The sequence below is a fragment of the Pseudomonas sp. OV226 genome (genome assembly GCF_003148705.1).
Classification (GTDB): domain Bacteria; phylum Pseudomonadota; class Gammaproteobacteria; order Pseudomonadales; family Pseudomonadaceae; genus Aquipseudomonas.
The window spans coordinates 346,030-403,700 of record NZ_QGGS01000002.1 but is presented as its reverse complement, the minus strand read 5'-3'; the positions used below and the strand labels follow the sequence as shown (position 1 = coordinate 403,700).

The window sequence follows — 57,671 nt, the reverse complement described above, 5'->3', positions numbered from 1 at the left end:
TTCGCGTCGGCCTGTTCGTTGAGCCAGCTCTCGATGACCATGTACTGGCACATCATGCCCAGGCCGACGATTACTCGCAGAAACAGCCAGGCCGGCAGCCAGTCGATCAAGCCGTGGCCGAGCACCGCCGCCCCGACGATCCCGGCACACGCGGCATACGCACGAATGTGCCCGACCCGGGCAATCAGTCGGTGACCGATCTTGCCACCCAGCACCAGGCCGAAATAGTTGGCCGCCATCAACGCACCCACCCACAGGCTGTCGACATGGTCGGCGGCCAGGCGCAAGGCCAGGTAAGTGCTTAACAGGCCCGAGCCGATCAACATCATCAGCGAGGCGAAATACAGCGCTCGAAAGGATTTCCAGATTTGGCGCATCGGCGTTCCGAGCGGCTCCTTGCAGTGAAGATCAGGCTAACCAAACGATAGCCCGAAGACGACGAAGCGTCAGGCCTGGGCGGCTAAAACACGCCGTTCCCAAGGGGTAATTTCATCAAAGAAGCTGGTCAGCTCCATGGACTTCGAAGCGACGTAGCCTTCGATGAACTCGGCGCCAAACAGTTCCTTCGCCAATTGGCTACGTTTCAGACGCTCAAGAGCCGCATGCAAGGTACACGGCAGCGAAAGATTATCCGGCACTTCGAATTCACCCTGGATCGCCTCACTCGGCTCCAGTTCTTTTTCAATACCATACAAGCCCGCGGCCAAGCTGGCGGCGATGGCCAGGTACGGATTCGCGTCAGCCCCCGGCAAACGGTTCTCGACCCGACGAGCGACCGGCGCACTGGCCGGAATGCGCAACCCGGCAGCCCGATTGTCGTGGGACCAGCAGGCATTATTTGGTGACGCATACGGATGGCACAAGCGCTGATAAGAGTTCACGTTGGGTGCGAACAGTGCCGTGAAATCAGCCATGCCGGCCTGTTGACCGCCGATGAAGTGACGGAAAGCGGCGGTCGGCTGACCGGCTTCGTCACTGAACACATTCTTTCCGGTGGCAATGTCGACGATGCTTTGGTGAATATGCATCGAACTGCCCGGCGTGTGCGCCAGCGGCTTGGCCATGCAGACCACGGTCAGGCCATGCTTTAGCGCGACTTCCTTGAGCAGGTGCTTGAACAGCAATGTCTGGTCGGCCAGCAGCAGCGCATCACCATGCAGCAGGTTGATCTCGAACTGACTGACACCCATTTCATGCATGAAGGTATCGCGCGGCAAACCCAGCGCCGCCATGCATTCGTAGACTTCACTGAAGAACGGCCGCAAGCCGCTATTGGAACTGACACTGAACGCCGACTGACCGTCCTCGCGACGACCGTCCAGGCCCACGGGAGGCTGGAACGGTTGTGTCGGATCGGGGTTGGGCGCGAACACGAAGAATTCCAGCTCGGTCGCTACCACCGGCGCCAGGCCACGAGCCGCATAGCGCGCGATCACAGCCTTGAGCTGACCACGGGTCGACAGTCGCGAACCCTCGCCGCTCAATTCGTCCGCATCGCAAATGGCCAGCGCCCGAGGCTGCTGGCTCCAGGGCAACCGATAGATGTGCGCAACGTCCGGCACCAAGGCCAGGTCGCCATCATCGCTGCCGTAAAAACGTGCCGGCGGATAGCCGCCCATGATGCATTGCAGCAGCACACCCCGCGCCAACTGCAAGCGTCGTCCTTCGAGAAAACCCTCGGCCGTCATGACTTTGCCCCGGGGTACGCCATTCAAGTCCGGGGTGACACATTCAATCTCATCAATGCCCGCCAATCGCTGTGCGAGTGAACGATGGCCATCGGTTGTCATGACGCAATCCTTTGTTGTGCGAGCCGCGAACGGCGACCCGTACAAAATAGGCTCCGCCTGTTCAGAATTTCAAGCAGTGCCACACAATAAAGAACGGTCAGGGCAGATAAAGGGTGAACATACCGCCGCCCAATGGGCCGCCATTGCTGAGCAGAGTGCGTCCGCCGACGCCATTGCGCTGGTGCAGCGCGGCGATCCGCCCGGCAAAATACAGGCCCAGCCCGGTGCTACTGCTGCTGTAGTTGATGCCCTGCACATAATCCGCCTGACACTCGATCATCTCGGCCGGATAGCCGTTGCCATCGTCGTTGATGCTCAGCACCAGTTGACCGCCCTCGTCACTGACGCTGATCAGCAGCGACTCGCGCGCGTAACGAATGGCGTTGTTGATGATGTTGCCCAGCACCGAGGCGACCAGTTCCCGATCGAAGAAACCCAGCGGGCTCAACGGGTCGACTTCGTAGGTCGCGATGATGCCGCGACTGGCAAACACTTCTTGATGACTGGCCAGTTGCGCCTCAAGGAAATCATCCAGATCGTGGTAGGCCGGCTGCAGCGGTAGCTGATTGACGCCCAGTTTGTACAGGCCCAACAACTGCACCAACATCCCGTTGAGGTGCGCGAACTCATACTCGATGACGCCCTGCTCCGGGCAGTGCTGCTGCGGATCAGGCAAGCGCGCCAGCCAATGGCTGTGTGCCTGCATCACCATGGCCAGCGAGTTCTTCATGTCATGCACGGTGGAGGCAATCACCGTCGAGAAATCCAATGCCGGGCTGTCTTGGCTCATCCGTTGAACGCCTTGATTTTGAGTTTCTGATAGCGCGGATAACGCGCGTCGGTATCGGGCATCAAGCCGACCATTTTCAGGCAAACCCGACATTCTTCTATTTCCGCCGACGGCACACTGGTGTCAGTGCCGTGCAACAGCGACTGCGCCATGTTCAGGGCGATACTGATGTTTTTCGGCTGCATTGCCAGCGCTTTGCGGAACACCGCGCGGGCTTCCACCAGGTTGCCAGTCTTGTACACCCGCACGCCTTGGCGGTTCAGTTCGGCGGCGGCGTTGCTGGAACTGAGGATCGTCGGGTCGTCAGTCAGTTTGGCGATGCCCTTCATCACGACCGGATCGTCACCGTAGATTTCCGCGCAGTTTTTCAACATCGATGCGCCAGCACTCGCCTGACCGAGCATTTGCAATTGTTTGGCCACCAGCAGCGCGGCTTCGGCGCTCATGAACTGCTCCATGCCATCAAGGCGCATCATCGCTTGCTCGGTGAGCTTCTCGGCAGTTTCGGCATCGTTGAGCAACAGACTGGTGGCTTTCATCAGGCGCGCACGAATCTGCAGGCCAGGGTCGCTCGGATTTTCCTTGGCCACCAGGCTCAGGGTCGTGTTGATTTCCAGGCGGGTGCGAGTATCCAGGCCTTTCTCGCTGCCTTTGCTGATCAAGGCATGAGCCAGGCCCAGGTTGCTTTCCGCATCCTTGAAACGCGACTGGGCCCCTTGGTTCACCGCCTGGCGATAAGCTCGGGAGGCGGTGTCGAAATCTTCGTTGGCCATCGCCAGTTTGCCCAGCAGCGCTTGTCGGCGAACCGCCAGCGGCGACAGACGAATGGCTTCTTCCAGTACTTTTTGGGCGCCCTTGTTGTCGCCTTCGACCACCAGCACGTCGGCCATGCCGTCATACAACGCAGGCATCAACGGAAACACTTTCAGCGCTTTTTCGTAGATGCCCTTGGCCTGGCTGACCTGGCCGCGCTTGAACAGCAACTGGCCCAACCCGGCAAACGCCCACGGCAACGGTCGATCAGCAATGATGCTGTCGTAGAGGCGCTCCAGCGCTTCGTTCTGATTCAAGTCGCGCAACGCATCCGCACGGTAGCGCAAGCACAGTGGTGAATAACGGATGTCTTTCTTGCACAGCTCGATGCAGGCGTTGAGCACTTCAAGTGGCTTGCCACGGTCGAGTGCTTGCAGGATCGGCTTGAGCAGGTTCTTGCGTTGCTCCAGGCGCTCCAGGCGCTGAGCCAGGCCCGAGCGGTTGAACGGCTTGGTCAGGTAGGCATCCGGTTCGTGCTCCAGCGCACTGAGGACCATGGCCTGGCTGGTTTCAGCAGTGACCATGACAAACACACTTTCATGGCTGATCAGCTTCTCGATCATCAAGTCTTCAAGCACTTGCTGACCGTTCTTCTTGCCGTCGCCGAGGTGGAAATCCTGCAGGATGAAATCGTAGGACTTCTGCGAACACATGCGCAGCGCCTGCTCGCCAGAATCTGCGGTATCCACGTCCTTGACGCCCAGCTCACGCAGCATGGACCTGACGGAACTGCGGAAATCCGAGAAATCATCGACGATCAGAAAACTCTTTTGGTGATACGACAGCATCGAAGATTTCCAGGCAATTTTAAGAAGAAGAGCGTGACCGTTCGGGTTATCGGCCAGCACTGGCGTTACCTTGAGAATTAGTAGGCCTCAAGTGTCGGCTAAATGTTTGCGCGAGTGGTCAGAACCCCACCGCCCCCCGGCCCGACGCGTATAAACGAAGACCTCCTCCCGGCGAAGTCCGCCGACTCGAGCATTACTCCAGAGATACGCCTGCCAGGGCAGTTCGCGACCGTCGTGACGCTGTTGGGTGGCCTGGTTGCGCCGGCATGGCCGGTTGATTGTCCGTCACCGGCGGTGGCCAATAACACGAACTGCACAGTACCGGTCGGTACCACCGTGACAGTCAACGCCGTCAATCCCGGGGTTATACAGCCTCACTGGAAGGCGGCTACCCGTTCTTGATCGATAAGGGCGAAGGTGAGGACAAATACGAAAACCTCTACCTCGAACCGCAGGCTCAATTGATCTATTCGCACATCGACCTCGATGACAGCAATGACATTGCTGCCGATGTACGTTTCAGGGATGTCGACTCGCTGATTGGCCGCCTGGGCGTGCGCCTTGCCAAAGACTGGTTCCGCGAAAATGACAAAGGAGAAACATTGCGCACCAATGGCTGGCTGCGTCCCAGTGTCTGGCATGAGTTCAAGGGGCAACCCAAAACCGAATTCTCCTCGGCCGACGGCTTCGTACCCTTCGAGGCGGATATTGGCGGGAGTTGGTGGGAGGCCAACCTGGGTGTCGATTATCAGGCCGACAAGAAAGTCACGTTCTATATTTCAGCCGGCTATCAGAAGGCCTTTGATGGCGACAGCCATAGCTATGAGGGCATGCCGGGGGTGAAATACGATTTCTGACCTTGGCCGGAGCGGCAAAAGGAACGTCATCGGTGTGGAAAGGAAGGTGGTGTCCCAGGGCAGGTTCGAACTGCCAGCCTTCCCCTTAGGAGGGTCAAAAATTGCTCTTACCAAACAACAACTTACCTATAAAATCAGCCACTTACAGTGTGGTTGTGTCCGGTCAATCTGGCTGATATTGTGTTTTCTGCTGGTACACTGCTGGTACGGACATGAAAGCCAAGATCACACAGAAACTAATCAACAGCCTCACGCCCCAGGAAAAACATTACCGGGTCTTTGATACCGACCAGCCCGGCCTGTACATCAGGGTACAGCCAACCGGCCATATGGCCTATATGGTTTCGTGGGCACGTAACAGGGAACGGTCACTAGGTCGCGTAGGAACGCTCACGCTCGCACAAGCACGAACGGACGCCGCTCGATACCTCGCCGACGCCCATGAGCATGGCGAGCCGCTGGCGGTTACGCAGTCCGGACGGGGGGCAGCAACCTCCAGCCTGCGCCAGTTCATCGACGACACGTACATGCCATGGTTCAAGGCCCACAACAAGGGGTCTACAAAAACATTGCACACCCTGGACAACAATTTCTCATCGATCATAGATCAGCGCCTGGACGCGATCACGAGTCGAGATCTTGAGCAACTACGCACATCGTGGCTCAGCGCCGGCAACAAGCCCTCAACCGCCAACCGCAAAATGGGCACCATCAGCGGCGTGTTCTCCAGGGCGGTCGATTGGGAGTATCTGCCCTCCTCGCCCCTGGACAAGATCAAACCTTTGAAAGTGGATACTAAGGGCCAGGTGCGGTACTTGTTGAAGGACGAAGCCAAGAACATCAGAAACGCACTGGAAGTTAGAGAGCATCGCGCATGCCTAGAGCGAGAAAGTGCAAATAAGTGGCGTACCGAACGCAATAAAGCCCTTTTTCCTGACCTGAAAAAACTTGCATTCACCGACCACTTAAAGCCGATGGTGCTGATATCGCTCAATACTGGCATGAGGCGCGGCGAACTATTCGGCCTCACTTGGCCAATGGTGAACTTTCAAAGTAAGACAATCACAGTCGGCGGTGACACCGCAAAGACTTCTGAGACCCGGCATATCCCAATGAACGCCGAAGTATTCAGCACGCTCAAGGCGTGGAAGGATCAGAGCGGAGAATCGGCCTTTGTATTCCCAGGGCTGGAAGGTGGCCGAATGGAAGACGTTAAAAGTGCTTGGCTCAAGCTGCTGCAGGAAGCGTGCATTAGCGGGTTTCGCTGGCACGATATGCGCCATGACTTCGCGTCACGCCTGGTGATGGCTGGGGTCCCGCTCAACACCGTCCGGGATCTGCTGGGGCACACCGACATCAAGATGACGCTGAGGTATGCCCACTTAGCGCCTGACGTTAAAGCTGCGGCGGTAGATCTTCTTTTTTGAATTTCGCCGTTTTAGGGTCAATCTTCATCAACACCGTTTTCAAGCTATCGGTGAGAGACCTTAGTGCTTTATTTTCATTTCGCAAGGCTTCATTCTCTCTTTCAACATCTTGATAATAACCACCATCCTCAATCGCTTGCGCCTTCCGTTCCTCAAGTTCGTATGGAGTTGGAAGCCCGACATCCTCCCACGTAACTTGAACTATTTTCCCTGACTCAGAAACTCGCCTAGTGAGCTCCGGCCAGTATTTTGTAATAACGTCAAGGCGAGCGTTTTTCCATGGGCTTGCCTCTACAACCACTAAAGGCGTAAATCGCCAGAAAGGCGGCGACAAGCGAAGGGATTCCCATAATAAACTCTCCTCAAAAGTGAGGAGACTGGGGAACTCAAACGCCAGGCGCACCAAACGTATTGCATCGTCGGGCGACCACAGCCGGTCTTTTACCGCCTCAATGACGCTCTCAGATTCTGGTAGTTCTGGGGATTTTTTGCCCGCCACCATGAAGTCAATCGGCATCTGTACTGTTGCCAATGACTTTTCAACCGACCACTCAACCACGCCGGTAACGGTACGCTTTTGTATGCGCGCCGCAATATCGATCGCATATTTTATGGCAGGGTCTACCCGCAGCGAGACACTTACCGTCGAGCTTTGATCGGTTGTTTTTCTTGGCCTGGCCACTGACGCAATCCTCCTAAATTTAGGCAAATACTCTACGCAAACGCAAACACTGTCAATCGTGTGGTTACGTGCAGTATTTGCTTGCAACCTATTATTTTGCGTTCTAGGATACTTCCACCTGGCCAACTCAACCCACCAGCCAGGCGGAGAATCAAATGTCTCAACCCCAGCCCCTCGCACCCCTAGCCCTCGGCATTGACGATGCAGCCATTGCTATCGGTGTCGCACGTTCTGCCCTGTACGCCATCGTTGCCCGCGGTGAAATCGAGAGTTTCAAGCTCGGTCGCCGCCGCCTGATCCTGGTCAAGAACCTGGACGCTTATATCAACCGCGTAGCCAAAGAGAACACACGGTGAGCGTCCGCATCATCGGGGGTGACCAGAAAATTTTGGGCACCCTGCAGCTCCCGGCCAGCACCCGCCTGGTCGATTTGGAGCTACTGCGCCGACTGGGCGCTTATCGAGTAGAGGTAATTGCAAATGCCTAAGAAACAGAACGCATTGGACGCCCGCGCCAAGCGGATCGCAGAGAAACACGGCTACCGGGCTGAGCGCTCAGAGATGCGCTACTCCGGTGACAACATGGGTGAGTTCATGCTGATCGAAGAAGCGACCAACCGCATTGAAGCTGGCCACCGCTACGACATGGGGGCCGAGCAGGTCATTGAATTTTTCGAAGGGGATGCAGCATGAATTTGCACGTAGCGAAAGGCGATGCCGAACTGATGATGGACGCCGGTATTTTCATGAGAACGATTGCCAGCTTGGTCAGTGACGATCTGTGCGAACAGGGCTGTGACGGGAAGCCGTTCCTAAGTGCGTACAAGCTTGAAGGTCTGATGAAGGGTTTGCAGTTTGCGGCTCACAGCCTGGAAGAGCGCAGCGAGTGGCTAAGTGGTGCGATGGAGAAGCACGAAGCAGCAGAAGAGGAGATGACCAAGGCAGCGCTGGAACGCCGCCAGGGTCGTGACGATCACCGGGAAAGCAATGTCAGGACAGAGTGTGGCACGCAGCGCGCAGCCTGACAATCCTCTGACCCCAAGCAAAAGATCGGCCGAAAATTTAGCCGATCTTTTGCGCCTGACTGCGAGCCGCTGAATGGAATGCCTAGCCACAAAACTACTTAGCCGTGGAGACACGGTGAGCATTGAGCTTGGGCAGCTCGCCATTCAACCGGCGAGCGGCAAGCCCGTACCGCCTGAGTGGATTAGTACCAACCGGGCCAGACTTTGCCGTGAGGCGCTTATGTCATTGGGCCTGGATGCTTTCGAGTACACAGACTATTCAACTGGCCACTATGGCAAAACCCGGAGCGCGGGCATCACGCTGCGCTTCGTCTCTCTAATGAATGGACAGTCTGTATACGCAGTGTTCAACGCCGATCTGACACGTCAACGGAACACCGCTAAGGCCAAGGCTGGCGCGCCACTCCCCAAGGGGCAATTCCGTATAGGAAAGCGCAGCCACTTCTACAAGTTCTGGATGGGCACTGGTTTGCCGTTCCCTCGGCGCCTATCAGCTATTCACGATTACATGGGGAAGCTGCGCAACGTCCTGCTGACCGGATCACTGGCTGGCGATCGTGTCGACGCCGGCAGTCTGGTGCCTGTCAGCCTGAGTGCCGAGCAATTCAGAAAGGCAGTTTTGCCGGACAACTCCCGGACAAGATCCGGACAACTCCCGGACAACATCCGGACAAATGTTCCGGACAAGGAAATGGCTATAGACCACGAACCACAAGGTCTACAGACGATTCCAACTACGTGTGCTTCAAACCACGAAAACAAGTTAATAAGAAAGGACGAATACAAGACCTTTCCTTACACCCCTATACCTACCCCTAAGACACCTCAAGACCAGAGTGTGGATGAGTGGCTGGACGCCTACGGTTCGGCCTGATCGTCCAGCCACTCACACGGCCAAACCGCTACCGGCTCAACTTTCCGCCCTACGCTGACTGACTTGCCGGAAATATTTCCGATATCTCCTACACCACCGAAATTCCGGGTATGTACCGTCAGGTCAAATCAGCGAAATTCGAGGTTTTGAAATACCCGGAAAACCGGTGATTTGCCGGTTTTGAAATATCGGAAAAACCGGCATTACCGACTCGCCAGATTTGGCTGGTCGGTGGTAACCCAACAAGAACCGGGTTGGTTACATATGGGATTTTCACAAATCTGGATTTGAGATCCGAAAACCGTCTCCTCAGTTTTGAGGAGTCCCCCGACTTGGCCAGGAGGGGAACACCTTAAGGGTTCGGTTTGAAATCGCCCCCTTAAGGATTTCAAATCCACTACCCGAAAAGTGCAGTGACTGCCTCTGCTTGAAACGGAAGCAAGTCCAAACTTTGAAACAGGGGGTTTCACCTTGAACACAATGAAACAGGGGGTTTCAGAGGATCAGCGAACCCGCATCCTCGATCTGCGCCGCCGTCACTCGTTCCGGGAAGTCTCCCAAATCACTGGGATACCCCTCGGCACGGTCAAGACCATCGTCAGCCGGTCGGGTGCCTTTCGCGACAATGAGTCCCACCGAGCCCTGTTCAGCCTGCCGCCGATTCAACTGAGCGCAGAAACGTGGCCAGCCGTGCAAGAGCTACCGCCGCAACAAAGAGTCACCGGGGATAGTGAGGTTGACGCCCTGCTGTGGCTGCGCGAAGTGATCGGCACCGGCCACCCTGGACACATCGAGGCGGCGATGGAAGCGGCCAAGCGCATCAAGACGCCGTTCAAGCAGCTTGAGGAACGCTACCGACACTGGCTCCAGGTCAAGCACCCAAACAACATGTTCGCGGCCCTGTCATCGTTCGACCTGGGCAACCTTGAGAGCTTCGCCAAGTCGTCAGTGGAGAAACTCCGAAGACAGACAGAGGCCAGGTCGCGTTTCGGTGACAGGATTTTCAGCCTGACCGATGCCGAGGTGTTCTGCGCCTCGGTGCTCGATGGGTTGAAGCCTGTTGACCACTTTGACCTAGACAAATCCGAGGTTGCTGCCAGGTTCAAGGCCAGGCCGGATCTGATGCCTAACACCCTGAGCGATTGCATCTACGAGCTGGAGTACTGGAGCGCCCTCTACTGGCTGCGCAATGCATGTGAACGCTACGCCGGTGATCCTGCCCCGGAAGCGTCGGCCCGCGACTGGTTTGTGTTTGAGTTGCTTGCGCAGATCCGGCCACGGCACAAGGACGAGGCCAAGTCCGTGATTCGATACCTTCACGTCAGCGGTCGTGCCGACCACCGCAAGGACTTCGAACACATCCTGGACAACCTGATCGGATGACCGTTCGTCAGAAAGCAGATAGGCCTATTCGTACCCTCAGACACTACCGTACACAAGTAGACAAAGCCTATGTCTGACCCATGACAAGCCCCTGTTTTCACAAATAAAACGGCCTATGGTGCCTGGATTTTTAGAAAACTGATCTTTCTCAGATCGGTTAGAAAACCCAACACATAAGGCCGCTCCCATGACTACCAAGAACATGACCATCCACCTGGACGAGGGCTGCATCCGCGACCTCAAGCAACTCAAGCGCCGCCTTGATGCCGAAGCCGGCGAGCATGCCCCGCTTTTCTCCCTCCCTGCCTTGGCCCGACACGCCATCCGCAAGTGGTGTGACCATGTCGCCGCCCCCATGCCTCGTCCCTTTGAGCAGCAGCACGCCAGCGACGATGACGTCATCAGCTCACATAAAAGTGACCCCGAATCACTTTTAGAAGAGTTGAGACCGGTCCAGCTTTGGACCATCGCTGAGGTTTGAACATGAGCACCTTGTACATCGCATTCACTGACGCCGAGATTCGCAAGCAAGCCACCGGCTCAGTTCGCCAGTTACGCGACCAGCGCTATCCCGAGCTACGTTTCCGTTATTCCACCACAGACCGCACCAAGGGCGCTTGGCACGTCGTGGTGCGCGGCAAGTGGGGCAAGGCCGGTAATTATCCGGGCATCAATGCCAAGCTGATGCAGACCACCTTGCCCGCCATTCTGGCCCGGCGCTCGGCTGACCCGGACGCCCCATCGACCACCACTCACTGGACCACCGTGGGCGATGTACTGGCCTGGTACAACGAGCGCATGAGTCGCGACCGCGGCTTGTCCGTCAAGCGCAAGGCCAGTGCGCAGTCGGCCTTACGTTGCCACCTAGTGCCACGTCTGCAAGCGCTGGAGCTGACCGGCCTCAACCGTGCCAGCCTCGACCGCCTGCTGATGTGGCCGATGCAGGAGCAGTACGAGCTGTCGTTCGTGCGTTCGGTGTATGGCGTGCTGGCCGTGGCGTTCCGCCAAGCCACGCGCCTGGCACTGCTGGGCGTCAATCCCATGGCCGACCTCAAGTACACCGACTTCGTACAAACCCGCATCAAGCCCAAGCCCGCCCGTTTGCGCGGTGACGATCTGCCGACGCTGCTGCTCGAACTGGGCGAACGGCTTGAGCAGGCGCCGCTGGAAGCCATGCTCGCACTGATGATGCTCTGTCACGGCACGCGCCTGGGTGAAACCCGGCAGGCCCGCTGGAAGAACCTCAACCTCACCACCGGGCAATGGTTCATTCCAGCGCCGGACACCAAGACCAAGACTGAGCACACGCTGCCCCTGACCGCGCAAGCCTGTGCCCTGATTGAGCGCTACCGCACACATCAACAGGCCAGTGGGTATCAAGGGCCGTTCCTGTTCCCCGGGCGAGCCGGTGCGGCGATCAGTGCCACGTTGGCCAGCACCCTGTTCAAGGCGATGGCCAAGGGTGAATGGTCGAGCCATGACCTGCGCAAGGTGGCCCGCACCCAGTGGATGGATCTGGGCATCGATTACCTGGTGGGCGAGATGTTGTTGAACCACGCCATGAAAGACCTCGATGCGACCTACATCCACACCACCGCCGAGGGCATGAAGCGCAAGGCGTTGGAGACGTGGCATGACCACCTCGACCAGCACGGGTTTAAGCCGTTGCACAGTGGGACATCTGCTAGACACCCGGTGGCGGCATCGCCCGTGCAGCCCGCTAACGGCACGGCCTCTGGCGCGTCCTTGTATCCATCCTACGGGAGGAGGCGGAACTCGCCAGCAACATGAAAGCGCAGCCCAAGCCGCTTAACGCGCCACCCAGCCATGAGGAAACATCGGCAGTTTTCGGCCTCGCCAGCCACCTATCACACACCACAACCCAATCGAATGACACAGGACAAAACACATGAACGACATCCAACCGCTGAAAGACAAACGGGCGCAACTGGTCATTGAAATGGAAGTCCTCAAAAGCGAACTACCGCCTTTTGAGGTTGCGCTTGAAAGTGCTGACGTCATCAACCAAGGCCGACAGAGCGACGTCCGGCATGAGATCAGCAGTCGAAAACTAAAGATCGACTCAATCGATCATCAGATTTTCCTACTGGATAGGACGCTGAACCGGCGGGAGACGCTGGCCAATCGCGGAAGCTTAATGGAGGACTACATTACCGACATGGCTAACTGGATGGCAGATGAGCTGGAGCTTAACGATAAACGGCAAAGCCTGAACACTCGCCTGGAGGAGGTTCGCCAGCAAACCCAGGAAGAGATGGCCAGCGCACGGCAGGCTGAGACTGAGGCGGCTACCGCTTATGCACAGGCCGTAGCCTGGGGGGACGTCGACGGCGAAAAAGCCGCCAGCGCCGCCGCTCAGAAAGCCGCAAAAAATCTCACCGCCGCCGCCGAACAACATCGCCGCCAGTTGCTAATCATCACCGCCTTGGAGCAAGAGTTGGCCCTCGTAGAGCGACACATCACTGAGGCGCAGGTAGAACACCAAAAAATTGAGGACACCGCCTTGCGGCTGGCCCACGACGCTCTGGAGGAGGAATGGAATAAAGCCGCTCAAGCGCTGCTAGATGTGGGAGGTAAGCTGTACGCCGCAGCTCGGCTGATAGGTCGCGACCCGCTGTCCTTCATGAATCTCGACATTCCCGAACAGGGTGAAAACTTCGGTAGCTGGAGGTGGGGCGACCTGGCGGACCGTAGCCGCGAGCATCGCACGCGCGATCTGATCTCGCTCTAACTGCCGACTCCTTGAGACAGCCTGCTTTTGCGGGCTGTTTCATTCCTCCTTACGGATCGAAGCCATGAACGCAACGACACAGACCAGCTCATCCATAGCCGACACACTAAAAGCGAGACAAGCCCGCTTAATCGGCCTACTCAAGATCGTGGATACCGGAATCGGAAAAAGCACAGCAATACAAACGCTCACCATTAACGCGATCAAGGCAGAAATGAGGTTAATAGATAACAAGCTGAAAAGTCGAAAATAAAACCAACGGAAGCTCGTTTAGCCAACATGCCTGCAGTCCAGTGGGCATCGGGGGCCGTTCCAGTTTCCTGGACGAGGCGGTGCGGCGATCAGTGCCGCGCTGGCCAGCACGGGCTTAAGCCGTTGCACAGTGGGACATCTGCTAGACACCCGGTGGCCGCATCGCCCGTGCAACCCGCTAACAGCCCGGCATCTAGCGATTCCTTGTATCCATCCCAATGGAGGAGGTTTTAAGACTCGGCCTCCGTAAACACAGCCCGCCGCCCCCTGACTATCGCCAGCGAAGAGTTCAGTACCTGTTTCATGACACGGTGTTCAGCTATTTCAGCGCGACACCACAGAGAAAGCCCGTTCATCGCGCCGTTTTTTTTTGCGTTTATGGACTACAGCCTGGGAGCAAGGGCGCTTTTCTTTTTGTCGATTAGATGAAAGTTAACAATCACAATCAGCGACATCACTGAGAAGACGGTAAGGCTCATCAAATTCATAAGCAGCAGCAAAACGTCAGGCCGAGTCATCGGTTCTGCGCTGGTTGCAAATTGAGTCACTTTGCCAACGCCAATTGCTACAAGGACTGCACAGGATAGGTAGACCCAGATCCTGTATGCCTTTTGCCCCAGTTTCGCCCAAAACTTCCGGAAGCGTTTTTTGTGATCTTCACTGGCTTGTATCCACATCAAGGCAAAGGCAGGAACTGCTACGAGTCCGGCTAATACGCCTGCGACACCAACTGCAAGGCTTACCAACTCAAAGCTTGTCATTGAATACTCCCTATAAAAACAGAATGTGCGAGTTATGAAATTCAGCAGTGGCAAGGTCCACGCGATACAACCCCATGAAGTCGTCGACGATTAATCAGAAAATCATATGACCAACGAGCAGCAAGCGCAGGCGGAGATGCCGATCTGGTTAGTGATCGTCCTGGCACTGGGCGGCGCTAATGTTGCCATCGGCCTTTACGAACGCTGGGCTGCCAAGCGGTTGGGCGTCTGCGAAGTTCCACCCGACGGTGGTCAGCCGAGGTGATGAATCGCATTGGGGCGCCGAAAACTGCCGGGGACCCTGGAGTTATCCGATGGACACGGGGTCGCAAACCCGCGAGAAAGCGTTAGCGGCACCCCTGCAAAGTTACTGAAATATGCCTTACTGAAATTTCAAAAATCAGGCTGAAAGGCCCGAGATAAAGCGTCTCGAGAGAAATTTCAGTAAGGATTTCAGTAAGAAAAATTTTCGGCGAAAAAATTCAGTAAGAAGAGACCTAAGGAAAAGGCGGCATCGGCGCCCACCAACCTATCAAAAAAGGCCTTCGCGGATCGTATTGGGGGGGCGCCCAGCTACTAGTTCACCCTGATCGAGGAAAGCGGTCGGTTGGTGCTGGCCGAGGTAAGCGGCGAACTCATCATCATGAATAGGGAACCGGCGGCATTACGACGGTTGTTTTAACGTTAAGGGAGACAGCATCTGGTTTTTAAAGACTGCTGAATATGATTGTCCGCCGACAATTTGGGCTCAATAGCGAGCCCCCCCTGTTGCTCATGAACCGGCGGAATGCATTACTGGTGTGTGTGTGGGCATAAAGGCATTCAATAAGCGTTATGGCTTTCTGCTGGAGTCCGGCATTAGCCTTCCGTAAGGAGAAGAGCGCTTGGTAGCTTAGTTTCTACGACGGAACCACGAGCAACGCGATTCAACGTTACTCGTGGACATAGGTTTTTAGATGAGTGCGTCGACATCCAGGTTGAAGGGAGATCCCACGACGCGCGCCCCCGTGATGGCCGCAATGGCCCGGTCATGGGTGTCAGCGGGTGGCGGAATCATCGCCCATTGTTCCTGTTTGATGTTCTCCGGGTGGGCTTTCCAGCGTGGCAGCATTTCTGCCTGCAACTCGGGCTTGCTGGTGAGAAGGCCGTAAACTTCGCTCTCGGCGACAGATGATGCACGCAAGCTGATCAGTCGATCACGGGTTATATTTAACCAGTAGAGTTCGTCAACAATAATGGCCCGCTCATTCTCGCCTCGGTAGTCGTATCCATCGCCATTCGACTCCGTCCTCAGCCTTTTTTGAAGTGCTTGTAATTGATCCGTCAAACGGTCTAGCGCGGCCTTAATTCCGTCGAATTCGCGATCAGTGATTAGTGGCCGTTTCATCTCCTGTGATTCTTGCCAGCGGCGTAGAGTGGCCCAGCAGTTAGGAATGTAGCTGGCAACCATCATGTGATTGTCACTATTCAGGATTTGATGGAGGAAATTTCCGCGAACAGGTAGTCCATCGGTTTCGCTCAACGCCTTGGCACACCCCTGATCGGTAATGGAGCTGCACATTGGGGTCCAGAGGACGGAAGATTCATGGCCATCCTCAAACTTCACCGGCATGAAATGACGTAATGTGCCGTGATGTTCATAAGAGCGCCCGGTAAAATTGACTAGCCCGGTCGCAACTGCAATCGTTCCCACAACCGGATTGATAAGTATTAGTGCCGCCTTCCCTGTGAGAATCAAAGGTTTGTCGGTGTTCATCCACGTCGCCGGGACACTCGGCACCGGATCGTTATGATTGACTGTGCGATGATGGACCAAGGCGGCCGCCCCCTCGACAAACGTCTTGTCGGCGGCACGCGGGGAGCCGTAGGTGTAGAGCAAAATGTCGTAATTAAACCCTTCCCGGCGCCGCAACATTTCAGACAACAGCAAGGTAATCGCCCCACCCAGGCTATGCCCGGTAATGACGATTTTTTGCCCGTTATGGAATTTCTCCAAGTAGTCGGTAACGAAACCCTGGATGGCCTTGGCTGCGCCATAAAAGCCGTTATGCACCTTGCCTACCCCTTCTTTGAAGGGCACCTGCTCGGCGTCTATGTCGCGAAGTATATCCGCGCCCTCGGCGGTGCCCCGAACAGCAATTAAAATCAGTTCGTCGTGATGTGTAATAAAGGCCTGGGTGTTCGTACCGCCTTCTCTCTGACTGTCGTCGAAGAAGTGGAGGTTGGCCGGATTTTCCTGTTTCTCACCCAATGCTGGATCGTTGACGAACGGATACAACTCTGGATCAAACGGCATAATTTCGAGGCGTTTGGAGTAAGGCACTTCCTCGTACAGCGGGTAATACGCCTTACCTCCGGCTTGAGTGGTGTCCACCTGCCAAAGCTCGGCAAAACACGGCAGCGCCTCACCAAACCAGTTACCACAGGCAGGTTGCGACGGAAAACCCACGCTGCTGGTCGTCACTGGCTGGGTCTCGGGACGTTGGCCAAACGGGCTATAGCTCAGCGTGGCCATCAGGGCCAACTGGTACAGGTTGAGCGCGCAGAACTCATTTGCCGTCGAGAGCGCAGGCCGCAAAGCCCGCAGCGGGCGCACCTCCAAGACATGGTGTCGATTCGACAGCAAGGCAATGCCCTTGGGCGCGCTCGGCGGTGGCGAAAAACCCAGCTCCGCCGTACCGGTATCGGTCGAGGTGATGGTCGCGCTCGTTGCCCCCTCAATGCCGCTCTGCATCTTTACCTGCGATTCAGCCTGATAAAGATTAAAAATATGGACGTTGGGCGGAAAATGACGTTCGACTGTCGGCGGCAAGTGCGCGTGAAAGGCCACCAGCTCACTGACTTCCACTTGCACAAACACCGCGCCTGCCACCTTGCCTTGTGCAGGATTGGCCAGCGTGCGCTGACCGGATTTATTGAAAAAACGCGTTTTTTCGGCGCGCACCTGGAGCTCGGTGATCGGCAGCGGGTAATGCGGCCTTTCTCGTAGAAACGTATAAGTCTTTTCTTTTCCCTTATAAGGCTCTACCAGTGTGAGCACTATCGGGCCGTTAAAATGATGCTCCACCTTACCGCTACCGCTGGCGTCGAGCTGACCGGTGTAGAACATGGCTTCGTAATCGGTGGCCTCAAAGATCAAACCGGCATAGGGCGTACCGTCCCCAAACTCATCCACCAGTTGAAAACTGGTCCAATGTTCGCGCAGTGGGCAAGCGTGAATCTTGTCGCTCATAAACGGCTTATGCTGCTCTTTTAGCGCAGACACACTCATGGGGTGACTTCCTTGTTCTCGGTACAGCCGGGATAAATGGTGCAGGTGTCACGTCCATCCGGCATGCGGAAGGTGCTGAAGTCGGTGTAATTGCCGTAGCAAAACGCATATTGGTCTGCAAAGTTGTCTCCCATGCAGCGTTTCCAGCCACCGGGCACCTGGACCCAGGTGTCACCTATGGCCGGTTTTTCCTCCTCGGCCAGCTTGATCTTCAGGCGCACGGTTTTGCCCGGTAGCTGATCCAGGGTGTACGCGGCAAACGGATGGCCCTTGCTGAGGTTGCCCTGGGCATCGGCGTTTTTGCAGTCGAGGATTTTTACAATGCGACGCAACCCGCCGACTGTGCGAAACAGCCACTGGCACTGGCCGGAAATCTGGCTTTCACCAGCCGCGTTGAACGTGCCTTTCGATAGCTCCAATGCCTCATTACGCACCGCAATCCATGCAGTATCGGAGCTGCGGTCCCCCCAGTCCTCACCATAGATCCCCGTGACCTTGATCTCCACTAGATGCAACGCCAGTGGGCAACCACTGACGGTGCGGTGCAGCACGATGTCAGCGGCGGGTTTGTATTCTTGGCCCTCCATATTAAAACCGAGCTGCGTATTTTTGCCGCCAGGGACGGTGCAGGTTTCCCCCTTGGCGGGAACATATGTTGCCAAGACCGAGAATTTGAAACTCGGCGGAAAATCGGGGGTAAAGGTAAAACTGTCGGACTTGCCAGTAGCTGCACACCCCACATTCAGGGCTAAACAACTGGTGAGAATCAGGTGTTGAATGGTGTGTTTCATACGTCGGCGTCTCCCTGCCAATACAGTACTTCCTGATAGACCCTTTCAAAGTGCGTCGTCGGCGTTTCGTTGGATTGAGGGACCCACGACTTGGGCTGGATGTAATTCGCAGCCTGCAAGTTGTGCATCAACAAAAAATGGAGTTGCTCAGGCTCCTGCCATTCCCAGGTGCGGGCCAAGTCGAGCTGGGCGCGTAGCCAACTATCAATGTCTCGCTGGCCCGCTAAATTGGCCACTGCGTCGGTGTGCTCGGATACCAGGTAACGGCGAACATTGTCGAACTGCACGCCGGCAGAAGTGGCCTCCGGCGTAGGAACGTTCAGCCATGCGGGGTCGACCGGCAACGGGTGCAAGCCGGGGTACAAATTGTCGGTGACTGTCCATTGTTCGGCCTGCCAGTAACAGACGCTGAACATTGGCCCCAGGAGGTCCGGGAGCTGCTGGGGTTGTAGATGTACCAGGGCACGACCCAATACACGATTATCGTGAAAGCGATAGAGCGCCTGATTCGGTCGCTCGCCGGTCACCAGGCGCTCACGCCAGTGCGTCGTTAACACTTCAAGGTCACCGTCATGAGCACTGGCTAGCCAACCCCAATGGCGCTCAGGCGTCTTGAGCAGAGCCTCGATGGCGGGATGTGCTAGTGACTCCACTTGAAACAAATAGGGTCCGGCGTTCGCCATAGGCTCCGCAGGCGTTCCGATGTAGAGGTTGCAGTACTGGTTGAATCCCAGCCCCTCTATCAGCGCATTGCGTTCATCCCGTTGGCCGACAGAGTCCAGCACCAAGTACAGGCTCCGCCCCATCTGAACTTGTTCCTGTTGCCATTGTTCAGGCGTATTCATGCGCTTTCTCCGATCGTGCATTGCCCATTGAGACACGCCTCACACAGAGGGCAGTAATCTGCAGCGCGTTGTTTGCTGGCAGCCATGACGGACAGCGAATTGGCGATGATCGCTTGTGGTGCGATTGCCAGTGCCTGTGCGGCCTGAAGCGGCGCTATACCTACTATGGGAGCACCGCCCTGGACGATGGGCACGCTGCTGAAAATTCCGCCGGGGGTGATGAGAATGTGCTGACCGCCCGCCTGGAGTGTCAGGCTCGCACCCGCGTTGATCACCACGTTCGCGGCAGTGACATGGGCGTGAGGGCCTGCCTGGATCACCAGCGTCCCGCCCGCCGTGGTGCTGCTGTTGCCGGTGATGGATATCAGCTCGTTAGCGCCGATCAGCGTGTTGCGCTGACCTTGTGTGGTATGCCGCTCGTCACCCTTGATCAGGCTGGAACTGTTCTTATCGACTTGTTCTGATCGGTCATTGCCAATCAGGCTGTGGCTGTCGCGGGTGATCTGTTCACGGCGGTCGTTACCAATCTTGGTGTCACTGTCGTTGAGGACCAATTGCTCGATATCGCGCTGGGCACGCAGGTAGATTTTTTCCTGCCCCGCCCGGTCTTCAATCGACAGTTCGTTGTAACCGCCACTGTGCGGCGAACTATGGCTGCGCATCACGGTTTTAGTTTGGTTCGCGGGCAAAGGGTACGGTACAGGCATGACCTTGTTAGGAACGCACCCTGTGATTAACGGGTGGTCAGGATTACCCTCCAGGTAGGTCACCACCACTTCCATGCCGATGCGCGGGATCGTCACCGCACCGAAGTTCTCACCTGCCCAACTGGAGGACACTCGCAGCCAGCAGCTGCTCTTGTCGCTGCCCAACTCGGCGCGATCCCAATGGAACTCGACCTTCACCCGCCCATATTCATCGCAGAAAATCTCCTCGCCGACAGGTCCCGTCACGCGTGCGGTCTGGCTTACGAGCAGAGAGGGGCGTGTGACCAGCGGCGGACGATAGAACACGTCCCACGGAATGGCGCTGAAGCTGTTGCGATACCCCTGGGTAAAACCGTCCTTGGGCTTCACGTCGCTGCTAATCACTTCTTCCAGCACCTGCGGCTGTTTGCCTTCGTGCTCGACGCTCAGCAGCAGCCACAAGTCGTTGCACGAACGACGGGGATGCTCGACCAACTTAAAAAAGTGTCCGCTGCGCAACGTGGGCTGATCGCTTTTTCCTTCGGCCAATTGGTAGTCGGCGCGGTGCCGTTCCAGAGCCTGGCGGGCCAGTTGCTTGCCACGCTGCTCGCTATTGATCAGCAGCGGCGAACGATAGTCCTCCAGCGCCGGCGTGAACTCGGCGGTGAACTGGCCTTCCAGCAACAGGCTCGGCCGTTGGAAGTCGTAATCGCGACGGGTGGCCTGACTGGTCCGTGTGCTGACGCGCTGGGAGAAATGCTTGACCACCGGATGATCGGCCACCTGACCGGAGCCTGGCCAATAGGGTGTATCGCCGAGCGTAGGGAACCAAGCTTGATCGTCGGTGAAGACCAGCTGATGTCCTTGCGCACTGTGCTGGTGGTGCCAGGCAATACCCTCTTCGCTGCACAGGCGCTGTACGAAGGTAAAATCGCTTTCCCCGTACTGCGTGCAGTACTCACGCTTAGGGCTGGGGCTGACGTTGAAAGTAAAAGCATCAGCCTGGATGCCGTGCCCCTCAAGGACCTGGGTGATAATTTGCGTGACGGTCAGTTGCTGAAAAATCCGTTGCTGGTGACTGAACTGCAAGTAATGCAGGGCCGGGACCAGGGTCAGGTGATACCGGGTCAGCCGCTTGCCCGCATCTCCGACCCAGACATCTTCGATACGCCCATGAAGGCCTTCGCCAAAGAGACCGAAGCCCAGAAACGCGGGTTGGCTGAGCAGGCTTTCCAGATCAAAATCCGGGGACTCGCTGACCAGTTCAATGTGGATCGCGTACAAGCTGCTGATGGCCTCAGTGCCCTTAAAGGCCAGTACCTTGAAATCGTGACGAACAGCAGGAATCAGTAGCGCGAAGTGCGCCGTATTGGCAGGAGCGAACATATCCGTGTCCTTTAGTTCGTCGCGCGGTTAGACGAACGCATCAGTGTTTGCCGTCTACCACGTCGATTTTTGTATGGTAGGTAGCATGTTGATGAGCGAGGGCAAAGCGAACACCGTTACTGAAACGAGCGCGCATAAAAGCCTGGGCTTGTTAAGTGCAAACAACGGCGCGCAATAGCACTTGTCGAGTGCCTTTACCCCCTCGCCACTTCCTAATTAATTATTTTCCCCGTCCGTTTGGCGGGTGCGGGTCACGATGAATGCTCGCCCCATGAAAATATCGCCCGTTTGCGCCAATCTTTCGACCGAGTGTGCCAGTAGCACCAGTGCAGAAGCTGCCGACGCTGTTACTCACTATGTGGTCAGTCGGGTGCCAGCAATATCTCCGGCCACCCTGACTGACGCCTCAAAATGCAGTCGTCCGATTTTCAGACCTCAAGGCGATGCCAGGGGGTGCAAATTTTTTGCAGACCCTTGGCAGGTGGCGGGAGTATTCCGGCGCACCTGGCCGCGTCAGCGCCTCACGCTTGGCAGACGGCAATGCGGATCAACGTAACGGCAACCGCTGGTGGCTTCACGGTGGGACATATACAAGACAAGAAAGCACAGCCGAAACGGGGGAGGCCATGCATCACGTGGCCTGTGGCGCGGCCTTGTATCCACCTCAGAGGAGGAGGCTTTAAGGTGAATCGTGGCGAACCAGCATCCTCGCCATGGGGCTAGTCCACTCAATGGCCGAGTGAGTGACCCGACTGAAGGCCTGGAGGGTGGCGCGTACTATGTCGTCGCGGGAACTCGCGAATCTGGTCGAGGCTCGCCACAACGATGTGGTCGCCACCATCGAACGCGTGTTCGCCAAAGGACTTTTACGATCTGGTCGTAAAACCCGGCGCGAAGCTACTGGCGGGCTGCCAGCCAGGCCTTCCCTCTTGATCGAAGGAAATAACCGTTTTCTTCATTCGTGCCCATTGGTGCCCCATTCGTGCCGGAGAAAGAACGAGGGCACGAATGGGAAAAAAGGGCACGAATGGAGAGAAAGGGCGCCAATGGGCGACAGCAAAGAGTCCGTGAGTGGCAGGCAGGGTCTAGCCAGATGATCCAGTTTTGGCTCATAGCCCAGATGTGAGCCATCGACTCCGCCGAAGATCGGCCAAAATTTTTGCCGATCTCCCGGCCCCCAAACTACGAAACTTTCGTCAAATGGTACTCCCGGCCCCTATCACGGCAGTCCCTCCCCTTAAAGTCGCCGGGGACCCTGGGGATTTTCGAAGGACACGGGGTCGCAAACCCGCGGGAAAGCGTTAGCCACACGGCTGGAAAGTTAGTTGACAGCGGTTGACAGGTTGACAAGAAATTCTTGGCTTTCAGCGACAGAGTTCGCGTGATCAAAACAGTGTTTTTTCAGTGAAGTCCCCAGGTTCTATTGGGTTGTAGGGCCTTTTTATGCCTGTTCAGATTCTCGAACAGCAGCTCCTGGACAATGGCCAGAAGGCTTGTCAACTAAGCCGGGTTAGTTGACAAGGTTGACAAGCCACGACGATGGAGGCCGCATGGCTTTTGTAACTCGCAAGGAGTACTGCGAGCTGAAGGGGTGGTCCAGGCAGTACGTTGGCAAGCTGGTCAAGAGTCAACGACTGGTTCTGAATGCTGCCGAGCAGATTGATGGATGTGAGTGCCAGCGAGCAGCTTCTGGCCATGACGAGCGACCCGAGCAAGGTCGGCGTTCTGCTTGGTTAACCAAGGAGTTACCGGAAAGCTTTCCGGCATTTCCCCTGCACCAGACTACATGCCCGGAATTCCGGGAATCTAAATCCCCCTGATCCGGGGTATTTGAATGCCCGCCCCGATACTTCACCGCGCCGGGGAGTTGCTGACATAGCAACACCTGGTGCCGCACCTGCCATACCAAAACGGGAGGTCAGGTAAATGCGGGGGAATCCCACATTTCAATTTGTAGCTCTATGGGGCGCAGTGGTGGTATTTCGTGCCCCCTTATCTGCCCGAAAAGGCCGCAGATTCAACTCTGTCTCGGAGACACAATTAAAAAGGCCCCGCCTGGTCAATCAGTGCGGGGCCTTTCTTTATGCTGGCGCTGGTACGCTGCTGGTACGGCAAACCGGATCTGGTAGGTAAACCCGGTAAAACCCTTGAATAATATGGTGTCTCAGGGCAGGTTCGAACTGCCAACCTTCCCCTTAGGAGGGGGATGCTCTATCCAATTGAGCTACTGGGACACAAGTCGCACGCATTGCGGTGCGATGGAGGGCCTGCATGTTAACGGGCAGGCCTGCGTTTGTCATGTCGTCCGTAGGGCTTTTTAACTGTAGGCAGACGCCCGCATGAGGGTGGGTTCGTTTACCGTGCAAATTGCATCCTCTCAAAATACCATCATTGCAATTTGCAACGCAGGCCGTTTTCAAAGATAAGTTAATTCTTTGTTTTTAAAGGATTTAATAGCCGTTAAACTCCTGGCACGCGGGCTGCTTCAGCTGTTCTCAAGAATGTTCTCCAGAACAGCTGAGGTGAGCCTCATGAACCGCGCCCTTTTACTCTCGAATGCAATCGCTCTTGCAGTCCTGGCGAGTTTTCATTTTGCCCCCGAGAGCAGTGCGACGCAGGTTGCTCAGCGCATGCCGCATTACCTGCAACTGCAAAAAGCCCCGCAGTTAGCGGTGATGAATGATCAGCACGGTTTTAATCGCCAGGATGTGAGCCAGGAAGGTACACCCGTGTCGCAGGCTTCAGAACGCTTTGTATTTTGAATCATCCCTATCAGGAGCACAGCATGTCCAAATCAGCTGCAGGATTTTTGATCCTTGCCTTACTGAGCGGCATTCTTCATCTGGCATTGGTTCAGGAATCAGTGGTCACCCCGCCCCTGATTGCCTGCGGCGTTTTTGGTGGCTTATTTGTGCTGGCATTGATTGCCGGTCGAAAAATCAAATTCGATCCGGTTCTGCGTTGAGTGTCAGTAGATGCAGCAGGTTGGCAACGGTGACAGAGAGCTCCCCGGAATTATCCAGTCGATGGACCTGCGTATTACCGAGTAAATCGTTAGCGGCGAATTGTTCATTACGCCGCAGTCTCGCTTCGATCTCATCAAGACTCTCGCGGCCACGCCGCACCAGGCGCTTACGCAACACTTCATCCGTTACGGTCAGCACTACCGGCAACAGCGCGGGATAGCGTTGTAGCGCCTCGGCAAAATGACCGCGAGAACCGTTGATCAGTACGTGACGACCGCCCTTGAGCCAATCATTAATCTGAATCGGAATGCCATAACCCAGGCCATTGGCATGCCACGACAAGGCAAAGTCCCCTGCGTCTTTGCGACGCTCGAATTCTTCGCGGGATACGCCGATGGCGTCCTCACCCACAGACTCGGCCGAGCGTGTGATGACCCGACGCACCACTTCGCAGTTCATCGAGCGCAACGGTATTCGAGCCGCTTCAATGAGGCTGTCTTTGCCGGATCCGGAAGGCCCCATCAGATAAATCAGCCTGCCATCCATCCTGAATCATCCCCCACGACACTTGAGCCCCTAGTAAATCGGCAATTTGCCACTATTCTGTATTAGACAAGGATCAAGGATCGAATCCTTATAGCATGCACCTTCAGGCGTTTTCGGACATCACCTGCGGAGGCAAAGGATGCATTCAGCGATGCGGCGCTGGGCAAATTTTTTCCAACCAGTCCGCATTTCTGAAAATGGGTGCTGGCAGAACGCCTTTACCCAGATCAATATTTGTCACAGAATTGACGCCAATGATCTGGCTGCTTTGAGGCATGATGCGCGCCTCTATCAATTCAGGTTGAACATTTGGCCATAACGCTTGTCCTACCAGACATCCTGCGGCCAATCCCGAGAACCGCTCCCCTGAACTAACCGGTTAAATATATGCGCCCATTGAAACAGGCAATTTATTCCAGCCGTACGGCTGACAAGTTCGTCGTACGTCTGCCAGACGGAATGCGTGAACGCATTGCCGAGGTGGCTCGCAATCATCATCGCAGCATGAACTCCGAAATCATTGCGCGCCTTGAGCAGAGCCTTATTCAGGAAGGCGCACTGGGCGAAGAATTGAGCATGCGCCTGGACAGCCCCGAACTGTCATTGCACGAACGCGAGTTACTGCAACGCTTTCGTCAACTCTCTCACCGCCAACAAAACGCTCTCGTGTCGCTGATTGCCCACGACGCCGAATTGGCCGCCGACGCTTCCTGATTCATCCCGAAAGCTCAAGCCAGCATAATTGCTGGCTTTTTTTTGCCTGAAATCTGGCAAAAAAAACCCGCCGGGTTGGGCGGGTTTTCAAAAGCGTACACGTCAGAGCAGAAAGATCGTCGCCAGCCCGAGGAAGATGAAGAATCCGCCGCTGTCGGTCATGGCAGTAATCATTACACTCGCGCCCATCGCCGGGTCGCGCCCAAGTCGCGCCAGGGTCATTGGAATCAAAACCCCCATCAATGCTGCCAGCAACAGATTGAGCGTCATGGCGGCAGTCATGACCACGCCAAGGGACCAACTGCCGTAAAGCATATAGGCCACTACCCCAATCACCCCGCCCCAGACCAGGCCATTGATCAAACCGACCGCCAGCTCCTTGCGCATCAGTCGCGAGGTATTGCCGGTACTGACCTGATCCAGAGCCATGGCCCGCACGATCATGGTGATGGTCTGGTTACCGGAGTTGCCACCGATACCGGCGACGATCGGCATCAGTGCCGCCAGCGCGACCAGTTTTTCGATGGAGCCTTCAAACAGGCCAATTACCCGGGAAGCAATAAACGCAGTAATCAGGTTCACCGCCAGCCAGGCCCAACGGTTACGCAGGGATTTCCAGACTGACGCAAAAATGTCTTCTTCTTCGCGCAGACCCGCCATGTTGAGAACTTCGTTTTCGCTCTCTTCACGAATCAGGTCGACCATTTCGTCGATGGTCAGACGGCCGATCAGCTTGCCGTTCTTGTCGACCACGGGGGCAGAGATCAAGTCATAACGTTCAAACGCCTGAGCAGCGTCGTAGGCGTCTTCGTCCGGGTGAAAACTCACCGGATCGCTGGCCATGACTTCCGAAACCTGTTTTTCCGGATCGTTGACCAGCAAACGCTTGATCGGCAGCACGCCCTTGAGCACGCCGTCATAGTCGACCACAAACAATTTGTCGGTATGACCCGGCAGCTCCTTGAGACGGCGCAGGTAACGCAGGACCACTTCGAGACTGACATCCTCACGGATGGTCACCATCTCGAAGTCCATCAGTGCACCGACCTGCTCCTCGTCATAGGACAACGCGGAGCGAACGCGCTCACGCTGCTGGCCGTCGAGGGTTTCCATCAGCTCGTGGACGACGTCTCGCGGCAGCTCGGAAGCCAGGTCAGCAAGTTCGTCGGCGTCCATGTCCTTGGCCGCCGCCAGGAGCTCGTGATCGTCCATGTCGGCGATCAGGGTTTCACGGACCGAGTCGGATACTTCGAGCAGGATGTCGCCGTCACGATCCGCCTTGACCAGCTGCCAAAGCGTCAGACGATCGCCCAGCGGCAGTGCTTCAAGGATGTAGGCGACGTCGGCGGAGTGCAGATCATCGAGCTTGCGTTGCAGCTCGACGAGATTCTGCCGGTGAACCAGGTTCTCGACCCGGTCGTGGTGCGGACCTTCCTGGCGATGAGTCAGGTCTTCGACAACCCGCTGACGCTGCAACAGCTCAACAACTTGAGCGAGGCGGTCCTGCAGGCTTTCTTGCGTTTTCTTTACTTCAACTTCGGACATAGGCGAACTCCACTCCCAGCAGCGGGGCACGCCGGAAGGATCAATCAGTCAATTCATGATTGGTAAAACGGGGTATTGAGTAACTACTGGGTAAGTCCATGGATGTATTCCACAAGCCCCGGCGGGGCTGACGGGCGCAATGATACACCGCCCAACGGTTTTAAACGTTAAAAAATCGTGGCTGAAACAAGCGCTTGCAAGCCAAACCTGAGCGCCACCTTATCTATCAAACTGCGACGACTCATTCTGAAAAGAAAACACACCGCTCTCAAAAAATGTAGCAGCTACCCTTGATATCGACCGTCATGGAGGACGCCAAATGTCACCTTATTCCTACTATTTTTTGCTGAGCGCGCTGCTTTGCCTGTCGCCTTGGTTGCATGCGGCGGCTGTCCACCGGTGCGAGGCACCCAACGGGCACCTGACCTTCACCACTATGAGCTGCACGGACGCAGAGAGCCTGTCAGTGCAGGAGGTGCGCCCCTTCACCCCCGGCAGCGTGATGGCGCTCATGCCGAACGCCGACAGCACTGAAAAATCAGGCAGGAATAGCAAAAGCAGAGCGCCGACCATTGTGGGTCAAGCCGAGGACAAATGTGGAAATCTGATCGACGCCAGAAAACGGCGCGAAGCGATCATCAATCAACGAGTCGTTGCCGGCATGAGCCAACAGGATGTCGAGAGCGCTCTCGGCAAGCCAGACAAGATCAGTATCAGGAATTCATCAACGAGTTACCGTTACGACACCAAGCGAGGTCGCAGCGCACATGTCGAGTTCGACGAGAAAGGATGTACGAAAGGAAAAGCCAAATCCCAGACGGCAAAAAGCCCGCATTAAATGCGGGCTTTCTGTTGTATGGTGCACTCGACAGGATTCGAACCTGTGACCGCTCGGTTCGTAGCCGAGTACTCTATCCAGCTGAGCTACGAGTGCATTTGTGTTTTTAGACCAGATCACAACTGGTTGAAGCCAAGTCATTCACATTGCTGCAGATGACTCTTAAATGGTGCACTCGACAGGATTCGAACCTGTGACCGCTCGGTTCGTAGCCGAGTACTCTATCCAGCTGAGCTACGAGTGCATTTGTTGCCGCGCATTATAGGCCGTTGAATCTTTTTGTAAAGCGCTTTTTTCTAGTAATTTCAACAACTTACCGAAGAAGCCAGATTACAACGCACTACGCAAATAATGGCGGAGAACGGGGGATTCGAACCCCCGACACCCTTTTGAGGTGTACTCCCTTAGCAGGGGAGCGCCTTCGGCCACTCGGCCAGCTCTCCGCAACACGGGGCGTATCTTAACCAACCTTTTCCCCGTTTGCAAACATAAAAAACGATAAAAATTAATGGCTTGGTTCTTCGTCCTTCTCTTTCTTTATACGCAGGTAAATTTCCTCACGATGCACAGCAACCTCTTTCGGGGCGTTGACACCGATACGCACTTGATTTCCTTTGACGCCGAGCACGGTCACGGTGATTTCGCCATCACCAATAATCAGGCTTTCTGCGCACCGACGGGTCAGAATCAGCATACCTTTCTCCTAACGCATTTCATTTCAGGGACAACAGTCTGCAAAAAAAAGGCACTCGACCCACAACCAGAATGATCGCAGCCCTACATGCCTGAGTATTGACCAGCGCGAGCAAAAGAACAGTTCCAGGTCGCGCCACTCAAAAAAAAACGAAGGGCGCGGTCAGACCGCGCCCTTCGTCAAACGCATCACTCGCCCTGACGGGCTGGCGCGTCCAGTTCGAAAGCTGTGTGCAGAGCGCGCACAGCCAGTTCCAGGTACTTCTCTTCGATCACAACGGAGACTTTGATTTCCGAGGTCGAGATCATCTGGATATTGATGCTTTCTTTCGCCAGCGATTCGAACATGCGGCTAGCCACGCCTGCGTGCGAACGCATGCCAACGCCCACGATCGACACCTTGGCGATCTTGGTGTCACCCACGACTTCACGGGCACCCAGTTCGCTAGCAGTTTTTTCCAGCACGGTTTGCGCCGCCTGGTAGTCGTTGCGGTGCACAGTGAAGGTGAAGTCGGTGGTGTTATCGTGCGCAACGTTCTGCACGATCATGTCGACTTCAATGTTCGCGGCACTGATCGGGCCGAGAATCTTGAATGCAACGCCCGGGATGTCTGGCACGCCACGGATGGTCAGCTTGGCTTCATCGCGGTTGAAAGCGATACCGGAAATGATCGGCTGTTCCATGGTTTCCTCTTCATCAATAGTAATGAGGGTGCCCGGACCCTCCTTGAAGCTGTGCAGAACGCGCAGCGGAACGTTGTACTTGCCGGCGAACTCGACCGCACGGATCTGCAAAACCTTGGAACCGAGGCTGGCCATTTCCAGCATCTCTTCGAAGGTAATCTTTTCCAGGCGCTGGGCCACGGACACCACGCGCGGGTCAGTGGTGTAGACACCATCGACATCGGTGTAAATCTGGCATTCATCAGCCTTCAAGGCTGCTGCCAGCGCCACGCCGGTGGTATCGGAACCGCCACGACCGAGGGTGGTGATGTTGCCGTGCTCGTCGACGCCCTGGAAACCGGCGACAACCACCACGCGACCGGCCTTCAGGTCGCCGCGAATCTTCTGGTCATCAATCTGCAAGATACGCGCTTTATTGTGCGCGCTATCGGTCAGAATCCGTACCTGATTGCCGGTGTACGACACCGCTGGCACGCCACGCTTCATCAGCGCCATGGCCAACAGCGCAATCGTCACCTGCTCACCGGTGGAGACGATCACATCCAGTTCACGCGGAACCGGTTGGTCATCACCACTGATTTGCTTGGCCAGATCGATCAGACGGTTGGTTTCGCCGCTCATTGCAGACAGCACAACCACCAGGTCATCGCCGGCATCGCGGAATTTCTTAACCTTGTCGGCGACCTGCTCGATTCTCTCGACAGTGCCGACTGAGGTGCCTCCAAATTTCTGTACGATCAAAGCCATTTCAAAGCCGCCTCTGCCCATGAAGGGCGCCCAAATAATCACTCAAACAGCGTTCTGGCCCGCCACTAGACCGCGGGCCAGACACTCTGCCTTATAAACCCTGCTCTACAAATGGAACGGTCAGGGCCAATGCTGCATCCAGTGCGCCAGCGTCTGTACCGCCGCCCTGCGCCATGTCCGGACGACCACCGCCCTTCCCGCCCACTGCCGCAGCGGCTTGCTTCATCAAATCACCGGCTTTGAGTTGGCCAGTCAGGTCTTTGGTTACGCCTGCAACCAGAACGACCTTTTCCTCATGGACACTGCCGAGCAGGATCACTGCGCGGCCGAGTTTGTTTTTCAGTTGATCGACCAGCGCCAGCAGCGCTTTGCCGTCCTGACCGTCCAGACGCACGGCCAACACCTTCACGCCTTTGACGTCCAGTGCAGAGGCCGACAGATCGTCGCCCGCCGCGCTGGCAGCCTTGGCCTGCAACTGCTCGAGTTGCTTCTCCAGCAGACGGTTGCGCTCCAGCACAGCCGACAGCTTGTCGATCAGGTTGTCGCGGCTACCCTTGACCAGGTTCGCCGCTTCCTTGAGTTGTTCTTCAGCCGCGTTCAAGTAGGCCAGTGCCGCAGCACCAGTGACTGCCTCGATACGACGTACGCCCGATGCCACACCGCCTTCGCTGATGATTTTCAGCAGGCCGATGTCGCCGGTACGGTTGGCATGGATACCGCCGCACAGCTCGACGGAGAAATCACCGCCCATGCTCAGTACGCGCACGTTGTCGCCGTACTTCTCGCCGAACAGCGCCATGGCGCCCTTCTTCTTGGCGGTTTCGATGTCGGTTTCTTCGGTTTCAACGGCGGAGTTCTTGCGAATCTCGGCGTTGACGATGTCTTCCAGCGCTTTCAACTGCTCAGGCTTGATCGCTTCGAAGTGACTGAAGTCAAAGCGCAGGCGCTGACTGTCGACCAACGAGCCTTTTTGCTGAACGTGATCGCCCAGCACCTGACGCAATGCCGCGTGCAGCAAGTGGGTCGCCGAGTGGTTCAGCGAAGTGGCGTGACGCACGTCAGCCTCAACGTGGGCTTCCACGGGAGCGCCGATGATCAGGCTGCCGCTTGCCAGCACGCCGTGGTGCAGGAACGCTCCGCCGGTCTTGGTGGTGTCACGCACGTCGAAACGCGAAGCGCCGGCTTGCAGATAACCACAGTCGCCGATCTGGCCGCCGGATTCGGCGTAGAACGGCGTCTTGTCGAGAACGATCACGCCCTCGTCGCCTTCGCTCAATACGTCGACCGACTGCCCGTCCTTGTACAGGGCAACGATTTTTGCCGAACCGCTGGTATCGGTGTAGCCAGTGAATTCGGTGGCCACGTCAACCTTGACCAGGGTGTTGTAGTCCAGGCCGAACGAGCTGGCCGAACGCGCACGCACGCGCTGGGCTTCCATCTCGCGCTCGAATCCGGCTTCGTCGATGGTCAGCTCTCGCTCACGGGCAATGTCGGCGGTCAGGTCCATCGGGAAACCGTAGGTGTCATACAGCTTGAACACCACGTCGCCCGGCACCACAGTGCCTTTGAGTTCGGCCAGATCCTGCTCGAGAATCTTCAAGCCGTGTTCCAGGGTCTTGGAGAACTGCTCTTCCTCGGCCTTGAGCACGCGCTCAATGTTGGTCTGTTGCTGCTTGAGTTCCGGGAAGGCTTCGCCCATCTCGGCCACCAGCGCCGCGACGATCTTGTAGAAGAAGCTACCGGTTGCGCCCAGCTTGTTACCGTGACGGCAGGCGCGACGAATGATCCGGCGCAGTACATAACCGCGACCTTCGTTGGACGGCAGAACGCCGTCGGCGATCAGGAAGCCGCACGAACGGATGTGGTCGGAAACCACTTTCAGCGAAGACTGATCGCCATTTTCGCAGCCGATCGCATCGGCCGACGCGCTCAGCAGGTTCTTGAACAGGTCGATTTCGTAGTTGGAATTTACGTGCTGCATTACCGCACTGATCCGCTCCAGGCCCATGCCGGTGTCGACCGACGGCGCTGGCAGCGGATGCAATACGCCATCGGCGGTGCGGTTGAACTGCATGAATACGTTGTTCCAGATCTCGATGTAGCGGTCACCGTCTTCTTCCGGCGAGCCCGGTGGGCCACCCCAGATGTGGTCGCCGTGATCGTAGAAAATCTCGGTGCATGGGCCACACGGGCCAGTATCGCCCATGGTCCAGAAGTTGTCGGAGGCGTAAGGCGCGCCCTTGTTGTCGCCGATGCGAATCATGCGCTCGACCGGCACACCGATTTCTTTGGTCCAGATGTCATACGCTTCGTCGTCCGAGGCATAGACGGTGACCCAGAGCTTTTCCTTCGGCAGCTTCAAAACGCCGGTCAGGAAGGTCCAGGCGAAAGTAATCGCGTCGTGCTTGAAATAGTCACCGAAGCTGAAGTTACCGAGCATTTCGAAGAATGTGTGGTGACGAGCGGTATAACCGACGTTTTCCAGGTCGCTGTTCTTGCCGCCGGCGCGTACGCATTTCTGGCTGCTGGTGGCGCGGGTGTACGCGCGTTTTTCCTGGCCCAGGAAGCAGTCCTTGAACTGGTTCATCCCCGCGTTAGTGAACAGCAGGGTTGGGTCGTTGCCCGGAATCAAAGAGCTGGAGGCTACACGGGTGTGGCCTTGCTCTTCGAAGAAGCGAAGGAAGGCTTCACGGATTTCTGCGCTTTTCATTAGGTTCTTCCACGGAGGCTGCGGCCAAAGGCCTGTTCGAAACGTCAACAGACGAAGCGACGGCAAAGGGCCGCATTATATCGGCCCTGCGCGCGGGGTACAGCGTGTTTATACGATAGAAACGGTCAAATGGAACGCTAACGCTATCACTTGCGCGAAAAGTCGACGAATGCCGCGACGACTTGTTCGATTTGAGCACGGCTGACATCCATGTGCGTGACCATTCTCAGCCGACCGGCAGCGCTGAGCTTGATGCCACGATCAGTGGCGAAGCGCTTGATCGCCTCGGCGTTGTCACCCATGGCCACGTAAACCATGTTGGTCTGCACCGGTTCAACCTCATAGCCCGCCGCACGCAGGCCTTCGGCCAGCAACTGTGCGTTGGCATGGTCGTCGGCCAGACGCTGGACGTTGTTGTCCAGCGCGTACAGGCCCGCCGCGGCCAGAATCCCGGCCTGACGCATGCCACCGCCGACCATTTTGCGTAACCGGCGTGCCTTGCCGATCAACTCGACCGAACCGCACAGCACCGAACCGACTGGCGCTCCCAGGCCTTTGGACAAGCAGACCGAAACGGAATCGAAGTGCTGAGTGATTTCCCGGGCATCAACCCCCAGTTTGACTGCCGCGTTGTATAACCGCGCGCCGTCCAGGTGCAGCTGCAACCCGTGCTCACGGGTAAAACCGCGGGCCCGCGCCAGATATTCAAGCGGCAGCACCTTGCCTTGCATGGTGTTTTCCAGCGCCAGCAAACGGGTGCGGGCGAAATGAAAATCGTCCGGTTTGATCGCGGCCGCCACGTGGGCCAGGTCCAGCGAGCCATCGGCCTGCACTTCCAGCGGCTGCGGCTGAATCGAACCGAGCACCGCCGCACCGCCACCTTCGTACTTATAGGTGTGCGCCTGCTGGCCAACGATGTACTCCTCGCCGCGCTCGCAATGTGCCATCAGGCCCAGCAAGTTGCTCATGGTGCCTGTCGGAACGAACAGCGCCGCCGCGAAACCCAGGCGCTTGGCCAATTCGGTTTCCAGACGATTGACCGTCGGATCTTCACCATAAACATCGTCACCGGTGGTGGCTGTGGCCATCGCGTCGAGCATGCTGGCGCAAGGTTGGGTGACGGTGTCGCTGCGAAGATCGATAACGCTCATGAATCTGGCCTCGGTAAGCAGGGGGAAATCCCTTTCAGGAAAGAATTACTGCGGGCATGGCGACGATTAATCAACCCTTGCGCAGGAAAAGGTCGATTAAACCAACGGAAAAGTCGATGACAATCATCCAAAAGGGGCCATGCGCATACCGCAAATATGTGATAAAAACGCTGCGCTGCCAAACATTCCGGCGGCAAAAACGTTCTCAGGGCGGGGTGCAACTCCCCACCGGCGGTAATTGCGCGCAATGCGCATAGCCCGCGAGCGCTTGGCGACAGGCACGGCCTTGGCTGTGTATGACGACAAGGTCAGCAGACCCGGTGTGATCCCGGGGCCGACGGTCATAGTCCGGATGAAGAGAGAACGGGATTGACACCATAGGGCCGTCCGCAGGCATTCGTGCGAGCGTGCGCACCCTCAAATCCCATTCGATTCATATGCCCTGTTTTAACCATAAACAGGAGTCAGAACATGCAACCCACCGCAATCGACAGCAAAAGCAAACACTCTCACGGCGAGCGCGTTGCGTTCATCCAGGCCTGCTGGCACAAGGAAATCGTCGATCAGAGCCGTAAAGGCTTCGTGACCGAAATGATTGCCCAGGGTTATCAGGAGTCAGAAATCGATTTCTTCGAAGTCGGCGGCGCCTTTGAAATGCCCCTGCACGCCAAGTTGCTGGCCAAGACCGGTCGTTATGCCGGCATCGTCGCCGCAGCCCTGGTGGTTGATGGCGGGATCTACCGTCACGAGTTCGTCGCCCAGTCGGTGGTCAGCGGCCTGATGCAGGTGCAACTGGAAACCGAAGTGCCAGTGTTCTCGGTATCCCTGACCCCGCACCACTTCCATGCCGGTGAAGAGCACCAGAAATTCTTCTTCGAGCATTTCCTGCATAAAGGCCAGGAAGCGGCGAAAACGTGCGCGGATACGCTGCAGAAGATGCGTGCGCTGCGCCGCACCGAGCCGCGTGCAATGGCTGTCTAATCCAAAATCTTTGGTCCGGGTGAAGTCTCTGCCTTCACCCAAACCAACTGTGGGAGCGAGCTTGCTCGCGATAGCGGTTTAACATTCAACGGTGATGTTGTTTGTTATACCGCTATCGCGAGCAAGCTCGCTCCCACAGGGGGGTTGCGTATCGCTTAAGTTGTGGTCAGGCCAGGTTTTCGTCAGTCGTCGGCACGACCAGAATGCCGGCACGCAAGCCATTCTTCACCTTGGGGTTCGGAAAGATGATCCGGGCGCCCTCTTCTTCGATGATCCAGCGGGTATTGGCGATGTCTTCCGCCAGCAGATAACCCACCTCCAGCTGCGAAAAATTCTCGATGTCCACTGGAAGGTTCAAGCGGAAGCTATCGCTGTGCTTGATGATTTCCCGCGCCACGCTGTACAGCTGCAAACCGTCCAGCGCTGCGTCGGTCAGTTCCGGCTCGGTGCCTTCGATGATCTGTTTCAGGCGGTTTTCCAGCAGGGAAACGTTGACCCCGTCGTTCTGCCCGAACGGCCGTGCCTTGCCCAGTTCAAGGGTGAAGGACTCGGCGCCCAGCTTGTCGTAGGTGTAGGAACTGAAGACGATGGACGGCTTGTTCTGCAACAACACGGCCTCCATCCCGGCAGCACGCAGGCGCGCCAGTTCCAGACGCGAATGCTGGCGGCCTTCCTTCCAGGGGTACAAGGCGAACTGTTCGATTTTCGAGCCGCGAATCGCAGTGTGCAGATCGTAGTGCAGGCGCTGGCGATCCGGCAGGCTGAAGAAACTCGCCGCCAGCCGCTCCAGCTCACAAGCGCGCAAGGCTTCTGAGCCGCTGCTTTGTTCGTGACGGCCATTGAACAGCCGATTGACGTCCTGCTCGATGAAACGCTCGCCTTTACGGATCGCGTCGGGGTTACCGAACAGGAACAGAATACGTGCGCGTGGCTTGAGGTCGCCACGGGCGATGTCATGCAACAGGCGATCGAGCAATTCGATCGGCGCTGTTTCGTTGCCATGGATACCGGCCGACAGCAGCAGGTCCAGGCCGTTGTCGCGAGCCTCAGGTGGCCGGACTTCCAGCGCACCTTCGCTCAACCAGCGCATCCGCACGCCTTCGACTGTCAGTTGAGTCTTCTCCGCCGGTTCGCGGCCGGCGAGGGTTAGTTCAAGCAGTTTGCCGAGGGCGAGCATAGAGCGTTTCCTTAGTGGTCGTGTGCGCAATCCGGGCCATGCACGTGGTCTTCGTCGCCGACTTCAGCCGGTTCCATTTCCAGTTGCAGACTTACCAGATTAGTCGCCAATGGGCGCAGCAGCAGGTTGGCGTATTCAGCGTCGCCTTCTTCAACGTCCACACCGATCAGCAGTTGGCCGCGGCCATCGTGCTGGATCCACAGCTCTTTGCCTTGCCACATGACCGCGACGCGGGTGCAGGAAGTTTCCAGTTGCGTGCCGTCGGTGTCTTCAAGGATCAGCTGCAGGGTATCGCTCATGTTTTTTACGCTCTCGGTTGAGACTTTCAATTGATCTGGAATGGATAAACCGCGCCCAGTTTAAGGATTTGCGTCAGTTCATCCAGTGCCGTCCGGCACTCAAGCAACAATTGCGGGTCCGCGAGATCGGTTTCGGTCATGCGGTCGCGGTAGTGCTTGTCGACCCATTCGGTCAGCGTGCCGTACAACGGGGCCGTCATGATAACCCCTGGATTGACGGCCGCCAGCTCGGTTTCATTCAGTGCGACGCGCAGCCGCAGGCAAGCCGGGCCACCGCCGTTCTGCATGCTTTGCTTGAGATCGAACACCTTCACTTCACGGATCAGGCCGCCGGAGCCGGTCAAACCTTGCAGGTATTGCCAGACACGCTCGTTGCCACGGCACTCTTCCGGCACGATCAACAGCATCGAACCGTCAGGACGCGACAGCAGTTGGCTGTTGAACAAATAGGAACGAACGGCGTCTTCGACGGTAACTGCCGAACGCGGTACGCAGACTGACTGGAATTTCCCACCGACCTTGGCGAGTTTGCTTTGCAGTTCCGCCAGCATCTGCTCGGTGTCGAGGAACGCGTCCTCGTGATAGAACAACACCTCACCGTTACCCACGGCGATCACGTCGTTGTGAAACACGCCCTGATCGATCACCGACGGGTTCTGCTGCGCGTAGACCACGCCGTCTTCACTCAAGCCGTGCAGGCGGGCAACGGCCTGGGACGCTTCCAGTGTCTGGCGCGCCGGGTATTTCTGCGGCGCCGGGTAACGGGTATCGAAAGCGCTGCGACCGAACACGAAGAACTCGACGCCTGCTTCACCGTATTCACGGCAGAAACGGGTGTGGTTGGCGGCGCCTTCGTCACCGAACTGCGCCACGGCCGGCAACGCGGCGTGGTGAGCAAAGTGCTTCTGATCGGCGAACATTGCCCCCAGAACGCGACTGGTGGTCGGGTGTTCGATGCTGCGGTGATATTTGCAGTTGAGGTTGGCGGCAGTGAAATGCACGCGGCCATCGGCCGTGTCGGCACTTGGGCTGACCGTGGCGGCGTTGGCCACCCACATGCTCGAGGCCGAGCAACTGGCGACCAGCAACGGCATCGCTTCTTTGGCGGCGCGCTCGATCACTTGAGCATCGGTGCCGCTGAAGCCAAGACGACGCAGCGCGGCGATGTCCGGGCGTTCTTGCGGCGCCAGCACGCCCTGCTGGAAGCCCATCTCCATCAGCGATTTCATTTTCGCCAGGCCTTGCAGCGCGGCTTCCTTCGGGTTCGAAGACTGCTGGCTGTTGCTCTGGGACGCGACGTTGCCGTAGGACAGGCCGCCGTAGTTATGGGTCGGCCCCACTAGACCGTCAAAATTGACTTCATAGGATTTCATCAGCGAGGCTCCACGAGAATCTGTTGTTATAGGCTTCAATAAATATGACTGGATGCGAATCCTGTAGCAGCTGCCGAAGGCTGCGTTCGGCTGCGTAGCAGTCGTTAATCGGTACACCGTGTTTCCAGATCAGAATCATGGATACCGCAATCGCGACTGCTTCGCAGCCGAACGCAGCCTTCGGCAGCTGCTACATAAGCCCTAAGAAAGCTTCACGCCAGGCGTGAGAGCGGCAGGCAACACCAGGCTCGGCGTTTCCAGCGAGGCCACCGGATACGCGCAGTAATCGGCGGCGTAGTAGGCGCTGGCGCGATGGTTGCCCGAGGCACCGACGCCGCCAAATGGCGCGCTGCTCGCCGCACCGGTCAATTGCTTGTTCCAGTTGACGATACCGGCGCGGCTTTCCAGCCAGAACTGCTGATAACGTGCCTCGGAGTCCGACAGCAGGCCCGCCGCCAGGCCATAGTCGGTGTCGTTGGCTTCAGCGATCGCCGCTTCAAAATCAGCGTAGCGGATCACTTGCAGCAACGGGCCGAACAGCTCTTCGTCAGGACGATCGGCAACGGCAGTGACATCCAGAATACCCGGGGTCAGCAAGGCCGCTTGAGCCTGAGGCTGAGTCATCTCCAGCAAGGCTACCGCACCATTGGCCAGCAAATGTTCCTGCGCATCCATCAGCGCTTTCGCAGCACCGAGGGAAATCACCGAACCCATGAACGGTGCCGGCTGCTGATCAAACGCGCCGACTTCAATCGTCGAGCTGACCGCCACCAGACGCGCCAGCAGCGTGTCGCCCCATGCGCCTTGCGGCACCAGCAAACGACGTGCGCAGGTGCAACGCTGGCCGGCAGAAATGAAGGCCGACTGGATGATGGTGTAAACGGCGGCATCGAGGTCCGCCACTTCGTCGACCACCAGTGGGTTGTTACCGCCCATTTCCAGCGCAAGGATTTTGTCCGGACGACCGGCAAATTGCTGATGCAAGTGGTTGCCCGTGCGGCTGGAGCCGGTGAAGAACAAGCCGTCGATGCCCGGGTTCGCCGCCAGGGCAATACCGGTTTCGCGAGCGCCTTGCAGCAGGTTTAGCACGCCCGCCGGCAGGCCAGCTTCGATCCAGCACTTGACCGTCAGCTCGGCGACTTTCGGAGTCAACTCGCTCGGTTTGAACAACACGCTGTTACCGGCCAGCAGCGCCGGCACGATATGACCGTTCGGCAAGTGGCCAGGGAAATTGTAAGGACCGAACACGGCCACCACGCCGTGTGGTTTGTGACGCAACACAGCGGTGGCGTCGCCCAGCGGGCCGCTTTTCTCGCCGGTACGTTCACGGTAGCTCTGCACCGAAATCGCAATCTTGTTGACCATGCTGGTCACTTCGGTCGCCGATTCCCACAGCGGTTTGCCGGTTTCCTCACCGATGCAGCGCGCCAGTTCGTCAGCCTTGTTTTTCAGCGCAGCGGCAAAGGCCTCAAGCACGGCAATGCGCTCATCCAGCGTACGACGGGCCCAACCGGGGAATGCCTGACGAGCGGCTTGCACGGCGGATTCAACCTGAGCGGCCGTGGCGCCTTCGCCGGCCCACAGCACTTGCTGGGTCACCGGGTTCAGCGACTGGAAGGTTTCGCCCTGGCCAGCCAGCCATTCACCTGCGATGTACAGCGAATTCATTACTTCGACTCCCGAGCAGCAGACAACGGAACGGCGCGCACTTGATCGCCGGCGTTGAGTTGAAGACGTTTGGCGGTCAGCGGATCAACCACCAGCGTGCCGGCGGCGAAGCGTGCTGGCGCGGCAGTGATCCGGCAGTCTTCGCGCTTGCGGTTGTGAATCAGGAAAGGCGTCGCGTCGTCACCCGGCGTGCCGATGGCCAACACCAGTGCCTCGCTGTCGCGCACGGCGCGGATCTTGCCGGTTTCGCACTCCACGGCCGGGCCGGCGTCGAAGATGTCGACGTAACCCTGGTAGCTGAACCCTTCACTCTTGAGCATGGCCAGTGCCGGCTCGGTGTCCGGGTGGACCTGACCGATAACATTGCGCGCATCTGGCGACAGGAAGCAGGTGTACAGCGGAAACTTCGGCATCAGTTCGGCGATGAACGCCTTGTTGCCCACGCCGGTCAGGTAATCGGCCTGGCTGAATTCCATCTTGAAGAAGTGGCGGCCCAGGCTTTCCCAGAACGGCGAACGCCCGGCTTCATCGGACACACCGCGCATCTCGGCGATGATCTTGTTGCCGAACAGTTGCGGGAACTCGGCAATGAACAGCATCCGCGCCTTGGCCAGCATGCGGCCATTGAGCCCGGTGCGGTAATCGGCGTGCAGGAACAACGAGCACAGCTCAGAGTTACCGGTCAGGTCATTGGCCAGGAACAGCGTCGGGATCTCGCGGTAGATGTTCAGCTCTTGCGAAGCGCTGACCGTCAGGCCGACCCGGAAGTTGTACCAGGGCTCACGCAGGCCGACGGCGCCGGCGATGGCAGAAATGCCCACCACGCGCCCCGTGTCGTCTTCGAGTACGAACAGGTAGTCCGCATCAGCGCGCCCGGCTTCGCCGCGAAAGGTCTTCTCGGCCCAGCCGACCCGATGGGCCAGCCGCTCTTCGTTGGCCGGCAAAGTGGTCAGGCCGGTGCCAGTGCTGCGGGCCAGGTCGATCAGAGCGGGTAAATCGCTGCTGCGTACGGGACGAACGATCATGCTATCTCCTCAAACGGGCCGCTTGCGCCACCCGTGAAATTTCGCTGCTTTCCAGGCATTTCTTTCTGGAAATCAAAGCCGGCGTTAAACCGCCACCAGGCGCACGCTGGCACCTTCGCCGACGCCCAGGGCTTCGGCCGCTTCCAGGTCCAGGGTTACCGGTTTGCCTGGCGCGTAATCGAGCTCAAGCAACACGGCGCGGTAATCCTGCAATTGGGCATTGGCCACCAGATACTGACGACCGGCACCTTTGACCGGCTCGCCGATTTTCACCGGCACGACGCGGCTCTGGGCGATCGAACGGATCCCCGTCACACGGGCGTGCAAGGTCGGGCCACCGTCGAAAATATCGATGTAGTGATCAGTCTCGAAACCTTCGCGCATCAGGATGTCGAAAGTGATCTGCGCCCGTGGATGCACCTGGCCCATCGCCTCTTGAGCGGAGTCCGGCAGCAGCGGCACATAGATCGGGTAATGCGGCATCAGCTCGGCCAGGAACGTACGGCTCTTGAGGCCACACAGACGTTCGGCTTCAGCGTAGTTGAGGTCGAAGAAGTTACGGCCGATGGCATCCCAGAATGGCGAGTCACCGTTTTCATCGCTGTAGCCAACGATCTCGGTCACCACGGAGTCGGCGAAGCGCTCCGGATGGCTGGCCACGAACAGCAGGCGGCCACGGGAATTGAGTTCGGCCCAAGGCGACCCCACCAGCTCGCGCTGTACGTAGAAACTGGTCAGCAAACTGTTGCCGGTCAGGTCGTGGCATTGGGAGAGCACGTGGATCTTGTTATGAATCTTCAGCTCGCGGGAAGCGTGCACGAAGGTTTCATTACGGAAGCTGTAGAACGGCTCGGAATAACCCGCCGAAGCAACGATGGCCGAACAACCGACCAGTTTGCCGGTGGCGGTGTCTTCGAGGACGAAGAAATAGCTCTCTTCACCGTTGAAGCTGACTTCGGCAGAAAACGAGGCTTCGCTTGCCGCGATCTTGTCGCTCAGGCGTTCAACGTCATCCGGCAAGGAAGTGACACCAATCGGGCTATCCGCAGCCAGACGCTGTACCTCGCCCAGATCAGCCATTTGCGCGGGGCGCATCACCAGCATGGTGTCACTCCTTTCTCTAAAAACTTTCATAAGTAAAATGCCCGGCTCATGTGGGAGCGGGCTTGCCCGCGATAGCGTCCTGTCAGATAACAATGAAGTCGGCTGTCAGGCCCTCATCGCGGGCAAGCCCGCTCCCACACTTACTAAGCCCGGCACAAAAAATTGATTCGACGCCTGAATAGTCAGGCGTCGAAGGGTCTATCAGGCTTGAGTCAACTTCGCAGCAGCACGTTCGAAGCGGTCCAGGCCGGCATCGATATCGGCGTCTTCAACCACCAGGCTCGGGGCGAAACGAATCACGTCCGGGCCGGCTTGCAGAATCATCAGGCCTTCACGCTCGGCGGCGTTGAAGATGTCCTTGGCCTTGCCCTTCCAGGCATCGCTCAGCACGCAACCGATCAGCAGACCCAGGCCACGGACCTGAGTGAACAGGCCGTACTTCTCGCCAATCTGCTCCAGGCGTGCCTTGAACTTGTCGTGCTTGGCGTTGACGCCGGCCAGCACTTCAGGCGTGTTGATCACGTCGATCACCGCTTCAGCAACCGCACACGCCAGCGGGTTACCGCCATAGGTGGTGCCGTGGGTGCCGACGACCAGGTGTTTGGCCAGGTCTTCGGTGGTCAGCATGGCTGCGATCGGGAAACCGCCGCCCAGGCTCTTGGCACTGGTCAGGATGTCCGGGGTCACGCCGTAGTGCTGGTAGGCGAACAGCTTGCCGCTGCGGCCCATACCGGTTTGCACTTCGTCGAACACCAGCAGCGCATTGTGCTCGGTGCACAGTTCGCGGGCGCCTTGCAGGTAAGCCAGTTCGGCCGGCAATACGCCGCCCTCACCCTGGATCGGTTCCAGCACAACGGCGCAGGTCTTGTCGGAAATGGCCGCTTTCAAAGCCGCCAGATCGTTGTAAGGCACGTGGGTGATGCCGGTGATTTTCGGACCGAAGCCGTCGGAGTACTTCGACTGGCCACCGACGTTCACAGTGAACAGGGTACGGCCGTGGAAGCTGTTCAGCGCGGCGATGATTTCGTACTTCTCGCTGCCGTAGCGATCGAAGGCGACCCGACGGGCCAGCTTGAAAGCGGCCTCGTTGGCTTCGGCGCCGGAGTTACAGAAGAACACGCGCTCAGCAAAGGTAGCGTCGATCAGCTTATGCGCCAGGCGCAGGGCCGGCTCATTGGTGAACACGTTGGACACGTGCCACAGCTTGTTCGCCTGCTCGGTCAAGGCACCGACCAGCGCAGGGTGTGCGTGGCCCAATACGTTAACGGCAATTCCGCCGGCGAAGTCGATCAGCTCGCGGCCAGACTGGTCCCAGACGCGGGAACCGGCACCACGCACGGGGATGAAAGCGGCAGGCGCGTAGTTGGGAACCATTACCTGGTCGAAATCGGCGCGTTGTACCGCAGCGTGCTCAACGGACATCGGAGTCTCCTGAAGAGGAACACTCGCCTGAAACTGGCGAGCGATGAGGGGATTGTAAGGACAGTTTTCAGCCCGGCCTTGCCGCCAAGCGACAACTTCTTATAGCGCAAACCCCGGATTCAGCCGGGTTTACGGCAATGCGACATATAGCGTCGCAAAGGCGCAGTTTAAACTGCCGGCGCAGGTTATAGGCAGGCCTGATGAACGGTGCGGTAAATATGTACCGCACGCCACTCATCATCATCTGTTTTGCTGGCGGCTAATCCAAACGCTAAAGGAATAGCGCATGAATCAAGACGATTTTGAGCCCGCCTCGCAACCGGACTCTCACTTTCATCACGTTTACCAAAACCTGCCCGCATGGCTATTAGAGGCATCGACCGAAACGCGCGGCGCGCTGAAGAGCGCCAGCCTTGTAGCGCCTCCCTGGCATCGCACCGCTTCGCGTCTGCAACACCTGGTGCTGAAAAGCTCAAGCCAGACGCACTGGACCGAACGAAACCGGTTGGGATCGATGTTGGCGAAGGTGCAAAACGCTCAGGATTACGCAGAGCCGATTCTGGCCTCAGCGCTGAAAACCCGCTTCGACCTGGATCTGGATGTCAAAACCACCTTCCTGCGTCTGTACATCCCTCTGACCACACCCTGGTTTGCGATCAAGACCGGTGCCGCCCGCACCTGGACGGTGTCGATGCTCGACGCGGCGCTGCACAACTTTCAGCCATCAGAGGCCGAGGCCGGCGCTTATGAGGCTGACTCCACCTTCATCAGCGCACCGTCGCCCACAGGGCAGTTCGATACGTTGCCCGAGGTCTCTCGCAAACTCACGATCCAGGCCTTCACCCAGCTGTGCCGCGAACTGGATATCGGCGGCCAATACAACGCCTATCTCAAAGACAATCTGGGGCTGACCAACCGGGTAGCCGGGGCTGTTTTGAAATCGAAGGTCGGCCAAACAAACCAGGCAGCACTTCGCTCTGCGCTGAAGCTGGCTCATGCCCGCCGGGATATCGAGGACGATGCCTATAACGCAATCGAGCGATTGCTCGAGGGGCGCGCGCCCATGCCACTGGACGGTTATCCCCTGCACTGTCACGACCTGAGAATGATGTCGTCATCGCTGACCGGCATCATCGTGTTCAGCGCCAAATCGAGCCACACAACCAAGGCCACCCGGATCATCGCCTACATCCCCGATGATCCGGAGCATCCGCTCAAGCAATACCCCGACACCGTGGCGTTCATGAATGAACTGACCCACAAGCTGCGCTCACCCGCTTATCAAGCGTTTTTCAGTCGATTCGTCGATCACCACGAACGGGGCTATTTCTTTGCTGATCTCAATCGTCGCCTGCAGGCCGTCACCTGGCATCGGCATACCCGTGGTGACCCACTGCCGAGCTGGCGGGAAACCCCGATCGATCATCCCAATCTACGGTTTTCGATGACCCCGTTCAGGGCGGGACTGTGGAACCACCTCTATCAGCGGCAGCTGAACAAGATCCTCAATGATGCAAGCACCGTTGCCGTCTCCACCGCTCGCGCCGACCAGAACGCACGCTGGGCACAGTGGGACGCCTTCAGCAAAGTGGCCTCGGCGGTCCTGGAAGTCGCAACGTTCGTCGCCTTGCCGTTCGTGCCCTTCCTCGGCGAATTGATGCTGGCCTACATGGCCTATCAGGTCCTCGACGAAACCTTCGAAGGTATCGTGGACTGGGCCGAAGACCAAAAAACAGAAGCGTTCAGGCAACTGTTGAGCGTCGTCGAAACCGTGGTTCAAACGGGAACATTTGTGATCGGCAGCGCCATTGCCGCCCGCACCTTCCAGCGCCTGCTTTCCCCTGAATCAGTGGCGCTGATCGAGCCGCTCAAGCCGGTGCCGGGCCCGGACGGAAAAACCCGTTACTGGAATCCGGACCTCACCCGCTACGAACAAACCATCGACTTGCCCGCTGGCTTGCAACCCGATGACCTTGGCCTGTACCGACACGAGAACAAGACGCTGCTGCCCCTCGAGGGAAAGCTGTACGCCGTGCAATCGAATGCCAGGACAGGTACGTTCAAGATCGAGCATCCCGACCGGGTCGACGCCTATCAGCCCACCTTGCGCCACAACGGCCACGGTGCCTGGACGACCGAGCTGGAACAGCCGCTGAGCTGGGACCGCGATACCGTAATGCATCGCCTCGGGCATAGCGTCGAATCCTTCAGCCGCACCGAACGCGAAGCGATCCTGCGCATCAGTGGCTATCACGACAATGTGCTACGGGAGATTCATGTCGAGAACCATCGCCCGCCCTCACTTCTGACCGACACGATCAAGCGCTTCAAAATCGATCGTGACATTCAAAACCTGATTGACCAGAACCACACCGAACACCCCGATTACGATCGGGCGCTCAGCCAACGCAAATCGCTATTCGAATCACGCTATCGGGCGCTGGAGAAAACCACGGATCGGCCAGTTCAAGTACTTCAGGCCAACACCCAAGGGCTGCCGACAGACATCGCACAAGAACTGGCCAGCAACGCATCGGGCACCGAGCTGACGCAACTGCATAACGGAACAGTGCCTCAACGCCTGAAGGACGTCGCACTGAAAGCCATGGAGGCGGTGCGTATTACCCGGGCTTACGAAGGACTTTTTCGTGACGCACTGGAAACCGCAGACACTCATCAATTGGCGCTGCACAGCCTGAACACACTGCCCGACTGGCCCACTGACCTGCGCCTTGAAGTCAGGGATTTTTCACAGGAGGGCGCCCTGCGCGACAGCATGGGCCGCGTCGACGCTCCAAACCTCAAAACACTGGTGCGCACCGTAGACGGTAGCTATCGACTTCACGATAACGATGCCACTCCCGGCGACTTTTACCACACCCTGCTTCAGGCACTGCCAGACGCAGAGCGCGCCGCGATGGGGGGCAGCCGTAGATTCAAACAGCGCCTTGCAGAACACGCACTGGAACAACCGGGCCTGCGCACTCTGTTTGCGAAAAACCCTCATCGAAAACCCTTTTACGACCCCACCACCATGCGCCTGCCCGGCGGCACCGAGGGTTACACCCGCCGCGTCGGCATGGCGCCAACGCTCGACGACCGGGTTCGTGAGGTTTATCCCTCGCTCAACGAGGAAGAGCTCCGGTCCATGGTTCTGAGGTTACAACGTCACCCTGATGGCGCTCGCTTCGAACTTTCGCGCCTGGCCAGCGAATTGGCCCGGCTTCGTCAAGATTTGAATGGCTGGGTACTCGACGCGCCCACCACCGACGCCGAAACAGGGCTCGCGCTGAACGATTTGGATCGCCAGATCGCCCAGCGTAATCGCAAGTTGCTGGCCCGGGAAATCCAGCGAGCGTGGTGCCGGCAAACTGATCGGGAATTGGACTCCGAGGATGGCGTCGAGCGCTATGTGCTCACCTTTGTGGATCCGGTCCCGGGCGATCTGCCGACCCTGAATGCCGATTTCAACCACGTGTCCACACTGTCGCTCGAGGGTCATTTCGCCCCCCAGGGCATCCCGGCTTTTTTAGAACACTTCAAAGGGCTGCGCCGTCTCGAACTGCGCCGCTTCCATCTGAGCACACTGCCCGACGCCATCCCCCGGATGACCAGCCTCGACGCGTTGGTGCTGAGCGACTGCGGGATCAACTTTGACGCCGCCAATTGGTCGAAGCTGCAATCGCTGAACAAACTGACTTCACTGGACCTCTATCGCAATTCGATTGATGGAGTCCCGAGCCTCGAATCGATGCCCGATCTGGTCCAGGTGGACCTGAGTGACACGGGCCTGTCCAAATTCCCTCGCGGCGCGTTCCGAAGCCCGCACCTTGAATCGCTGATGTTGCTGGACAATAAAATCACTGATCTACCCACTGAATTGTTCGACAGTGCGGTGTATGAAAAACAAGGCGTTTATCTCACACACAATCCCCTGTCCAACGCCGCGCGACAGCTGATCAAACAGCAATACTTCAGCACTTCCTTTGATTTGGGTGCCTACGCCCCTGAGGCAGATATTGTCCGCGTCAGAGCGCTGTATCCGGGCATGGAGGTCGAGCAGGCGAGCGAATTTGTGTATGACTTGCCCGGTACGCTGGAAGACGGCCGGATCGAATTGACCCGTCTTGAGCAGGAACTGAGTCAGCTCCAAGTCGATCTGTCCACCTGGACCGCCAACTTGCCACCCTATCACCCCCTGACAGGTGAACCCTTCACCGCATTGCAAGAGTTTTTCGAACATTCAAGCCGCGACGAACTCAAGCACCTACTGGAGCAGTGCTGGCGCAAGGAAACGGAACTGGATGAGTTTGATTCGTCACTTGAACCCGGCTACGAGCTGGTCATCCGATCGCCTGTCCATGGAGAACTGCCAACCCTGAGCGCCAACTTTGATCATGTTTCGTCGGTGGAACTGCAGAGTGCCGATGGCGTAACGCGCATCGGGCGCTTCCTGGAGTCTTTCCCCAAGCTCAAAAACCTCAGATTGCGCTACTGCAATCTCGGAGAAATACCGGAAGCCGTGTTCAAGATGGGTCAACTCCGGTCGTTATCGCTGCCACATTGCCGCGTCCGCTTGACCACTGATTCAGTCAGTGCATTGGCGGCAATGGAACAATTGGAGTATCTGGACCTGGGCTACAACAGGCTGGAGCAAGCACCCGACCTGAGCCAAATGAGCAGCCTGGAGACCATCCTGCTCAATGACACCGGCATCACCGAACTACCGCACGGGCTGATGCAAATGAGTGAACTGGAATGGGCAGACCTGAGCGCAAACGCAATCACCGAAGTGCCCAGCGAAATTCTGGAGTTGCCACTGAAAATCGCAGAGAACATCAATTTCAGAGGCAACCGGTTTTCCGTGGAGAGCCTGTCACGGCTGGTCAGTTACTTCGAGCGCACTGGAGTGGATTTCGGTGTGGAAGATGTCATCAACCAAGGCCAGATGGAGATATCGACGTCTGGTGGTTCCGAAGTAGACGAGTAAAGCAGCCTGCATGTCCGGGCGCGGCGCGCACTGTCAGCCGCGCTCGGACGGCACTGACGACAATTCGAACGGACTGCTGCTACGCCGCTGGTTGCGATCTTCGCGCGGCGTGGCACCAAAGAAGTTGCGGTAGGCGCTAGAGAAATGCGGCCCCGAGGAAAAGCCACACGACAGGCCGATCTGGATGATCGACTTGCTGGTTTGCATCAACATCTGCCGCGCCTTGTTCAAGCGCAACTCCAGGTAATACTGGCTCGGCACACGGTTGAGGTACTGCTTGAAGATGCGCTCCAACTGTCGACGGGACACGCACACGTGCTGGGCGATTTCGTCGGTGGTCAACGGCTCTTCGATGTTGGCCTCCATCAGCAACACCGCTTGGGTGAGCTTCGGATGGCTGGAGCCGAGACGGTTTTGCAAAGGAATGCGTTGACGCTCGCCGCCTTCGCGAATGCGCTCGACCACCAGTTCTTCCGACACGGCACCCGCCAGTTCGGCGCCGTGATCACGGGCCAGCACGGCCAGCAACAGGTCGAGTACCGACAGGCCGCCGCACGCGGTCAGACGATCGCGATCCCAATCGAACAGGTGGCTGGTGGCGATGACTTTCGGAAAACGTTCGGCGAAATCGTCCTGCCAGCGCCAATGCACGGCAGCACGATAGCCGTCGAGCAAACCCAATTGCGCCAACGGGTAAACACCGGCCGACAAACCGCCAATCACGCAACCGGCCCGCACCAGCTGTTTCAACGCACTGCTGAGCGCCGGCGCAAGTGCAGTCGGCGGCTCATCGGCGAGTAGAAACAGCTTCTGGAAGTTTTCGAGCTTGCCGGCCCAGGGCTCACCCGGCAATTGCCAGGCGCCTTCGGTCGGCGGTTCAGCCTGCAAAAACGACAGTTCGTAAACCACGTCCGGGTGCACACGCTGGGCAACACGCAAGGCCTCCTCAGCCAGCGCAAGCGTCAGGGCTTTAGTGCTGGGCCAAATCAGGAAACCAATTCGATGGGCAGTCATGGCGGGCAATCCGAAACGAAGAACGGTGATGAAGGCATGGGCCAATGCTAGCCCGGAAATGAACACAAATCTCAAAGCCAGCAAAGATCAAATGTGGGAGCTGGCTTGCCTGCGATAGCGGTGTATCAGTGCCAAAGATGCCAACTGGCCCACCGCCATCGCAGGCAAGCCAGCTCCCACAGTAAATCGGGGCCAGCTTTCAGACTGCGAAGCATGCACTATCGCGGTGCACAACGGCAGCCCTGATTACTTCAAGCTGCCCGAGAGGAATTGTTGCAGACGTTCGGACTGGGGATTGACCAGCACCTCACGCGGATTGCCACTTTCTTCAACGACACCTTTGTGCAGGAACACCAGTTGGTTCGACACTTCACGGGCAAAGCCCATTTCGTGCGTCACCACCACCATGGTCCGGCCTTCCTGGGCCAGGGCCTGCATGACTTTCAGCACGTCGCCGACCAGCTCCGGGTCGAGTGCCGAGGTCGGTTCGTCAAACAGCATCACCTCAGGTTCCATCGCCAGCGCACGGGCAATCGCCACGCGTTGCTGTTCGCCGCCGGACATGTGGCCCGGGTAAGCGTCCTTGCGATGACCCACGCCCACCTTGTTCAGGTAGTGCTCGGCTTTTTCGCGGGCTTCGGCCTTGGACATGCCCAGCACGTGAACCGGCGCTTCCATGATGTTTTCCAGCGCGGTCATGTGCGACCACAAGTTGAAATGCTGGAACACCATCGACAGGCGCGAACGCATGCGTTGCAGCTGTTTCGGGTCGGCCGCTTTCAGCGCGCCGTCCTTGTTGGCGACCAGTTTCAGCTCTTCGTTGTTGAGCAGAATCCTGCCCGCGTGCGGCTGCTCCAGCAGGTTGATGCAGCGCAGGAAGGTACTTTTGCCGGAGCCACTGGAGCCGATGATGCTGATCACATCGCCAGCCGCCGCTTTCAGGGACACGCCCTTGAGCACTTCGTGACTGCCATAGCGTTTATGCAGGTCTTGGACTTCAAGTTTGTACATGCGGTCGGTTCTCACAAAAACAGTCAGTCAGTCGTTGAGCAAGCGCCCGTGACGCAGCGCTTCGCGCCCCGCCACCTTGGCCAGCCAGAAACCGGGTTGGGCATAACGCAGCCGTTCAATGGCAAACAGCACCCCGGACGTACCAGCACACACCGTGCTGACCCGATCCGACAACGGATCGATCACTTCAAAAATCTCGTCACCGGTTTCGATCCACTCACCGGGTTTACGCAGAAAACTCACCACACCAGGGTGCGGTGCAAACAACAATTCAGTGCCTTCGAACGGCATGCCTTCGCAAGGCTCTTGCGCAGGTTTCGGCCATTCACCGCTGATCAAGCCCTGTTCGGCGAGGAACGCCAGAATGCCTTCAGCGTGAGCCTCAGACTCAGCGCGACCGGTATCAGCCTGACCACCTAATTCAATGGTAGTCGCCAGACACGCCAGTGGAATCTGCGCCTCCGGGAACAGGCGCGACAAACGCAACCATGGCAGCGAGCAGGCTTCGTCGAACGAACTGCCACCGGAATCTTCCGCCAGCAGGCCGACCCGCACATTCAGGTGCGCGGCCAACGAACGCCAATGCGGCCAGTGTTGTGGCAGCGCGTACATATGCAGCGCCGCTTCCGAATCGCAATGCAAATCCAGCACCACGTCAGCCGTGCAGGCGTGGCTGAGCAAGATGCGTTGCATGCCTTGCAACTGGCTGCTCGCCTCTGGCAATACGGCCAGATGATCAGCCATCGCCTGACGGATCAAGCGAATGTTGGCATGCGCATCATCACCAAGACTTCCAGCCAACGCAGCCGCAACCGGCGCACTCAACTCGACGAAATCACGGTTGAAGTTCTTGCCGCTGCCCGCTTCGAAACGCCCTTGATGATTGCCTTGAACCAATTGGCCGAGGCCCATCGGATTAGCCACTGGCACCAGTTCGATCACGCCGTTGAGCAAGCCCTGGGCTTCGAGTTCGGCCAGGCGCTTTTTCAGCTCCCAGGCCGTGCGCATCCCCGGCAGTTCATCGGCGTGCAGGCTGGCCTGAATGTAGGCCTTGCGCTCGCCGCGGCCGAAGCGGAACACCGAAATCTGGCGTTCGCTGCCCAGGTGGCTCCACGGCAATGCATGATCGATGCGTTCCATATCAGTGCTTCCGCGGGGCCAGGTAGCCCAGCCAGCGGCGCTCGGCCAGTTTGAACAGCTTCACCAGAATGAAGGTCAGGCACAGGTAGAACACGCCGGCGGTGATGTAGGCTTCGAACGGCAGGTAGAACTGGGCGTTGACCGTGCGCGCGGCACCGGTGATGTCGATCAGGGTCACGATGGACGCCAGACTGGTGGTCTGCAGCATCATGATCACTTCGTTGCTGTACTGCGGCAACGCCCGGCGCAGGGCCGATGGCAACAGGATTCGCTTGTACATTTTGTAGCGCGACATGCCCATGGCCTTGGCGGCTTCGATCTCGCCGTTCGGCGTAGCACGCAGGCTGCCGGCGATGATTTCAGCGGTGTAGGCGCTGGTGTTGATGGCAAAGGCCAGGCACGCACAGAACGTTGCGCTGGACAGCCACGGCCACAGGAAGCTTTCACGGACTGCTTCGAATTGCGCCAACCCGTAGTAGATCAAAAACAGCTGCACCAGCATCGGCGTGCCGCGGATCACGTAGGTGTAGAGCCAGGCGCTCATGTTGACGGCGGCGTTTTTCGAGACGCGCATCAAGCCCAGCGGCAAGGCGCACAGCAGGCCGAAAAACAGCGACAGCGCGAGCAATTTGAGGGTAGTCACCAAGCCGCCGAGGTACAGCGGCAAGGACTCCCAAATGACGTTGTAGTCGAAGATCATAGATCAGCCGCCCTTACGCCTACCGAGTAGCGCTTCTCAAGGTGACGCAATGCCAGCAACGAGACGCTGGTGATCACCAGGTACATCGCCGCCACTGCGAGGAAGAAGGTGAAAGGCTCGCGGGTGGCATCTGCCGCCTGCTTGGCCTTGAACATCATGTCTTGCAGGCCCACCACCGAAATCAACGCGGTGGCCTTGGTCAAGACCAGCCAGTTATTGGTAAAGCCCGGAATCGCCAGGCGAATCATCTGTGGCACCAAGACCCGGAAGAACACCTGAAAACTGCTCATGCCGTACGCCATGCCAGCTTCTGCCTGCCCCTTCGGGATCGCCATGAAGGCGCCACGGAAGGTTTCCGACAGGTACGCACCGAAGATGAAACCCAGGGTGCCGATACCGGCGGCCAACGGGTTCAGGTCGATGTAGTCGTTAAAGCCCAGCAGCGGTGCGACGCGGTTGAGCAGGTCCTGACCGCCGTAGAAAATCAGCAGGATCAACACCAGATCGGGAATACCGCGGATCACCGTGGAGTACAGATCGCCCAGCCAGGCCAGCCAGCGAACCGGCGACAGACGCAGCGCAACGCCGATCAGACCCAGAACGATGGCCAGGGCCATGGACGACAAGGCGAGCTGAAGCGTCAGCCATGCGCCATCGAGGATGACAGCCCCGTAGCCTTTCAACATGATTCAGGTCCTCGAAAGTTGGGATGAAAAAATGGCGCAAACCTCAGAGATCCTGTTGCTTGCGCCATTTCGGACTTGTCGCTTGGACGTATTACTTGCCGTAGATATCGAAGGCGAAGTACTTGTCCTGGATTTGCTTGTACTTGCCGTTCTCACGAATGGCAGCGATGGCAGCGTTGAGCTTGTCCAGATCAGCCTTGTCGTCCTTGCGAACAGCGATACCTACGCCGTCGCCGAAGTATTTGACGTCGGTGAAGGCCGGGCCAACGAAGGCGAAGCCTTTGCCAGCGTCGGTTTTCAGGAAACCGTCATCCAGCAGCGTAGCGTCTGCCACGGTGCCGTCGAGGCGACCGGCGGCCACGTCGAGGTAGATTTCGTTCTGCGAACCGTAAGGCTTGACCTCGGCACCCAGCGGGGCCAGGACTTCACGGGCGAAACGCTCGTGGATCGAACCACGCTGCACGCCAATGTTCTTGCCCTTCAATTCAGTCAGGCCGTCGCTGACTTGAGTGCCGGCCTTCATGACCAGGCGAGCCGGGGTGTTGTAGTACTTGTTGGTGAAGTCGACAGACTTCTTGCGGTCTTCAGTGATCGACATGGACGACAGGATCGCGTCGATCTTGCGCACTTTGAGGGCCGGGATCAGACCGTCGAACTCTTGCTCGACCCACACGCACTTGACCTTCATCTCTTCGCACAGGGCGTTGCCGATGTCGTAGTCGAAACCAACGATGCTGCCGTCCGGTGCTTTGGAAGCGAACGGAGGGTAAGCCGCTTCGATACCAATTTTCAGAGGCTTTTCATCGGCGAAGGTTGGCAGAGACAGCACGGACAGTGCCAGGGCGCCAAGCAGCACGAGTTTCTTCATCTTGGGACTCCATCGGTAAAGGGCAAAAACGGCAGAGTGAGCGACAGCCCAATATGCGAGTGAGTAGAACCACAAAAGCGATTGCTGCGCCCTGGGAATCGCGTGTTGATTTTCAACACGGACACTGACGAGCGAGTGACCGGCATTCTAACGACAGGCCCGAAGCCGATATTTCTTCAATGCGACAACTAATTACAGAAGCACCGAGAAAGCCGCCTGAGCGCGTTGACAGCCCTGCAAAATCATGCAGGAGCAAAAGACAGTGAACCGATCTATGTAGCAAATTGCGGGCCTATTATTGGCAAACCCTTCTAATCCGGCAAGCTTGGCGTTAGTTCTTATTTTCCAGGGGGGGCTAAAGAGGTCCAGGAATGGGGCTTGGCGTTTCCCTATGCCTCGAATTGGCGCGTGCGGTTACACATTCAGTTACTTGAAGGGGGATGGGTAACAGTGGGAAATGACTGACGTGGTAGGCCGATAATTATTGGCTGGTGTTTATGTGGCGCTGATCGTTCCTACGCTCTGCGTGGGAATGCATCCAGTGACGCTCCGCGTCACGCACCTCAAGGAACGCGGAGCGTCCCGGGCGGCATTCCCACGCGGAGCATGGGAACGATCGGCACAAAAAAGCCCCGCCAGGCTCAACACCTGGCGGGGCTTCGATGACGCTACCGCCGGCGCTTACGCGACGTGCATGGTCTTGTGCGTATCAATCAAATGCTGCACCACACCCGGATCCGCCAGGGTGGAGATATCCCCCAACCCGTCGTACTCGGCCGTGGCAATCTTGCGCAGAATCCGGCGCATGATCTTGCCCGAACGAGTCTTCGGCAGCCCCGGTGCCCACTGGATCACATCCGGCGAAGCGATCGGACCAATCTCCTTACGCACCCAATTTTTCAGCTCCAGGCGCAGTTGCTCGCTCGGCTCTTCGCCACCGTTCAGGGTGACGTAGACATAAATGCCCTGCCCCTTGATGTCGTGCGGCACCCCGACCACCGCCGCTTCGGCGACTTTCGGGTGAGCAACCATCGCACTTTCGATTTCGGCGGTGCCCATGCGGTGCCCGGACACGTTGAGTACATCGTCCACGCGACCGGTGATCCAGTAGTAACCATCGGCATCGCGACGGGCACCGTCACCGGTGAAATACATGCCGCGGAAGGTCTTGAAGTAAGTGTCGACGAAACGGTCATGATCGCCAAACAGCGTACGTGCCTGGCCTGGCCACGAATCGAGAATCACCAGGTTGCCCTCGGCAACGCCGTCGATGATGTTGCCCAGGTTATCCACCAGGGCCGGCACCACACCAAAGAACGGACGTGCCGCCGAACCCGGCTTGAGGCCGTGAGCGCCCGGCAACGGGCTCATCATGTTGCCGCCGGTTTCGGTCTGCCACCAGGTATCGACGATCGGGCAACGGGACTTGCCGACGTTCTTGTAGTACCAGTCCCAGGCTTCCGGGTTGATCGGCTCGCCGACCGAACCCAGCAGACGCAGGCTGCTGCCATCGGCGCCTTCAACAGCGGCGGTGCCCGAGGCCATCATCGCGCGGATCGCCGTTGGTGCGGTGTAGAGGATGTTGACCTTGTGCTTGTCGACGATCTTCGCCACACGGGTGATGTCCGGGTAGTTCGGCACGCCTTCGAACAGCAACGTGGTCGCGCCGTTGGCCAGCGGGCCGTAGACGATGTAACTGTGGCCCGTGACCCAGCCGACGTCGGCGGTGCACCAGAAGATTTCGCCCGGACGATAGTCGAACACACGCTCATGGGTCATGGCCGCATACAGCAGATAACCGCCGGTGGTGTGCTGCACGCCCTTCGGCTTGCCGGTGGAGCCAGAGGTGTAAAGGATGAACAGCGCTTCTTCGGCACCCATCTCTTTAGGCGCGCACACGGTGCCCGCCACTTTCATCAGGTCTTCGTACCAGATGTCGCGATGCTGGTTCCACTTGATCTCGCCACCGGTGCGCTGGCACACGATGACCTTCTGGATGCTGCTGGTTTCCGGGTTGGTCAGCGCGTCGTCGACGTTGGCCTTGAGCGGGATTTTCTTGCCGGCACGAACGCCTTCGTCAGCGGTGATCACCACTTTGGATTTGCAGTCGATGATGCGACCGGCCAGGGCTTCCGGGGAGAAACCGCCGAACACCACCGAGTGAATCGCGCCGATCCGGGTACAGGCCAGCATGGCAACCACGGCTTCAGGGATCATCGGCATATAGATAGTCACCACGTCGCCGCGGTGTACGTCCTGACCACGCAGGGCGTTGGCGAACTTGCAGACTTGTTCGTGCAGTTCGCGGTAAGTGATGTTGCGGCTTTCGGCGGGGTCATCCCCTTCCCAAATGATCGCGATCTGATCACCGCGCTCGGCCAGGTGACGGTCGAGGCAGTTGTAGGAAACGTTCAGCGTGCCGTCGGCGAACCATTTGATGTCGACATGGTGATCGTCGAAGGAGGTCTGCTTCACCGTGGTGAAAGGCTTGATCCAGTCGAGGCGCTTGGCCTGTTCGCGCCAGAAACCGTCCGGGTTGACGACCGATTGCTGGTACATGGCCTTGTAGGTCGCCTCGTCAGTCAGCGTATTAGCCAGAACCTCGGGACGAACGGGATACAGGGAAGCCGCACTCATCTTTCTTACCTCGGTGGAATAGTTGTTTTTGTATGGCACCGTTTTAGCCGTGCCGGGCCTATAGAACCATTCGACGATGGTAGTAACAAGCCCCTACAAAATGTCGTGAATAGCCCGCAACCCCAACTACCACGCCTCTTTCAGGGTGTTTCAACCCCCCGCCACAATGCGGTCTGTAGCAGCTGGCGAAGCCTGCGTCCGGCTGCGCAGCAGTCGTAAAATCAGCAATTGCGGTGTATCAGGCAGACCGCGTTTAGCCGGATATACGACTGCTGCGCAGCCGGACGCAGGCTTCGCCAGCTGCTACACGTCGTGCGTTGTCCTGGATAGACGGGGCTGTTTACGTGGATTGTTACGAAATCTGTCAAAAGTGTTTATCAAAACCACGGCTATATGATTGAAACCCCCACGCCTAAAATCTGCCACGCCAACAAGGCAATCTGATTAACCAAGTTGCAGCCCCCACGAAGGCCGTTAATCAAGCACTCCGGTAACCAAGCTCCACACGCAACCCCACAAAGGTTGCGTGACCCCATTCGACCTCTAAAAGGTAAATCCGAAATGAAAGCTTTATTAGTTCTGGTCCTCAGCAGCCTGTGCGCAACCGCCATGGCAGACGAGGCCCCGACTGATGTCGCACAGCAACAACCGGTAGTTGAGGAATACACTTACTCCACCCACCTGGACATCGCCAAAGTTGTCTCCATGAGCGAAGTACCAAACGTGTGTGAAGTTGTCCCGATGAAAATGGAATACGACGACTCCAAGGGCCAACGCCATATTTTGCGCTACAGCATCATGGGCAACGGCTGCTCTAACGGCTAATTCCCGGCTCTCACTTCCCCCCAAGGTTCGACCCATTCGCCCGCCCTTCCAGGCCAATGCAGCGCCGAACCTTGAATATCGATTTGTTCGATTGTTTTAAGCGTTTATTTGCGCTTTTTAATCGAAATAGCTGGCGTAGTATGAATTCCACACCCAAGGCACAAAACGTCCACAAACCTGGAGCCACCACCATGAAAACCAAATTGATCTTCGCCCTGACCCTGTCCGTCCTGGCCGCCAACACTTTTGCCGCCGACGGCTACGACCGCACCGGCTCGGCTTCTTACACCACTGAAGCGGCTGTCGCTGCTGATGGTTACGATCACTCCGGCTCGGCCTCTTTCGCCGCCGATGGCGCAGACCATATTGACGCCGGCAAACTTGCTTCGGACGGCTTCGATCACACTGGCGCTGCCAAACTCGCCGCCGATGGCTTCGATCACACTGGTGCTGCCAAGGTTGCTGCTGATGGCACAGACCACGTCGGTGCCGCTCGCCTGAGCTGATCATCGAGCGTGACTTACAGCCCGACTTCGGTCGGGCATAGTTGTGTCTGGAGCCACCGGAAACCGGCTCAAAACACAACATGTAGTGAAAAACCTGATTTTCTGGCTGTTTTTTGAACAAGAAATCAATTCATCAAAATTTATGAAAAAAAATCTGCACCCGCAATCTCCAGCCAAAGCCCTATAAACCCTCGCTCCGACCGAAAAACCCTCCTTCTCGACCGCTCCATGCGCGGATTCGCCCCACCACGGCCGCAAAAATTTCCCTATAATGCCGCCTTAAACGGGCCTGTAATATTCCCTTACAGGGATGAAAGCCAGTCCGAAGCCCAAAGCGACGTCGCCAACGACTGCAGCGCCATCAGCGGCTCTCGGAACCCCGTACAATATTATGTTTATTTGCCTGCGTGTACCGCTGCAAAAAACGCTATCCAACGCGGCCAGTACGGCCGTGTGAAAAACCAACCTTTCAGTTTTCA

General features: G+C 57.6%; 49 protein-coding genes, 4 tRNA genes and 1 riboswitch (1 of these 54 running past the window's edge). Of the genes, 19 read left to right on the top strand and 34 right to left on the bottom strand.

Annotated features, from left to right (window positions below):
- From C7534_RS04965 to C7534_RS04950, 4 genes are all read right to left on the bottom strand, one after another.
- Window positions 1-377, bottom strand: the 5' end (the start) of a protein-coding gene (locus C7534_RS04965) for an MFS transporter (protein WP_109785162.1). The gene continues 1,009 nt to the left of window position 1, outside the view; the window shows 377 of its 1,386 coding nt (coding positions 1-377); its start codon is at window positions 375-377; its stop codon lies beyond the left edge, outside the window.
- Between the two features lie 69 nt (window positions 378-446).
- Window positions 447-1,688, bottom strand: a complete 1,242-nt coding sequence (locus tag C7534_RS04960) for a glutamine synthetase family protein (RefSeq protein ID WP_175649042.1) — start codon at window positions 1,686-1,688, stop codon at window positions 447-449.
- A 199-nt stretch (window positions 1,689-1,887) separates the two neighbouring features.
- Window positions 1,888-2,580, bottom strand: a complete 693-nt coding sequence (locus tag C7534_RS04955; protein ID WP_046031546.1) for a sensor histidine kinase — start codon at window positions 2,578-2,580, stop codon at window positions 1,888-1,890.
- A complete protein-coding gene (locus tag C7534_RS04950; protein ID WP_109785161.1) occupies window positions 2,577-4,181 on the bottom strand; it encodes a tetratricopeptide repeat-containing response regulator in 1,605 nt (534 codons plus the stop codon). The genes C7534_RS04955 and C7534_RS04950 overlap by 4 nt, the downstream gene beginning before the upstream one ends.
- A 311-nt stretch (window positions 4,182-4,492) precedes the next feature.
- Here C7534_RS04950 and C7534_RS04945 point away from each other — a divergent pair, with 311 nt between their 5' ends.
- Complete coding sequence (locus C7534_RS04945; RefSeq protein ID WP_109785160.1) at window positions 4,493-5,038, top strand: autotransporter outer membrane beta-barrel domain-containing protein; 546 nt, start codon at window positions 4,493-4,495, stop codon at window positions 5,036-5,038.
- Window positions 5,039-5,250: 212 nt separating this feature from the next.
- The gene (locus C7534_RS04940) at window positions 5,251-6,465 is read left to right on the top strand and encodes a phage integrase (RefSeq protein WP_109785159.1); all 1,215 of its coding nucleotides are present in this window, start codon (window positions 5,251-5,253) and stop codon (window positions 6,463-6,465) included.
- Here the strand turns inward: C7534_RS04940 and C7534_RS04935 are convergent.
- Window positions 6,434-7,147, bottom strand: a complete 714-nt coding sequence (locus C7534_RS04935; RefSeq protein ID WP_109785158.1) for a hypothetical protein — start codon at window positions 7,145-7,147, stop codon at window positions 6,434-6,436. The genes C7534_RS04940 and C7534_RS04935 overlap by 32 nt on opposite strands.
- Before the next feature lie 155 nt (window positions 7,148-7,302).
- On the opposite strand from C7534_RS04935, the gene C7534_RS04930 reads away from it, so the two are divergent.
- The 8 genes from C7534_RS04930 to C7534_RS04895 all read left to right on the top strand — a co-directional run bounded on the left by C7534_RS04930 (window position 7,303) and on the right by C7534_RS04895 (window position 13,180).
- On the top strand, window positions 7,303-7,503 hold the full coding sequence (locus C7534_RS04930) for a helix-turn-helix domain-containing protein (RefSeq protein ID WP_109785157.1): 201 nt from the start codon (window positions 7,303-7,305) through the stop codon (window positions 7,501-7,503).
- A gap of 123 nt (window positions 7,504-7,626) precedes the next feature.
- A complete protein-coding gene (locus C7534_RS04925; RefSeq protein ID WP_109785156.1) occupies window positions 7,627-7,839 on the top strand; it encodes a hypothetical protein in 213 nt (70 codons plus the stop codon).
- Entirely contained in the window at window positions 7,836-8,171 is a 336-nt protein-coding gene (locus C7534_RS04920) for a hypothetical protein (protein WP_109785155.1), read from the top strand. Before C7534_RS04925 ends, C7534_RS04920 begins: the two co-directional genes overlap by 4 nt.
- Window positions 8,172-8,286: 115 nt before the next feature.
- Window positions 8,287-9,045: a hypothetical protein gene (locus C7534_RS04915; protein ID WP_256594749.1), complete on the top strand. Its 759-nt coding sequence runs from the start codon at window positions 8,287-8,289 to the stop codon at window positions 9,043-9,045.
- A 480-nt stretch (window positions 9,046-9,525) separates the two neighbouring features.
- Window positions 9,526-10,428 carry a hypothetical protein gene (locus C7534_RS04910; RefSeq protein WP_109785153.1) on the top strand — a complete coding sequence of 301 codons (903 nt, stop codon included), beginning with the start codon at window positions 9,526-9,528 and terminating at the stop codon, window positions 10,426-10,428.
- 187 nt (window positions 10,429-10,615) lie between these two features.
- Complete coding sequence (locus tag C7534_RS04905) at window positions 10,616-10,909, top strand: hypothetical protein (RefSeq protein ID WP_177412219.1); 294 nt, start codon at window positions 10,616-10,618, stop codon at window positions 10,907-10,909.
- A gap of 2 nt (window positions 10,910-10,911) precedes the next feature.
- Window positions 10,912-12,219: a tyrosine-type recombinase/integrase gene (locus tag C7534_RS04900; protein ID WP_109785152.1), complete on the top strand. Its 1,308-nt coding sequence runs from the start codon at window positions 10,912-10,914 to the stop codon at window positions 12,217-12,219.
- Between the two features lie 118 nt (window positions 12,220-12,337).
- A complete protein-coding gene (locus tag C7534_RS04895; protein WP_109785151.1) occupies window positions 12,338-13,180 on the top strand; it encodes a chromosome segregation protein SMC in 843 nt (280 codons plus the stop codon).
- A 635-nt stretch (window positions 13,181-13,815) separates the two neighbouring features.
- On the opposite strand, the gene C7534_RS04885 is transcribed toward C7534_RS04895, so the two are convergent.
- On the bottom strand, window positions 13,816-14,193 hold the full coding sequence (locus tag C7534_RS04885; protein WP_109785149.1) for a hypothetical protein: 378 nt from the start codon (window positions 14,191-14,193) through the stop codon (window positions 13,816-13,818).
- Between the two features lie 106 nt (window positions 14,194-14,299).
- On the opposite strand from C7534_RS04885, the gene C7534_RS04880 reads away from it, so the two are divergent.
- Window positions 14,300-14,458 (top strand): phage holin family protein, encoded by a 159-nt coding sequence (locus C7534_RS04880; RefSeq protein ID WP_109785148.1) that lies wholly within the window; start codon window positions 14,300-14,302, stop codon window positions 14,456-14,458.
- Between the two features lie 687 nt (window positions 14,459-15,145).
- Here C7534_RS04880 and C7534_RS04875 read toward each other — a convergent pair.
- The 5 genes from C7534_RS04875 to C7534_RS04845 form a co-directional block, all read right to left on the bottom strand.
- Window positions 15,146-17,464, bottom strand: a complete 2,319-nt coding sequence (locus C7534_RS04875) for a lipase family protein (RefSeq protein WP_109785147.1) — start codon at window positions 17,462-17,464, stop codon at window positions 15,146-15,148.
- Complete coding sequence (locus C7534_RS04870; RefSeq protein ID WP_109785146.1) at window positions 17,461-18,255, bottom strand: hypothetical protein; 795 nt, start codon at window positions 18,253-18,255, stop codon at window positions 17,461-17,463. Before C7534_RS04870 ends, C7534_RS04875 begins: the two co-directional genes overlap by 4 nt.
- Complete coding sequence (locus C7534_RS04865; RefSeq protein ID WP_109785145.1) at window positions 18,252-19,100, bottom strand: DUF4123 domain-containing protein; 849 nt, start codon at window positions 19,098-19,100, stop codon at window positions 18,252-18,254. The genes C7534_RS04870 and C7534_RS04865 overlap by 4 nt, the downstream gene beginning before the upstream one ends.
- Complete coding sequence (locus C7534_RS04860; RefSeq protein ID WP_109785144.1) at window positions 19,097-21,172, bottom strand: type VI secretion system Vgr family protein; 2,076 nt, start codon at window positions 21,170-21,172, stop codon at window positions 19,097-19,099. The genes C7534_RS04865 and C7534_RS04860 overlap by 4 nt, the downstream gene beginning before the upstream one ends.
- Before the next feature lie 2,157 nt (window positions 21,173-23,329).
- Window positions 23,330-23,406 (bottom strand) — tRNA-Arg (locus tag C7534_RS04845).
- Between the two features lie 297 nt (window positions 23,407-23,703).
- On the opposite strand from C7534_RS04845, the gene C7534_RS04840 reads away from it, so the two are divergent.
- Both C7534_RS04840 and C7534_RS04835 read left to right on the top strand, forming a co-directional pair.
- Window positions 23,704-23,934 carry a hypothetical protein gene (locus C7534_RS04840; RefSeq protein ID WP_109785268.1) on the top strand — a complete coding sequence of 77 codons (231 nt, stop codon included), beginning with the start codon at window positions 23,704-23,706 and terminating at the stop codon, window positions 23,932-23,934.
- Between the two features lie 23 nt (window positions 23,935-23,957).
- Window positions 23,958-24,137 carry a PA3371 family protein gene (locus C7534_RS04835; RefSeq protein WP_109785142.1) on the top strand — a complete coding sequence of 60 codons (180 nt, stop codon included), beginning with the start codon at window positions 23,958-23,960 and terminating at the stop codon, window positions 24,135-24,137.
- On the opposite strand, the gene phnN is transcribed toward C7534_RS04835, so the two are convergent.
- A complete protein-coding gene (gene phnN / locus C7534_RS04830; RefSeq protein WP_109785141.1) occupies window positions 24,112-24,684 on the bottom strand; it encodes a phosphonate metabolism protein/1,5-bisphosphokinase (PRPP-forming) PhnN in 573 nt (190 codons plus the stop codon). The genes C7534_RS04835 and phnN overlap by 26 nt on opposite strands.
- A gap of 387 nt (window positions 24,685-25,071) precedes the next feature.
- On the opposite strand from phnN, the gene C7534_RS04825 reads away from it, so the two are divergent.
- Window positions 25,072-25,398, top strand: coding sequence for an Arc family DNA-binding protein (locus tag C7534_RS04825; RefSeq protein WP_028620557.1), 327 nt, complete (start codon window positions 25,072-25,074; stop codon window positions 25,396-25,398).
- Between the two features lie 102 nt (window positions 25,399-25,500).
- On the opposite strand, the gene mgtE is transcribed toward C7534_RS04825, so the two are convergent.
- On the bottom strand, window positions 25,501-26,943 hold the full coding sequence (mgtE, locus tag C7534_RS04820) for a magnesium transporter (RefSeq protein ID WP_109785140.1): 1,443 nt from the start codon (window positions 26,941-26,943) through the stop codon (window positions 25,501-25,503).
- A gap of 319 nt (window positions 26,944-27,262) precedes the next feature.
- On the opposite strand from mgtE, the gene C7534_RS04815 reads away from it, so the two are divergent.
- Window positions 27,263-27,781 carry a SmpA/OmlA family hypothetical protein gene (locus tag C7534_RS04815; RefSeq protein WP_046031540.1) on the top strand — a complete coding sequence of 173 codons (519 nt, stop codon included), beginning with the start codon at window positions 27,263-27,265 and terminating at the stop codon, window positions 27,779-27,781.
- Between the two features lie 19 nt (window positions 27,782-27,800).
- Here C7534_RS04815 and C7534_RS04810 read toward each other — a convergent pair.
- From C7534_RS04810 to ltaE, 7 genes are all read right to left on the bottom strand, one after another.
- Window positions 27,801-27,877 (bottom strand) — tRNA-Arg (locus C7534_RS04810).
- Window positions 27,878-27,948: 71 nt separating this feature from the next.
- Window positions 27,949-28,025: transfer RNA gene (locus C7534_RS04805), tRNA-Arg, on the bottom strand.
- Window positions 28,026-28,133: 108 nt separating this feature from the next.
- A tRNA-Ser gene (locus C7534_RS04800) sits at window positions 28,134-28,224 on the bottom strand.
- A gap of 62 nt (window positions 28,225-28,286) precedes the next feature.
- Window positions 28,287-28,475, bottom strand: coding sequence for a carbon storage regulator CsrA (gene csrA / locus C7534_RS04795; RefSeq protein WP_002554426.1), 189 nt, complete (start codon window positions 28,473-28,475; stop codon window positions 28,287-28,289).
- A gap of 188 nt (window positions 28,476-28,663) precedes the next feature.
- Window positions 28,664-29,905 carry an aspartate kinase gene (locus C7534_RS04790; protein WP_046031539.1) on the bottom strand — a complete coding sequence of 414 codons (1,242 nt, stop codon included), beginning with the start codon at window positions 29,903-29,905 and terminating at the stop codon, window positions 28,664-28,666.
- A gap of 91 nt (window positions 29,906-29,996) precedes the next feature.
- Window positions 29,997-32,615: an alanine--tRNA ligase gene (alaS, locus tag C7534_RS04785; RefSeq protein WP_046031538.1), complete on the bottom strand. Its 2,619-nt coding sequence runs from the start codon at window positions 32,613-32,615 to the stop codon at window positions 29,997-29,999.
- Window positions 32,616-32,761: 146 nt separating this feature from the next.
- Window positions 32,762-33,766 (bottom strand): low-specificity L-threonine aldolase, encoded by a 1,005-nt coding sequence (gene ltaE / locus C7534_RS04780; RefSeq protein WP_109785139.1) that lies wholly within the window; start codon window positions 33,764-33,766, stop codon window positions 32,762-32,764.
- 197 nt (window positions 33,767-33,963) lie between these two features.
- Window positions 33,964-34,135: riboswitch (FMN riboswitch) on the top strand.
- 102 nt (window positions 34,136-34,237) lie between these two features.
- On the opposite strand from ltaE, the gene C7534_RS04775 reads away from it, so the two are divergent.
- Complete coding sequence (locus C7534_RS04775; protein ID WP_109785138.1) at window positions 34,238-34,747, top strand: 6,7-dimethyl-8-ribityllumazine synthase; 510 nt, start codon at window positions 34,238-34,240, stop codon at window positions 34,745-34,747.
- A gap of 166 nt (window positions 34,748-34,913) precedes the next feature.
- Here C7534_RS04775 and astE read toward each other — a convergent pair whose 3' ends face one another.
- The 7 genes from astE to C7534_RS04735 all read right to left on the bottom strand — a co-directional run bounded on the left by astE (window position 34,914) and on the right by C7534_RS04735 (window position 42,815).
- Window positions 34,914-35,924, bottom strand: a complete 1,011-nt coding sequence (astE, locus tag C7534_RS04770) for a succinylglutamate desuccinylase (RefSeq protein WP_046031535.1) — start codon at window positions 35,922-35,924, stop codon at window positions 34,914-34,916.
- Window positions 35,925-35,935: 11 nt separating this feature from the next.
- The gene (locus C7534_RS04765) at window positions 35,936-36,223 is read right to left on the bottom strand and encodes a hypothetical protein (protein WP_046031534.1); all 288 of its coding nucleotides are present in this window, start codon (window positions 36,221-36,223) and stop codon (window positions 35,936-35,938) included.
- A gap of 26 nt (window positions 36,224-36,249) precedes the next feature.
- Window positions 36,250-37,596, bottom strand: a complete 1,347-nt coding sequence (astB, locus tag C7534_RS04760) for an N-succinylarginine dihydrolase (protein ID WP_077431445.1) — start codon at window positions 37,594-37,596, stop codon at window positions 36,250-36,252.
- Between the two features lie 201 nt (window positions 37,597-37,797).
- Entirely contained in the window at window positions 37,798-39,264 is a 1,467-nt protein-coding gene (gene astD, locus C7534_RS04755; protein WP_109785137.1) for a succinylglutamate-semialdehyde dehydrogenase, read from the bottom strand.
- Window positions 39,264-40,289: an arginine N-succinyltransferase gene (astA, locus tag C7534_RS04750; RefSeq protein ID WP_046031531.1), complete on the bottom strand. Its 1,026-nt coding sequence runs from the start codon at window positions 40,287-40,289 to the stop codon at window positions 39,264-39,266. Before astA ends, astD begins: the two co-directional genes overlap by 1 nt.
- Window positions 40,290-40,373: 84 nt before the next feature.
- Window positions 40,374-41,393: an arginine/ornithine succinyltransferase subunit alpha gene (aruF, locus tag C7534_RS04745; RefSeq protein WP_046031530.1), complete on the bottom strand. Its 1,020-nt coding sequence runs from the start codon at window positions 41,391-41,393 to the stop codon at window positions 40,374-40,376.
- Between the two features lie 201 nt (window positions 41,394-41,594).
- A complete protein-coding gene (locus C7534_RS04735; RefSeq protein WP_046031529.1) occupies window positions 41,595-42,815 on the bottom strand; it encodes an aspartate aminotransferase family protein in 1,221 nt (406 codons plus the stop codon).
- A gap of 286 nt (window positions 42,816-43,101) precedes the next feature.
- Here C7534_RS04735 and C7534_RS04730 point away from each other — a divergent pair, with 286 nt between their 5' ends.
- The gene (locus tag C7534_RS04730) at window positions 43,102-47,805 is read left to right on the top strand and encodes a leucine-rich repeat domain-containing protein (protein WP_109785136.1); all 4,704 of its coding nucleotides are present in this window, start codon (window positions 43,102-43,104) and stop codon (window positions 47,803-47,805) included.
- Between the two features lie 33 nt (window positions 47,806-47,838).
- On the opposite strand, the gene argR is transcribed toward C7534_RS04730, so the two are convergent.
- The 7 genes from argR to acs form a co-directional block, all read right to left on the bottom strand.
- A complete protein-coding gene (gene argR, locus C7534_RS04725) occupies window positions 47,839-48,819 on the bottom strand; it encodes a transcriptional regulator ArgR (protein ID WP_109785135.1) in 981 nt (326 codons plus the stop codon).
- A gap of 246 nt (window positions 48,820-49,065) precedes the next feature.
- A complete protein-coding gene (locus C7534_RS04720) occupies window positions 49,066-49,830 on the bottom strand; it encodes an ABC transporter ATP-binding protein (protein ID WP_046031526.1) in 765 nt (254 codons plus the stop codon).
- A 27-nt stretch (window positions 49,831-49,857) separates the two neighbouring features.
- Window positions 49,858-50,970 (bottom strand): succinylglutamate desuccinylase/aspartoacylase family protein, encoded by a 1,113-nt coding sequence (locus C7534_RS04715; RefSeq protein WP_109785134.1) that lies wholly within the window; start codon window positions 50,968-50,970, stop codon window positions 49,858-49,860.
- Window position 50,971: 1 nt separating this feature from the next.
- Window positions 50,972-51,670, bottom strand: a complete 699-nt coding sequence (locus tag C7534_RS04710) for an ABC transporter permease (RefSeq protein WP_077431439.1) — start codon at window positions 51,668-51,670, stop codon at window positions 50,972-50,974.
- Complete coding sequence (locus C7534_RS04705) at window positions 51,667-52,356, bottom strand: ABC transporter permease (protein ID WP_077431437.1); 690 nt, start codon at window positions 52,354-52,356, stop codon at window positions 51,667-51,669. The genes C7534_RS04710 and C7534_RS04705 overlap by 4 nt, the downstream gene beginning before the upstream one ends.
- A gap of 91 nt (window positions 52,357-52,447) precedes the next feature.
- Window positions 52,448-53,224 carry an ABC transporter substrate-binding protein gene (locus tag C7534_RS04700; protein ID WP_077431435.1) on the bottom strand — a complete coding sequence of 259 codons (777 nt, stop codon included), beginning with the start codon at window positions 53,222-53,224 and terminating at the stop codon, window positions 52,448-52,450.
- 681 nt (window positions 53,225-53,905) lie between these two features.
- A complete protein-coding gene (acs, locus tag C7534_RS04695) occupies window positions 53,906-55,861 on the bottom strand; it encodes an acetate--CoA ligase (protein WP_109785133.1) in 1,956 nt (651 codons plus the stop codon).
- Between the two features lie 561 nt (window positions 55,862-56,422).
- Here acs and C7534_RS04690 point away from each other — a divergent pair.
- The gene (locus tag C7534_RS04690) at window positions 56,423-56,686 is read left to right on the top strand and encodes a DUF2790 domain-containing protein (RefSeq protein ID WP_046031965.1); all 264 of its coding nucleotides are present in this window, start codon (window positions 56,423-56,425) and stop codon (window positions 56,684-56,686) included.
- Between the two features lie 191 nt (window positions 56,687-56,877).
- Window positions 56,878-57,192, top strand: a complete 315-nt coding sequence (locus C7534_RS04685) for a hypothetical protein (RefSeq protein ID WP_109785132.1) — start codon at window positions 56,878-56,880, stop codon at window positions 57,190-57,192.
- The last annotated feature ends 479 nt before the right edge of the window (window positions 57,193-57,671 follow it).

Bases quoted from the DNA above. Each gene is read 5' to 3' on its own strand.
- C7534_RS04700 (WP_077431435.1), bottom strand. From the start codon at position 53,224: ATGAAGAAACTCGTGCTGCTTGGCGCCCTGGCACTGTCCGTGCTGTCT.
- csrA (WP_002554426.1), bottom strand. From the start codon at position 28,475: ATGCTGATTCTGACCCGTCGGTGCGCAGAAAGCCTGATTATTGGTGAT.
- C7534_RS04835 (WP_109785142.1), top strand. From the start codon at position 23,958: ATGTCCAAATCAGCTGCAGGATTTTTGATCCTTGCCTTACTGAGCGGC.
- C7534_RS04910 (WP_109785153.1), top strand. From the start codon at position 9,526: ATGAAACAGGGGGTTTCAGAGGATCAGCGAACCCGCATCCTCGATCTG.
- C7534_RS04870 (WP_109785146.1), bottom strand. From the start codon at position 18,255: ATGAAACACACCATTCAACACCTGATTCTCACCAGTTGTTTAGCCCTG.
- C7534_RS04940 (WP_109785159.1), top strand. From the start codon at position 5,251: ATGAAAGCCAAGATCACACAGAAACTAATCAACAGCCTCACGCCCCAG.
- C7534_RS04860 (WP_109785144.1), bottom strand. From the start codon at position 21,172: ATGTTCGCTCCTGCCAATACGGCGCACTTCGCGCTACTGATTCCTGCT.
- C7534_RS04840 (WP_109785268.1), top strand. From the start codon at position 23,704: ATGAACCGCGCCCTTTTACTCTCGAATGCAATCGCTCTTGCAGTCCTG.
- C7534_RS04865 (WP_109785145.1), bottom strand. From the start codon at position 19,100: ATGAATACGCCTGAACAATGGCAACAGGAACAAGTTCAGATGGGGCGG.
- C7534_RS04955 (WP_046031546.1), bottom strand. From the start codon at position 2,580: ATGAGCCAAGACAGCCCGGCATTGGATTTCTCGACGGTGATTGCCTCC.
- C7534_RS04790 (WP_046031539.1), bottom strand. From the start codon at position 29,905: ATGGCTTTGATCGTACAGAAATTTGGAGGCACCTCAGTCGGCACTGTC.
- C7534_RS04710 (WP_077431439.1), bottom strand. From the start codon at position 51,670: ATGATCTTCGACTACAACGTCATTTGGGAGTCCTTGCCGCTGTACCTC.
- C7534_RS04875 (WP_109785147.1), bottom strand. From the start codon at position 17,464: ATGAGTGTGTCTGCGCTAAAAGAGCAGCATAAGCCGTTTATGAGCGAC.
- C7534_RS04925 (WP_109785156.1), top strand. From the start codon at position 7,627: ATGCCTAAGAAACAGAACGCATTGGACGCCCGCGCCAAGCGGATCGCA.
- C7534_RS04950 (WP_109785161.1), bottom strand. From the start codon at position 4,181: ATGCTGTCGTATCACCAAAAGAGTTTTCTGATCGTCGATGATTTCTCG.
- C7534_RS04825 (WP_028620557.1), top strand. From the start codon at position 25,072: ATGCGCCCATTGAAACAGGCAATTTATTCCAGCCGTACGGCTGACAAG.
- C7534_RS04905 (WP_177412219.1), top strand. From the start codon at position 10,616: ATGACTACCAAGAACATGACCATCCACCTGGACGAGGGCTGCATCCGC.
- C7534_RS04895 (WP_109785151.1), top strand. From the start codon at position 12,338: ATGAACGACATCCAACCGCTGAAAGACAAACGGGCGCAACTGGTCATT.
- C7534_RS04885 (WP_109785149.1), bottom strand. From the start codon at position 14,193: ATGACAAGCTTTGAGTTGGTAAGCCTTGCAGTTGGTGTCGCAGGCGTA.
- C7534_RS04815 (WP_046031540.1), top strand. From the start codon at position 27,263: ATGTCACCTTATTCCTACTATTTTTTGCTGAGCGCGCTGCTTTGCCTG.
- mgtE (WP_109785140.1), bottom strand. From the start codon at position 26,943: ATGTCCGAAGTTGAAGTAAAGAAAACGCAAGAAAGCCTGCAGGACCGC.
- argR (WP_109785135.1), bottom strand. From the start codon at position 48,819: ATGACTGCCCATCGAATTGGTTTCCTGATTTGGCCCAGCACTAAAGCC.
- astA (WP_046031531.1), bottom strand. From the start codon at position 40,289: ATGATCGTTCGTCCCGTACGCAGCAGCGATTTACCCGCTCTGATCGAC.
- alaS (WP_046031538.1), bottom strand. From the start codon at position 32,615: ATGAAAAGCGCAGAAATCCGTGAAGCCTTCCTTCGCTTCTTCGAAGAG.
- C7534_RS04730 (WP_109785136.1), top strand. From the start codon at position 43,102: ATGAATCAAGACGATTTTGAGCCCGCCTCGCAACCGGACTCTCACTTT.
- C7534_RS04715 (WP_109785134.1), bottom strand. From the start codon at position 50,970: ATGGAACGCATCGATCATGCATTGCCGTGGAGCCACCTGGGCAGCGAA.
- acs (WP_109785133.1), bottom strand. From the start codon at position 55,861: ATGAGTGCGGCTTCCCTGTATCCCGTTCGTCCCGAGGTTCTGGCTAAT.
- astD (WP_109785137.1), bottom strand. From the start codon at position 39,264: ATGAATTCGCTGTACATCGCAGGTGAATGGCTGGCTGGCCAGGGCGAA.
- C7534_RS04920 (WP_109785155.1), top strand. From the start codon at position 7,836: ATGAATTTGCACGTAGCGAAAGGCGATGCCGAACTGATGATGGACGCC.
- C7534_RS04735 (WP_046031529.1), bottom strand. From the start codon at position 42,815: ATGTCCGTTGAGCACGCTGCGGTACAACGCGCCGATTTCGACCAGGTA.
- C7534_RS04765 (WP_046031534.1), bottom strand. From the start codon at position 36,223: ATGAGCGATACCCTGCAGCTGATCCTTGAAGACACCGACGGCACGCAA.
- astE (WP_046031535.1), bottom strand. From the start codon at position 35,924: ATGCTCGCCCTCGGCAAACTGCTTGAACTAACCCTCGCCGGCCGCGAA.
- C7534_RS04690 (WP_046031965.1), top strand. From the start codon at position 56,423: ATGAAAGCTTTATTAGTTCTGGTCCTCAGCAGCCTGTGCGCAACCGCC.
- C7534_RS04705 (WP_077431437.1), bottom strand. From the start codon at position 52,356: ATGTTGAAAGGCTACGGGGCTGTCATCCTCGATGGCGCATGGCTGACG.
- phnN (WP_109785141.1), bottom strand. From the start codon at position 24,684: ATGGATGGCAGGCTGATTTATCTGATGGGGCCTTCCGGATCCGGCAAA.
- ltaE (WP_109785139.1), bottom strand. From the start codon at position 33,766: ATGAGCGTTATCGATCTTCGCAGCGACACCGTCACCCAACCTTGCGCC.
- C7534_RS04930 (WP_109785157.1), top strand. From the start codon at position 7,303: ATGTCTCAACCCCAGCCCCTCGCACCCCTAGCCCTCGGCATTGACGAT.
- C7534_RS04960 (WP_175649042.1), bottom strand. From the start codon at position 1,688: ATGACGGCCGAGGGTTTTCTCGAAGGACGACGCTTGCAGTTGGCGCGG.
- C7534_RS04775 (WP_109785138.1), top strand. From the start codon at position 34,238: ATGCAACCCACCGCAATCGACAGCAAAAGCAAACACTCTCACGGCGAG.
- C7534_RS04880 (WP_109785148.1), top strand. From the start codon at position 14,300: ATGACCAACGAGCAGCAAGCGCAGGCGGAGATGCCGATCTGGTTAGTG.
- astB (WP_077431445.1), bottom strand. From the start codon at position 37,596: ATGAAATCCTATGAAGTCAATTTTGACGGTCTAGTGGGGCCGACCCAT.
- C7534_RS04685 (WP_109785132.1), top strand. From the start codon at position 56,878: ATGAAAACCAAATTGATCTTCGCCCTGACCCTGTCCGTCCTGGCCGCC.
- aruF (WP_046031530.1), bottom strand. From the start codon at position 41,393: ATGCTGGTGATGCGCCCCGCGCAAATGGCTGATCTGGGCGAGGTACAG.
- C7534_RS04720 (WP_046031526.1), bottom strand. From the start codon at position 49,830: ATGTACAAACTTGAAGTCCAAGACCTGCATAAACGCTATGGCAGTCAC.
- C7534_RS04900 (WP_109785152.1), top strand. From the start codon at position 10,912: ATGAGCACCTTGTACATCGCATTCACTGACGCCGAGATTCGCAAGCAA.